Genomic DNA, 55,525 nt, shown 5'->3' on the forward strand with positions numbered 1-55,525 from the left:
AACTGGTGTTGGGCATCGGCTCGGCCGGCGACTCCCACACCCCACGCAACCCGTTTACCGCCGGCGAGCGCGTGATGATGGTCACCAAATCCGTCGCCGAGTTTGATCTGCCGACCTACGTCGTCCCCATCGAGGATCTCGACCGCAACTCGGTGTGGGTCAGCCACGTCCAGAGCATGTCGCCGGCCTTCGATGTCGCCTTCTCGAACAACCCGCTGGTGATCCGGCTCTTCGAGGAAGCCGGCGTCGAGGTGCGACAGTCACCGATGTTCCGCCGAGAGATCCTAGAGGGGTCGGAGCTCCGAGAGCGCATGGCCGACGGCGAGGAGTGGGGGTCGTTGGTGCCCGATCCGGCGGCAGCCGTCATCGAGGAGTGCAACGGCGTCGACCGCATCCAACAGGTCAGCGACAGCGACGGCGCGGACACCGCCAACAGCTGACGACCATGCTCACGCTTGCCTCTGATTTTGGCAGCCCCTACCCGGCGGCGATGAAAGGCGTCATTCTGTCTCGCACGGATGCCCAACTGATCGATATCGCTCACGACCTGCCGCGCCAGGATCCCCGCGCGGCGGCCTTCTGGCTCCGGGAGACGATCCCGTGGTTTCCGCCGGCCGTCCATCTCGCGGTTGTCGACCCCGGCGTCGGCACCGATCGCCGGGCGATCGCCGTCCGCGTCGGCGACCACGCGATCGTCGCCCCCGACAACGGGCTGGCGCGGCCGGTCGTGCGACGACTCTGTGCAGAACACACCGACGCGCCGATAGTTGCTGCCTTCGAGATCACCATCGACGACCCGGCGTCGACGACATTCCACGGACGGGATGTCTTCGCGCCCGCGGCCGCCGAGATTCATGCCGCCGGCGTCAACGACATGGCCGAGATCGATCTCCTCAGCCGGATCGATCTCGGTTCCTGTGTCGACATCGCGTTTCCAACCCCGGCTGTCGACGACGGAGTGATCCACGGCGAGGTGCTCGTCGTCGACGACTTCGGCAACGTTATCACGAACATCCCGGGCGAGGAACTCGACGGCGTCGAAACCGCAATCGTCAACGACGCAAGCGTGCCGGTCGTCGAGACGTTCGCCGGCGTCGATCGCGGTGAGCGGCTGCTCACCGTCGGGAGTCACGGCTACGTCGAATGCGACGTAAATCAGGGGCGCGGCGACGAGGCGTTTGGGCTCGCTGTCGGTGATTCTGTTCGGCTCTCGCTGTCGTCGACTCCTGAGAGCTTCTAAGCGTCCATCGGCACCCGCGGCAGCGTCAACACCATCCGGGTTCCAGTCTCGGATCCGTCGATCCGTACCTCACCGCCGAGCAGCGAGACCGTCCAGTGGACGAGCCACAGCCCAAGGCCGCTGCCGTGTTGGAGCTTGGTTTCCTCGCCGTGTTCGATCGCCTCCCACTCGTGTTCCGGGATCCCGAGGCCGTTGTCGGTGACGGTGATCTCGACCCACTCCTCGCTGTGGCCGTTGCCGGCCGGCGCGGCCGTGATCGTAAACGTCGGTTCAGCGGTGTCGTTGTAGCCGAGCGTCGTCGTCAACAGCTCTTTGAGCGCGATCCGGAGGCGACTGTCGGCCCGCACCGCCAGCGGCTGGTCGAGCGTCGTTGTGATTGTCGCCTCGGGATGGGCTTCCTCGAACTCCGCGGTCACCGCCGCAAGGAGATCAGCAACCGGATACCGGGCGTCGGCCGGCGGCTCCTGTTCGAACAGCGAGCGCACCGTTGCGGCCTTCTCGCTCAGCGCGGCCAGCTCCGTCGCCCGCTGTTCGATCGCCTCAACGAACCACAACACCTCCTCGTCGTCGAGCTGCTCGCCCAGCAGCGTCGCGTTCCCCTCGATGACATTGATCCCGTTGCGGAGGTTGTGCCGGAGGATGCGGTTGAGCACCGACAGCTGTTCTTCCCGGAGTTGGCGCTCGGTTACATCGGCCTCGATAGCGACAAAGTGGGTGATATCGCCGACGCTGTTTTCGATCGGTGAGATCTCCTGTTCGACGTGGTAGAGCTCACCGGATTTGCGTTGGTTGACCAGCTCCGCTTCCCACGTTTCGCCGGCAAGGATCGTCTCCCAGAGCTCCTCGTAGAACGCCTCCGGCTGTCGCCCGGAGGCCAGGATATTGGGGTTTTCTTCGAGAACCGCCTCGCGGCTGTAGCCCGTCTGTCGTTCGAAGGCGGGGTTAACGTATTTGATCTCGCCCGCCCGGTCGGTGATCACGACCGCGTTGCCGACGTTTTCGACAGCGCGACGGAACAGCTGGAGATCCTGTTCGCGCTCCTTGCGCTCGGTCACATCCTCCTGGAAGCCGATGAAGTTGACAACCGCGCCGTCGTCGTCGCGGACGGGCGCGATCGTCACCCGGTTCCAAAACGCCGTTCCGTCCTTCCGGTAGTTCCGCAGCTCGACGCTGACGGGCTCCTCGTTGTCGATCGCTTCCCGCATCGCAGCGACCGGCTCCTCACGGGTGCCCGGGCCTTGGAGATACCGACAGTTCCGACCGGTGGCCTCGGATTTGGGGTAGCCGGTGAGTTCCGTATAGCCGTCGTTGACATACACCATCGGGTTGTCCGGCTGGCTCGGATCGCTGATCGTAATGCCGATCGGCGCGCCATCGATCGCCTGTGTTTTGAGCTCTAGCTCCTCCCGGTAGGCTTTCCGCTCGGTGATATCCCGGATCGACAGCAGGATCGATGTGTCGGTGCTCGTCTCGAAGGTCGTCGCCGAGATCTCGATCGCCCGCTGCTCGCCGGCTTTCGTTTCGCAGGTGAGCTCGTCCGTCCAGGCGTTGCCAGCCGCGATGAGATCCTCGAAAAACGCCGCAAGCTCGTCGGGCTGGTCGGGCGCAAACAGTTCGGCTGGCTCCGTTTCGAGGATCGTCGCCCGTGAGTAGCCAAGCAGGTCGCTGGCGGCGGGGTTGCAGGCGGTGATGAGCAGCGACTCCGCATCAAGAACGAAGGTCGCGTCGTTGGTCGCCTCAAAGAGCCGCTCGAACCGGGTCTGGATGTCGGCGTACCGCTGGGCGAGCTCGGCGGACTGCCGCCGCCGAACCAGCAGATTCTCCAGCCGCCGGTATAGCGTCGCCCGATCGATCGGGGCGGTGACAACCTCATCGATCAGCGAGAGGTCGTCATCGGTGTCGACACCCAACTGTGGGGGTGTCTCAGCGGGCCGGTCGCGCCGAAGCAACAACACCGGCTGAAACGTTGGATCGAGTTCGGCCTTCCGTCGTTCGATCGCCTCGCGGTAGGCCGGAAAGCTGCGGTCATCGATGAGATAGCAGTCGACGGCCTGCAGTTCGTCGGCGACGATGACCTCGTACCGGTCGCTGAGCATCGCCCGGATCGCCTCGCGGTCGGCCTCGTTGGTGACGATGAGTTGGAGCCGATCGACCGTGTCGGAGGGACTGTCGACCATCGCGGTGTCACTCCGCTCGGTGGCCGGTGCCCTGCATGATCCCGTGGACGTTCTGGAAGGGGCCTTTGACCTGAAGGCCCTCGTCGCTGACGATCGCAAACCGATGGAACCGGCTGTCGAAATCGCCCAGCCGTTTTTTCAGCACGCCGATCGCCCGCTGAAGCTCGCCGTCGACCTCGACGTATGAGAGAAAGATGATGTTGTCGGCGATGTAGCTGGTGTTCGTGCTTGTCGCCTCCGGAAAGCCGGTCAGTGCGTTTGATTCGTCGGTGATGATCGTCGCCACATTGCGGTTTTTCAGCAGCCGAGTGAGCCCGTGGAGCCGGCGGACAAGTCGCTGGTCGTCGCCCTGCAAGGAGAGCTTGTAGCCTGCAAGCCCGTCGATGAAGACGGCGGCCGGATCGTGGGTTTCGACCTCATTGACGACGTATTGGCCGAACTCCTCGGCCGACCGCACCAGCGGCTCGATCTCGGTGAGTTTGAGCTGTCCCGTCTCCCGGAGCTCCGAGACCGGGATCCCGAGGTTCTCACACCGGTAGGTGAACTGATCGATCGACTCCTCGAAAAGATAGCCGAGAGCTGTCCCACCGTCGGCGGCGATCCCCGAAAGGATCTGCGCGCCGGTCGTCGATTTGCCGATCCCCGTTGGCCCGGCGATAAACGACACCGAGCCGCGTTCGATCCCGCCGCCCAACAGCGTGTCCAACGCTTCGTGGCCGGTCGTGAGCAACGCCGGATCGAAGGTTCGGTCGTCGTGTTCGGGGATGATCTGTGGGTAGATCTCGATGCCGTTGTCGCGGATCTCAAGGCCGTGAGTGCCGTCGACCTGTCCCAGCCCGCGGTGTTTCGGGACGGCGATGCGGCGTTCGCTCTCGTCCAGAGAGAGGTTGACAACGCCGTCGCTGAGCGATTCGAAATCGTCGTAGCTGCTGCCGTGTGGCACCCCGCGGCTGACTGTCCGCGTGGTGACGGTCGTCACCCGCCGATCCCGGAGAAACCGGATCAGCGACTGGAGGCGTTTGCGGTACTGGTACTCGTCGCGTTCGACGTACTGTAGCTGGGTGATCGGATCGATCAACAACCGGTCGGGATCGACCGAGTCGATGACCTCCTTGATATCCTTCGTGAACCGTTCGGATTCGACCTCGGCGGTCTCGACGAGATCATAGGAGATATCCTCGGCGAAAAAGTCGGTGCCGGGGCCGATATCGAGAAACTCGGCGTCGCTGATGTCGATCGATAGCTGGGCGGCGTTGAGCGCGATGTCGGCCTCCGACTCCTCGCCGTGGATGTAGACAACTGTCTCACCGTTTTCGATACCGGCTTCGAGAAAGTGCTGGCCGAGCAGCGATTTCCCGGTTCCAGAAACGCCTTGGACGAGATAGGTTCGGCCCCGGATGTAGCCGCCGTGGAGAAGCTCGTCGAGCTCGGCGATCCCGGTGTTGATCGGCTCGATCTCGTAGTCGGTGGCGGAAGATTCGTCCTCTGTCATTGTCTGATAAGCTGTGGTTTGATGCTCGCACGTGGGCCAATCAAACCGAACCGCGTATGCCAAACAAAGGCCAGCGTGTTCACTTAAACGTGTGCAAGCGAAAAAACACAGAATCAGGGGAACCGCTGTCAGGCCGACAGCGAGCGGCGAACGCTGGGAGATAGCCACCGAGCGGCGATCGTGGTGAGCAGCCAGCGAGCGGCGTTAGTTGTCGGAGCTGATCACGTCGTCGATGCGGAGGATCATCGTCGCGGCCTCGGTCGCCGAGTCGACAGCCTCGTGTTTGACAGCGGCGGGGTCGAGGATGTCCTCCTCGACCGGGTCGCCAACTTTGCCGGAGCGGCCGGTCGAAACAAGGCCGGCTCGGCCTTGGGCGTCGTGGCGGGCGCGGAGATCGACCAGCGCGTCGATCGGATCCATCCCGGTGTTTTCGGCGAGCGTGCGCGGCAGTTCGTCGACAGCGGTGGCAAAGGCCTCGATGGCGAGCTGTTTGCGGCCTTCGACGCTGGCGGCGTGACCCCGAACATAGTCGGCGATCGCGATCTCAGCTGCACCTGCACCGCCGACGACGCCGCCGGCATCGAGGGCGGCGATCACGACATCAAGAGCGTCGTTGAGCGCGCGTTCGAGCTCGTCGACAACGTGGTCGGTGCTGCCGCGGACGAAGAGGCTGACGTGGGCGGCGTCGGCACCCTCGACGAACGTGAACTTGTCCTCGCCGTAGGTCTCGATGCTCAGCGACGCGGTGGTGCCGAGATCGGACGCTTCGATATCCTCCAGCGTGCCGAGCTGGCGGGCACCGGTTGCCGCCGCGATGGCGTCGGCATCCGAGGAGCCGATATCCTCGAAGGCGACGATCCCCTCGGTTGCGAGGCGGCTGGCGACGCGGTCGTCGATGTCGCCGGTGACAAACAGGAGCTCGATGCCGGCGTCGGCGATCGCATCGGCGTACCCTTCCAGCTCCTCTTCCTCGGCCGCGATAGCCTCGTTGAGCTGATCGACATCGGTGATGTTGTACTCGGCGTCAGCCTCGCCGGTGTCGAACTCCAGATCCGTATCGAGGATCGCCGTCGTCGCATCCGACAGCTGGCTCGGAGCTGTGTCGTCGAGCGGTGTTTCGTCGATGACGACACCCTCGATCAGTTCGGTCGCGCTCGTCGACGCGCCCGGATGGGTGTGGATGTGGATATCCTCGCGGTCGACACCGGCGTCGGTGGCGACCTGCTGTACCGCGCTGACGACCGGTTCGGCCAGGGCCTCGACGGTCACGTCGCCGGTGCCCTTGCCGGTCATACTGGAGCGGGCGACCGCTTCCAGCGTGTCGTCGTTGAGATCGACATCGAGCGTCTGGTCGTCGATCGCCTCGTGGGCGAGTTCGGCGGCCTCGTGGTAGCCCTCGACGATGACGGTGGGGTGAAGATCGGAGTCGAGCAGTTCCTCGGCCTCGGCGAGCAGTTCGCCCGCGAGCACGGCCGCGGTCGTCGTCCCGTCGCCGACCTCAATTTCTTGCGTTTCGGCGACCTCGACGAGCATCTGGGCGGCGGGGTGCTCGATATCCATCGTGTTGAGGATGGTCGCCCCGTCGTTGGTGATCGTCACATCGCCCGAGGAGCCGACGAGCATCTTGTCCATCCCTTTCGGGCCAAGCGTCGTCCGCACCGAGTTGGCGACGGCCTTGCCGGCCCGGATGTTGGAATCCTGGGCGTCCTCGCCCTGCGTTCGTTCGTTGTCCTCCGAGAGAATTACCATCGGTTGCTGTCGTTGTGCCATGAAGAATCGCCTCATCCGATGATGGTTTGCAGTTCTATATAAATCCATCGACCTTCGACAACACAAATCGCCAGCAAGCGTCGTGTGACCTCCTCACACACCGACAGATATTGTGGCATATCAGGCGGAGATTGTGATATGCCAAGCGGAGATTGTGACACAAAATACCATGATTTTGCGGCGATCAGGCCACCATACCGGTCGGCTACGCCACAAACTGTCTGCAACAATTATGTGGGCCGCCGGTAAGGCTCAGACAATGCTTGAGTTGGAACACGGGTTTCGCGTGGTCGACATCCACGGGCATCTCGACCACGACGAGGTGGCAGTCTCCACCCACGGGCGCAACGTGGGCCCCGACCGACTCGAACGGGAGTGCCACCAGGCCGGCGTCGTCCGGACGGCCGTCTCGCCGACCCAGCGGCCGCGCGACATCGGCTATGTCCGGGCGAACAACGCCGTGGCGCGGCTCAGCGTCGACCGCCCGTTTCTCGCCTTCGCGCGGCTCAACGGCCCGCTTGCGGCCGCCGAAAGCCCGATCTCGACGTTCCGCAACATCTACGCGCCACGGGAGACCCACCACACCCGCCCGGGCGATATCGAGCAGTACGCCTACGACGACCGATTCCATGGCTTCGTGCTCGATCCGATCCACGACGGCCTGCCGAAGGAGCCGGTGCGCGAGGAGCTTGCCGCTGTCGACCTCCCGGTGATCGTCTACTGCCGAGAAGGATTCCCACCGTCAGCGGCCGCCGACACGCTTCTCACCGACGGCTATCCCGTCGTCCTCGCGGGCTTCGGCGGCTACCCGATGGCCGAATCACGGATGGAGACCGCCCTCGCACTGCTCGATGAGTACGACCACCTCTATCTCGACACCTGTGCGGTACGCTCCCGGGAGCTGCTGGAACGCGGCCTGCAAGAGCATCCCGACCGGATCATCTTCGGCAGCGGCACACCGGAGATCCACCCGAACGTCGCCGTCATGGAGATCCTGACGCTGGATCTCCCGGAGGATGCGATGCGACGCGTTTTCAACCGGAATCCAAGCCGGCTCGTCCCCGGCTTTGCTGCCGGAGCCGACAGCTGACCACCGATCGATCGCCGGTCGAGCTATCGATCGGGATCGGTGCCCAGCTCGTATTTCGTCACCGCCCGATCGGCCCGTTTCGAGAGACCGTGTGGGTTGCGCGCGTCGCTTCGATCGCGGGCCCGCGCCACGAGGCCATCGGAGCCGCCGGTAGCGATCCCGGTGAGGACGCGGCGGCCGGTGCCGAACCACGTCGTCGGCTCGGCATCGCCGCGAACCACGTCGCGGGCGGCGGTGATCGCGTCGCTCGCGGCGTGTGACAGCGTCCGGCGGGCAACCGTCGGGCGAAGCCCGTAGTTTTTCACCAGCCGGTAGGCCAACGCCCGATACGTCCACCCCCAATCGCGGTCGGCGCGCCCGCCGTCGGCTTCAAGCTCCCGGCGGACGCTCATCTCGGGTCGCCACGCCACGGCGCGGTCGTTGGCGGCCAGCCGATGGGCCACATCCCACGCGCCACCGGTTTCGAGATATTCGTCGAAGCCGTCGATATCGTCCAACACCTGCCGCTGAAAGGCCACGTTGTGGCCGGCGATCGCGGTGACCGCCCGCCCGGAGATCGTCACCTGCTCGGTCGATTCGGTCGCCACACCGCCCCGAAGCGTTCGGTGGGTTGGGCCGGTGACGACCGGGGCCTCGGTCAGCCCGTCGACGACCGCGGTCAGCCAGTCGGATTCAACCCGGAGGTCGTCGCCGAGGAAGGCGATCACATCGCCGCTGGCGGCGTCGATGCCGGCGTTACGGGCGACGGTGACTGTCCGGGAGGCGACCTCGATGAGCACGTCCACGTCGTCGCGGTCGGTGACCATCCCGGTTGTGCCGTCTGCCGAGGGGCCGTTGACGACGATGAGCTCCGCGTCGGGGGCCTGTTCGGCGACGGCATCGAGACAGCCCCGCAGCTGGTCGCGTCCGTTGAGCGTCGGGACGACGACCGAGAGATCCATATCCGGTGTACTACACCGGCTGCTATATAAAAGAGGTGATCAGCCGGACGGAGGAGGTGTGGTAGCTCGCGGCTATGTATTGCGGTAGTACACCTGTTTCCGGGCGTCCTTGAAGCTGTATCGGGACCCGATCAGCTCGGATTCCTCCAGCCGGTTGAGCGCGTATCGCACCGTTCGATCCGGGAGCAACGACTCCTCGGCGAGCTCGCCCTGCGACAGCGGCTCCTCGCCTTCAAGCACCTTGGCGATGAGCTTCGCGCTCGGCGGCAGCTCCCGGAGCCGCTCGCGGAACTCGGATTCTGAGAGTCGAACTGGATCGTTGGCCTCAACCGGACTAGTGCTCATACCTCTGTGGCCGCCGGGGGCGATGGTAAAGGTTGGCTTCATATGTCGTCGGTTAATATATATTGTATAAGGTCACGAACGTGGGATTCCGGCCGGCTGTGGGTGAGCGCACAATCGACGGAGGGCGTGCCGCGATCACGTCGGTGGGGCATATCCAGTACGGTTTTATCCCTCGGGTGAGCAGTTGTCGTCAGCGTGAAAGGCACCGAGTGGTATCAGGCCGACGAGATCGCCGAGGCCTACGACGACAAGCGATTTTCGGCTGGCGGGCAGTTCATCGATCGCCGCGAGAAAACGGCCGTTCGCAACGCCCTCGGGCCGGTCGCCGACAAGGAGATCTTGGAGGTCGCCTGCGGCACCGGCCGGTTTACGGTCATGATGGCACAGCTGGGAGCCGATATCGTCGGCCTCGACGTGTCGGATGCGATGTTGGCACAAGGCCGCGACAAGGCACAGGCGGTCGGCGTCGACGACACCGTGGAGTTCATCCGTGGCGACGCGGCACGGCTGCCGTTTCCTGACGACCATTTCGATGCCGTCTTCGCCATGCGATTTTTCCATCTCGCCGACCGGCCGGTGACGTTCCTCCGGGAGCTTACCCGCGTGTCGGCGGGGCCGGTGCTGTTCGATACGTTCAATCTCGAAAGCAGCCGCGTGCTGTACAACTGGCTGTTACCGATGGGGTCGCGGCTCTACTCCCGGCAGGGCGTCGAGAGCCTGCTGGCCGACGCCGGGGTCGAACTCATCGACGCCCAGCACGATTTCGTCCTCCCGTATGGATTCTACCGAAGTCTGCCGACGCGGATCGCCCGTCCGTTCCGCAAGCTCGATCGGGCGATCGGCTCGACGGCTGTCGGCGACCGTGTGGCGTCGGTCTCCTACTGGGTTGTCGAGTAACACCGATCAGCCGGCGCGTCGCTAGAAGTCTTCTTCGATGATCTCGCCGACCGCAAAGTTGGATTTGACCTCCGAGACCTCGATCTTGACGCGCTCGCCGATCTCGCCGCCAGGAACGATGATCACGTAGCCGCGCTCGACGCGGGCGATCCCGTCGCCCTGCTTGCCGATATCCTCGATCTCGACGTACCGGAGCTCGCCGGGTTCGACCGGCGGCTGGGGTTCGTCGCTGTCGCCGTCGGCCGTCGAGGAGTCCTCGATCGTCGTCGACGCCGCGGCGGTGTCATCGATCAACGCCACCCGGTAGGTCTCGCCGACCGTGATCTCGCCGGTGTCGACCTCGCGTTTCGGCACCTCGATAGTATACCCATCCTCGGATTCGGTCACAGACGCGCTGAACAGACAGAGGAGTTGCTCTGAGATTTCCATAGATGTCCTCGGTAACGCGTCGTCGACCGATCATAATAGAAGTACCGCCACGGCAGCCCGGCCTGATACAGGCGGGCGGCGTGCCGATCAGGCGGTGTGCCGGTCAGGCGATACGATCAGTTCGCGGCGATGCCATGCTGTCGGTCGCGTGACCGACGTGGATGGGACGACTGAGGGAAGTGCGGCGATCAGTCGTCGGCAGGAGCAGCCTCGATGTCGCGGGTGTTGACATCGATCTCGCCGGTGAGCTCCGTGTAGGGGTACGGCATGCCGATCCCTTCGGCGTCGAAGCGGCGTTTGACGTTTTCGATCCACTGGTTTTTGACGCCACCAGCACCCGTTTCCGAGGGGTTGATCCAGAGCCGACCGTTCAGGACGACCGCGGAGTCAGCAAGGCCCGTGACCGGTGCCGCGGGAGCCGGATCCGCAAGGACACCCTCGATCTTGCTGGCCTCATCGATGATGATCTCGCGGGCGTCTTTCATGCTCGCGTCGTACTCGATGCCGAAATCGAAGGTGAGCCGTCGGGTGTCGTTGGCGACGGGGTTCATCACGACCGCGCTGGCGAGATCGCCGTTTGGCACGGTGATCTGCTCGTTGTTGAACGTGTCAAGTTTCGAGACGCGGAGGTTGATCTCGCGGACGATGCCGTTGTTGCCGTCCCACTCGATGTAGTCGCCGACGGTGAACGGTTTGTCCTTGAGGATGAAGATGCCCGCGACAAAGTTCTCGATGATGTCGCCCGCGGCGAAGGCGACGCCCAAGGCGAGCGCGCCGGCAATCGTCGCAAACGCCGAGAGGATCGCCGGGAAGCCAGAGACCGTTGCGGCGATAGCGACCGCGCCAAGCACGGCGATGACAGCCGCGATACTGGAGCCAAGGCTGACGACCGCCGAGGAGAACTGGCGAGCGTTGAGCCCGCGTTTGACTGCCCGGACGAGCACCGATTTCCCGATCTTATACAGCAACAGGAACGTCACGAGGAACGTGACGACAGTGATCGCAAAGTCAACGACGACGTTTCCGTACTGTGCGAGGAAGCCATCCACGCTGGTCGGCACCTGTAACAATAGTGATGATGTCACAACTGTACCACTGTTTGTGGGGTCATAAAAATGGCTATCAGCCCTCCTCAAAGCGAGAGATGGGTTTTTGTCCGGTGAGGCCCCCGCTTTGGTATGCGCGCAGCGACCTACCACGGCCCCGGCGACATCCGCGTCGAATCCGTTTCTGAACCCGAACTCGACGGCGACCGCGGCGCGATCGTTCGCGTCACCCACACCGCGATCTGTGGCTCGGATCTCTGGTTTTACCGCGGCGAAACCGACCGCGACGTGCCCTCCCGGGTCGGCCACGAACCGATGGGCGTCGTCGAAGAAGTCGGAGATAGCGTTGTCTCCGTCGAACCCGGCGACCGCGTGCTCGCGCCGTTTTTCATCAGCTGTGGCCGCTGTGAGTTCTGCCGGAAGGGCCTCCACACGTCGTGTGTCAACCAAGCCAGCTGGAGCGGCGACAACGGCGGCGCGCAGGGCGAGTACGTCCGCTGTCCCGAAGCCGACGGCACGCTCGTCCGCGTTCCCGACCGCCACGCCGACGACGAGGACACCCTGCGCTCGCTGCTCCCGCTGACCGATGTGATGGGAACCGGCCACCACGCCGCCGTCAGCGCGGGCGTCGACGCCGGATCGACCTGTGCAGTCATCGGCGATGGCGCGGTCGGCCTCTGTGGCGTGCTGGCGGCCCAGCGACTCGGTGCCGAGCGGATCATCGCTATGGGCCACCATGATGATCGGCTCGAAATCGCCGAGGAGTTCGGTGCGACCGACCTCGTGAGCGAGCGCGGCGACGAGGCCATCGAACGCGTCCAGGAACTCACGAACGGGGGCGTCAACCACGTGCTGGAATGCGTCGGTGCGACCTCCTCGATGGAGACCGCCATCGGCGTCGCCCGCCCCGGCGGCACCGTCGGCTACGTCGGCGTGCCGCACGGCCTCGGCGACGGCCTCGATCTGTCACCGTTCTTCCGGGCGAACGTCACCCTCAACGGCGGCGTCGCACCGGTTCGCGCCTACGCCGAGGAGTTGATGGCCGACGTGTTGCAGGGAACGCTCGATCCGTCGCCGATCTTCACCAAAGAAGTCGATCTCGACGGCGTGCCCGAGGGCTACGAAGCGATGGACAACCGCAAAGCCGTGAAGGTGCTCGTCAAACCCTGAGCCGACCGCGTCGACGACGTTTCTAAGTAGGCGCAGTCGAACCCGAACCGAAACACCGAGGATGCGGGTCGCCGAGTGGACGATATGCGCGTTAGCGTCATCGGCGGCAGCAGCGTCGACAGCGCGACCGACGGGGTCGCCGAGGAACTGGGCGAACGACTCGCCGACCACGGCCACGCGGTCGTCTGTGGCGGCCTCGGCGGCGTCATGGAAGCTGTCTGCCGCGGAGCCAGCGAGGCTGGCGGCCACACTATCGGCATCCTGCCGGGCGGCGACCCGGACGGGGCCAACGCCTACGTCGACACCGCGATTGCGACCGATCTCAACCACGCCCGGAACCCGATTGTCGTCATGAACGGCGACGCCGTCATCGCCGTCGACGGCGGGCCGGGAACGCTCTCGGAACTCGGTCACGCCCGCGCGCTCGACAAGCCGGTCGCCGGCCTCGACACCCACCGCGTCGACAGCGTGGACGGGATCGAACACGTCGCAACACCCGCGGCGGCCGTCGACTACGTGGAAGCGGCCGTCTCGAACGTCGAGTAAGTCGCCGGCTCGCAGCCGGCGCGATGTTTTTGCTCGTGGTGACCGTCAGGCGTGTATGGACGTACCACTCTACGATTCGCTGGACGGACAGGTCGCGCTGGTCACCGGCGCGACCCGCGGGATCGGCAAACGCATCGCCGACGGGCTCGTCGACCATGGCGCGACGGTGTACGCCGGCGCGCGAGACACCGACGACATCACCAACGACGACCGGGAAGCAGTCGAACTCGACGTGACAGTCGACGCCGAGCGTGTCGCCGCCATCGACCGCATCAGCGACGAGGCCGGCCACCTGGATATCCTCGTCAACAACGCCGGGGTCATGGACAGCCGCGAGTCGCTGGCCGAGATGAGCGAGGCGACCATCGAGCAGACGCTTTCGACGAATCTCCATGGCCCGATCCACCTCACGAAACACGCCCTCGATCTGCTGTTGCCACAGCCCGGCCCCCGCGTCGTCAACGTCTCCTCGGGGTTGGGCGCGATCACCGAACCGCAGTCCGGCGGGATGCCGGCCTACCGGATCTCGAAAACCGGGCTCAACGGGCTGACCCGGTATCTCGACGGTGAGTACGGGAACAAGGGGTTGCTCGCCAACTCGGTCTGTCCGGGCTACGTCCAGACCGACATGACCGACGGCAGCGCGCCACGAACACCCGAGAAGGGCGCGGAGACGCCGATCTGGCTCGCGCGGTTCAAACCCGACGCCCCGAGCGGGGAGTTTTGGCGGGATCGATCGCCGAAGGACTGGTGAGCGGGCGAGCAGGCAGTGCCTGCCGACGGTCGGCACACTTTGGCGGGGTCAGCACGCTTCAGCGAGGTCGGTAGGGTGCGTGAGACTAAGGGTATAGGGTGCCTACTTACCGTATGAATCGACCCCACCACACGGTTCGACAGCGCAGGTTGGTGGGCAGAACGCGGGCTGGGGGGTTCCAGAGCCGTGGTGGGGCGGGAGCGTAAGATGTCCAGAGATCACAGACACGGCAGGGATATGCATCTCACCCGACGGGCAGCCCTCGGGCTGATCGCCGGCGGTGTCCTGCTGGGCGTGGGCACCTCGGGAGCTTTCGATCAGGTCGAGACCAGGCGCCCTTTCGGGATCGCCGTCGACAACACGACCGCCCTGGTCGGGATCGTCGACCGCGGCCCGGTGAAAAAGAACGCCCGCGAGCCGATGGTGACGATCACGAACAACACCGCCGAGACGGCGACCTACACCATCACGCTCGATAGCTGTGGTGACGGGACGCTCTACGGCCCGAACGGCACCTCCGGCTGTACGGTCGTGTTCACCCTCGCGGCCGGCAACAGCGGGACGGTCGATCTGAGTGCCACGAACACGGGGACGCTCGGCTACAGCATCGGGGTGGCAAGCACCGCCGTTGCCATCGACACAACCGGGAGCGTGACGGCCGAAGCCGGCAACGTCGCCGGCGCGATCCGGATCCAAAAGCCCGTTCGAGATCAGGAGTTCACCGCGGCTCCACCCCAGGGCAATCAGGGGAACGTCTTCGAGATCAAAAGCGTCGATATCCGCGACGACGACGGCGACGATGATCTCGTGGAGGTCGCCTACGAGGTGCGGGAAGGTGGCTCGGGCGGGACGATCGTCGGCCAAAAAACGGTCAGCTTCGCCGCAACCAACCGCTACAATCCGAACGGCAACCCGGCGGAGACGATCGATCCCAACTCGGGGTACACGATCCAAAGCGGGGTGTTGTACACCCTCACCGTCACCGGCACTGACGCCGACGGCAACACCGAAACCTCGACGATCGAAGATACGGCCTAATCGGCGGGCGTCATCAACCGCTCACAGCGGGATTTCGAGGGCCATGCCGATCAGCAGAAACAGCAGGATGAGCCCCACAATCGCCAAGCCGATCTTTTGGAACGTGTTCATCGATATCGACTTATCGGCAACAGGGATCAAAACAGTTGTGCGAACCAGACGAGGGTCGGGGAGGCCGACAGCGGCAGCGATCGGCGGTTAGACGTACAACAACGGGAGCATCAACAACACGCCGGCAGCGATCCCGGTCGCCAACTCGCCGTAGCCGCGACGGGGGAGGTCGACGCCGGTGGCCACCGCCTCCGGGATGAACTCCGTGAGCACGAGATAGATCATCGCGCCGGCAGCAAAGCCAAAGCCAAAGGGTAGGAACGATTCGGCCCAGGTGACGAACGCGAAGGCGATGACCGCGCCGATCGGCTGGGGCAGACTCGAAAAGACGGCCGCGCCGACCATCCGCCACTTTGAGAGGCCCATCGCCCGCATTGGGATGGCGATGGCGGTGCCCTCGGGGATGTTGTGGATCGAGATGGCGATCGTCATGAAGACGGCCAGCAGTGGCACAGAAACCCCGAGCACGCCGACCCCACCCTCTAAGCCGAGTTCCGCAAAGGAGACGCCGACAGCGACACCCTCCGGAAAGCTGTGGACGGTCAGAATCCCGAGAATCAACACGAGTTTCTTGAGGTCGCCCTCGGCGACGGCTTCGACATCGATCGGGTGATCGTGGCTGTGGGTCGCAGCCTCGTGGGCCTGTCCGTGGTCGTGGCCATCGTCGCCACCAACATCGGTCGCATCAAGCACGCGGTCGGCGACCTCGACGAGAACGACCCCCGCGAGCAAGCCGCCGATCATGAGCGTCGGCACCCCCGCGCCAGCGTAGGCCAACCCCTCGTTGACCAGACCGAACAGTGATGCGGCGACCATGATCCCCGAGGCGATCCCCCACAGCGCGACGTTCCAGCGGTCGCTGAACTCCTCGATGAAGAAAAACGGGATCGCCCCAAGCCCGGTCGCCAACGCCGTCAACAGCCCGGCGACGAAGACGAGCGCTAGATCGGCCAAGAAGCTCATACCTCAGTGTTCACAGCGGATCGTAAAGAACGTTTGTGAGTTAGAAATAAAATTTTGTCTAACCTAAAACAGCTCCCGCTGATTGGTCGCCTTCTGCGGAGCCGGTGTCGTTTTGCCCGAGACGCCCGATACGACTGGTATGGATCGACGCAGCTATCTGTCGGCCGTTGGCGCGGTCGGTGCCGGCACGGTTGGCGGCTGTCTCGGCGGGTCAGCGGGTGGATCAAGTCGCTCGGATCTCGCCGTCGAAACGGTTGTCGACGGGCTCACCCATCCGTGGGGGCTGGCGGTCGGTGGCCCCGACGACGCGCTGTTGGTCACCGAGCGCGATCCGGGTCGCCTCCAACGGGTCGATCCCGACGCCGGCACAGCAACCGAGATCACCGGCGTCCCCGCGGTTGACGCCGGCGGACAGGGCGGCCTCCTCGATGTGGCGTGGGGGCCCGACGACACGTGGGTCTATCTCACCTACGCGATCGACGCCGGAGGCAACACAACGACGACCCGGCTCGGCCGCGGACGACTCGCCGCCGGAGGCGATCGACTGACCGACTTCGAGACGCTGTACACCGCCGAACCGGCGGTCGATTCCTCGGGGCACTACGGCTCCCGCGTCGCCTTTGGGGCCGACGACTATCTCTACATGACTGTTGGCGATCGCCAGTTCAAGAACTTCGGCCCCAACCATGTCGCCCAGGATCGGAGCAATGATCTCGGAACGACGCTCCGCCTGCGACCGGATGGCTCGATCTCCGACGACAACCCCTTCGTCGGCGACGCCGATGCGCGGGACGCGATCTACAGCTACGGCCACCGGAACGCACAGGGCCTCGACGTACATCCCGAGACGGGCGCGATCTGGGAAAGCGAGTTCGGCGAGTCCGACGGCGACGAGATCAACATTATCGAGCGCGGCGGCAACTACGGCTGGCCGGTCGCCGACGAGGGCTGTACCTACGGCACCGGCCAGCCGATCGGCGTTGGCCACGACGACCGCGAGGACGTGATCGCGCCGGTCTTCGGCTGGCCCTGCGGCGAGAACGGCCCCGCGCCAAGCGGGATGGCATTCTACGACGGCGATGCGATCCCGGAGTGGCAGGGCGACCTCTTCGTCGGCGGTTTGGTCACCCAGCGCGTCGTTCATCTGGTGGTCGATGGCGACGACGTACGCGAGGAAGAACCGTTGTTGGCCGACCGCGGTTCGCGGATTCGGGACGTGGTCGTCGGCCCCGACGGCGCGTTATACGTCGCTGTCGATGCCGGCGACGCGCCGATCCTCCGGCTGTTGCCGGCGGAGTAATCCCGATCACAGCGATCGCCGCGAGCCGGAGATAACGCCTAACACACCGATCACCACACCGACCGCGATCGATGGGAGTCCGGCCTCCGGCGGCAGCCAGCCGGCGAGCCAGAGCAGTCCGGCGGTGATGCTGATCACCACACCACCCAACGCCGGCGTGACGCGCATGGCGACACTACCGAGGACGACCACCAAGAGAATGGACAGGATCGCCCGGACGACCGCCTCCCGTTGTTGTTGGCGTGCTGGGTTGCGGATCGTCTGCTGGCCGCTGATCGTCGCGTCGTTCGTTGTCGTCGCCTCGTAGTCGGCGTTCCAGTTTGCGTCCGTGTTCTCCTCGGGCACCGGCACGTCGGCGGTTACATTTTGATCGTAGCTGTCGTCAAGGAGTAGATTCGAGGCGTTGCCCGCCTCGCTGATCGACAGGTCAGCGGATCGCACGTTCGAGAGGTTGACCGCAAGCCTGTCGCCGTCCTCGTGGCTCCGATAAGCCGTCGAGATGTTGAGCCCATCGATGGATTCGGTGGTGTTGTACCGGATATCCTCGATCGGCACCGCGGTCGGCTCGCTCGTCCGGGGGGTGAGGCTGCTGACGTACGTTTGGCCGACGGTCGGATCGACAATGATGACGCGATATCGTTGGTTGCGCTGGAGTGCGGTCTGGAAGCCGTCGTCGCCGAGGCGGTCGCCGGCAACGGTTCGGTACGCGGTTCCGGTCGCTGTCGGCACCGGCCGCTGGAGCCGGATCTCAGACCCCTGTTCGTCGAACCGGCCGGTTCGATCATCCAGCGTCAGCCGTGGCGACACCGCTGCCACCGTGTCGTCATCCGGCAGCAGATAGGTCGGCTGCTGGTCGATCCGGGCCGGCAGCCGGACGCGGCGGTCGTAGTAGTCGCCCTCCGAGGAGAGATCGGCGGCAAACCGCTCGTTGATCGGCAGCCCGGTCATGTTGATCGTGCCGTCGCTGGTCGTCTGCTGGGTGCTCGGCTCGGTGGCCCCGACTGGGGTGAGTGACACATCGACCGCGCTGCCGTCGATCAGCGAGCCGTCGGTGACATCCCGGATCGATAGCTCCGAGGGGATCTCCGCCACCCGGATCGCCTGCTGGCCGCTCGGGAGATCCCGGAACGTCGCTGTGCCCTGGGGGTTCGGGGCGGTGTCGGTGGCGACGACCCGGCCTTCGTCGACGGCGGCGACGCCGGTGTCGGTCGGGACGCCACTGATCGAGATGGTCACGTTCTCGTTGGCTCGGTAGCTGAGATCGGGTTCGTCGTCGGTTGTGTCGATGCCGGGCGTCGAGAACTGATCGAATCGACCGTCGAGTTCGACGGCCCCGATATCGCTTCGGTTGACGGTGACGGGGTTGCGTGTCGCGTCGACCGATTCGAGGCCGACCGTCGATCGGTCGAAGGCGGCGTCGCTGACGGTCGCCGACGATGGGCCGTCGCTGCTGAGCCGGAGTGGGCCGCTCGTCCAGGTGTCGTTGCCGACGACCGGCGGCGACTCAAACACCTGGGCGTCGGTCGCTGTGACCTCAAGGCCGGTGTCGGTCTCGTAAGTCAGATCGTCGACGGTCGTGTTCGTGATAACGGAGTAGGAGATCACCGAGACCGGAATCGCCATTAGCCCGACGGCGATTACGACGACCAGCAGTTCGTTTCGGTTCATCGAGAGGATGGCGGGGCAGGCGTCGGGCTGCCGTCACGCCATGTGTGCGATACATCTACTGTTGGGAGGACGGTTAATACCGTTTATTGGCCAGAATGCGTGTGGGCTAGCCGTCCGTTTTGATCGATGACAGCCCAGATCGATCGTTGTGGCGGCTGGTCGCTGTTGTGACGCCGGCGGTGTTCAGATAAGAGCACCCAATCAAGTGGGCTGATCAGCCGATCAACCGACTTCCTGGTGGACTGAAAGGGCGAGACGCGCGTGGCGGCGAAGCCGCCACGTTTTCGGCGGCCGGCAACGCCGGCCGCCCGCTCGACGAACCTCGGCGACACAAGCACCACAGCGAACGCAGTGAGCGAGGAGCGCAGCGAGCCGCGGGAGTCGAGAGCGGCGAGGGCTTTCTACACCAATCACTCTGCAAAGCTGTTTATCTGAACACTACCGTGACGCCGATGCTCAGTTTCACAACAACGTCGGGCGGATTCGAACCACGGTCGTTTCGCTCACGCTGTTCGCGTCACTCCCTGCTCCGAATCCGCGTCGTGACGACTACTGCTCGCTATCGCTCGCAGAAGATAGTCCCGGGCGGATTCGAACCGCCGTCATAGGCTCCAAAGGCCCATATGATTGGCCACTACACCACGGGACTGCACTCGCAACTCGGGCTGGCGATTACATTAGTCCTTTCTTTTTGTGACACCGTGAGCCCGCGGCGACGCCCGCCAGCGATATACGCCACCGGTGTCAGTGGCCGATATGGGACTGCAACGCGTTGGCCTCCTCTGTGGGACGCTCGGGCTCGCGGTCGTGTTGCTGACGGCCGTTCTCTTCGGTCCGGCCGCCGGCGGCACCGACGTGGCCTGCCCCGACCATGAGCCACGCTACGCGCTGGAGGGCGTCGATATCGACTCACTCACCGTCAGCTACACCGACGGCTGCAACACGTTCGCCCTCCAGCCGCTGATCACCGGCGGCGTCGGGCTGACCGCGCTCGGCGTCGCCATCGGGTTGGTCGGCGTCGGCCGCGCAACTGTCAACACACCGTAGGGGTTGGGTTTCGAGGTGTCAACCAACTCGCCGTAAATGAGCGGATTTAACCGTCAGTCCGACCCGCGTAGACACGTATGAGACTTCACGAGTATCAAGCGAAGGAGATCTTCGCAGAAGCTGGGATTCCGGTACCGGAATCGCAACTTGCCGACAGCGTCGATGGGGTTCTCGACGCAGTCGACGAGATCGGCTACCCAGCGGCCGTCAAAGCACAAGTCCACGTCGGCGGCCGCGGCAAAGCCGGCGGCATCAAGATCGCAACGAGCCGCGAGGAAGCCCGCGAGGCCGCCGACTCCATCCTCGGGATGGATCTCAAAGGCTACACCGTCGACCGCGTGCTCGTCGAACAGGGCGTCGATTTCGTCGACGAATACTACGTCGGCGTGACGATGGACCGCGGCGAGGGCGAACCCGTCGCCATGGTCTCCACGAAGGGTGGCGTCGATATCGAGGCCGTCGCCGAAGACGACCCCGACGCGATCGCCCAAGAGCACATCGACCCCGCGTTCGGACTCCATCCTTACCAAGCGCGGAAGGTCGTCTACGACGCCGGTGTCCCCGCCGAGTACGCCCGCGATGTGTCCTCAATCCTCTCGACGCTCTACGAACTCTACGAGGCCAACGACGCCAGCGACATCGAGATCAACCCCGTCATGATCACCAGCGACGACGACGTGATCGCCGCCGACGCGGTCATGAACATCGACGAGGACGCCCTCTTTCGGCAGCCCGATCTCGCCGAGATGGAGGAGGACTCCTACCAGAACGACCTCGAACGCAAGGCCGGCGAATACGGCTTTGATTACGTCCGCTTGTCGGGCAACACCGGCATCATCGGCAACGGCGCGGGCCTCGTGATGGCGACGCTCGACCTCGTCGACTACTACGGCGGCACGCCCGCGAACTTCCTCGACGTCGGCGGCGGCGCGAAGGCCGACCGCATCGGCAACGCCCTCGATATGGTCTTCTCCGACGAGAACGTCGATAGCGTCGTGTTCAACATCTTCGGCGGGATCACCCGCGGCGATGAGGTCGCCAAGGGAATCAACGAAGCGCTCGAAGACTTCGACGAGATCCCGAAACCGGTCGTCGTCCGACTCGCCGGCACCAACGCCGAGGAGGGGATGGAAATCCTCAACACCGACCTCGTGCAGGTCGAAGCAACGCTCGAAGACGCCGTCCAACGCGCTGTTGCCAACGCCGAGGAGGTGGCCCAATGAGCGTGTTTGTCGATAATGACACCCGCGTCGTCGTGCAGGGCATCACCGGCGGCGAAGGGAAGTTCCACACCGAGCAGATGCTCGAGTACGGCACCAACGTCGTCGCCGGCGCGGTGCCGGGGAAGGGCGGCCAAGAGGTCGCCGGCGTCCCGGTCTACGACACCGTCGATGAGGCCGTCGACGCCGAGGACGCAAACGCCTCGGTCGTCTTCGTCCCCCCGGCGTTCGCCGGCGACGCGGTCTTCGAGGCCCTCGACACCAACCTCGATCTCGTCGTTGCCATCACCGAAGGGATTCCGACCCAGGACATGGCGAAGGTGAACAAGCGACTCACCGAGGTCGACACGAACCTGATCGGACCAAATTGTCCGGGGATCATCACACCGGGCGAGGCCAAACTCGGTATCCTGCCGGGCAACATCTTCGAGGCCGGTAACGTCGGCCTCGTCTCCCGCTCAGGCACCCTGACCTACCAGGTCGTCTCGAACCTTACCGACCGCGGCATCGGCCAGACGACCGCCATCGGCATCGGCGGCGACCCGATCATCGGCACCTCCTTCATCGACGCGCTGGAGGCCTTCGAGGCCGACCCTGAAACCGACGCGATCGCCATGTGCGGGGAGATCGGCGGCGAGGACGAGGAGCAAGCCGCGAAATACATCGCTGAGAACATGGATACCCCGGTCGCGGGCTTCATCGCCGGGCGCACCGCGCCGCCGGGCAAGCGGATGGGGCATGCGGGTGCCATCGTCTCGGGCTCCGGCACCGGCACCGCCGACTCGAAGATCAGCGCGCTCAACGACGCCGGCGTCCCGGTCGCCGACACGCCCAGCGAGGTCGCCGAGGCGATCGAAGAGTTCCTGTAGGCGAGCGGATTTCTGTTTCGTTTTTTGAACCGCCCCAGAGCTACTGTCAACAAAAATAAGATAAACTAATGAACAATCAGATTTAAATACATACGTATGTCCGGATCTGCGTCCCCCAACGGCAACGACGGGGCATGCCCACTGGAAGTCGCCTTTGGCGGCAGCGGTGTCCCGGACGACTGCCAAGTCACCAGCAACCGAGTTCGCTGTTCACCGTTATCTCACCACGCCGGCCTCCTCCCGATCAAAACCGGCCTTAAGATCGGCAAAACGTTCGACCGCGACGAACGCCAAGGCGGTGGGATGATGACCGCCAAACAGATCATTCAGCCGGCCTACCAGCTCAAAGTCGAGTTCGATGATCAGACGATCGGCGGCTTCTTCGCCGACGTGATGACGCCGGATCACGAGGCGTATCCGATGACCGTCTACTACGGCTTCCGGCTGCAGACCGCCCGTGATGGGTTCAGATTCGCCAACTCGGTCGGCGAGAAGGTAGAAGAGCGGTTCCAGAGTGCGGATATCGTCAAAACTGGACGTACGGAGCTGGCCGTGCTGACCAACGCTGATCCGTTCCCTCACCAGCTGGTCGAAACGCTGCGTGGGTGACCGAACAGCAAGGGTTGAAACCTGATCGCCACGCAACTGAGGATGTGACACGCGAGTCCGCCCCGGACTGGGAGCCGTATTTCGGCTTCGAGTCGCCCTACGAAAACCAAGCCGACGCGATCGAGCAGGCCATCGAGACAGTCGGCGACCGTGGCTATCTCGCCATGGAGGGCCCCTGCGGCACCGGAAAGACGATGGCCGCGCTGACCGCGGCAGCGACCCTCCTCCGTGAGACCGACAGCTTCGACAACGTCTTCGTCGCCACGCCGGTCAAACAGCAACGCCAGCAGTTCATCGACGACCTCCGGACGATCAACCGCGGCGTCGACACCCCGCTGGCCGGCGTCGCACTCGTCGGCAAAACCGATCTCTGTCCCTACGGCCGCGAAGATCTGTTTCCGGACGACGCAAGCGTTCACGATCGGTGTGAAGACCTACGAGACTCGACGGCTGATCTCATTCGCGCCGACGACAATGACGGCGCGGGCGAGGCGACAACGCAATCATCGATCGCCTCACAACTGCTGGGCAGCGTTGCCGGCGCGGTCGGCGGCGACGACGCTGACGCGCCCGAGCCGGCGGCCCGCCTCACCGCCGGCCGTGAGGATACCGAACAGTGGTGGGACACCGAGCGCGCACTCGAACTCGTCCAAACGGCCCAGCAGGATCTCCACGCCGCCCAGCAATCCAGCGGCGATGTCGACGCAAATCCCCTGAAAACGGCCGGCGCGAGCGCGCCCTACGGCACCGCCCAGCCGGCCGCGCCCGAATCGATGACCGAGGGGGAATCGACGCCGCTGTACTGCCCCTTCGAGGCCGACTGGTACGCCCGCGACAAGGGATCGCCAGTCGGCTTCGAGCAGGGCGTCGATCACGTGCTGTCGACCGAGGAGTTTCTCCCCGCCTCGGTCGAGGCCGGCACCTGCCCCCACCGCGCGATGGGCGTCCTGCTGGAACACGCCGATGTCGTCATCGGTAACTACAACCACCTCTTCGACAGCCGCACTCGTAATCTGACCGAGCCGATTCTCGACGAGCGCACGCTCGTGATTCTTGATGAGGCCCACCGGATCGAGGAGCGCGTCCGCGATCTCGTCAGCGACACGGTCGGCCGCGTGACGCTCACACAGGCCCAGCGCGATCTCGGCGAATTGCTGGATCGCGCCAGCCAACACCCCGACAACAAGGAACTGGTCGAAAAGCACCTCGCTGAACACGACGTGCCCTACGAGGCAGTCGAACAGGCCCGAACGTTCTACAGCGAAGCGGTCGCGTGGCTCGACGACCACGTCGACAACGCGTTGGCCGAGCGGTTCGACGGCTATGCGGCCGGCTATCCCGACGACCTCCCCGAGGATCGAATCGAGATCGAACTCCGCGATCCAGAAACCGACGAGCGCGACAGCTTCACCGAATGGGCCGAAAGTGCGGGCTACGATGGCGCGTTCTTTCGGACGCTCGGGACGGTCGGGAGTGCGGTCGAGGACGCCCTCTCGCAACTCGGCGTCGACCGCGACTGTGTGTGTACTGCTGTCGGCGCGCGCTTCGGGCAGTGGTGGACGCGGGATCACACCGCCTTCTTCCGGGAGATCACGCTGGAGCCGACCGACGCCGACAGAGATCGTCTCGACCCCAAGTGGCGAACCGCCTACAACGCCTCGCTGGTGATGTACAACTGTATCCCGGCCGAACAGGTGGGCGAGATCTTAGGCGAGTTTGGCGGCGGCGTGCTCATGAGCGCGACGCTGGAACCGCTGGACGTGTTCGAGGCGGTCAGCGGGCTGTCGTCGGTCGCGGCAGGGGGCAACACAGCCGGCGACGACACGGCTGGCAGGGGCGACAAAACCGGCGGCAACCCAACCGGCGGGGGCGACGACCGACCGCCCCGCCGCGTCGACCGCCGCAGCTACGACCTCGCGTTTCCCGAAGCCAACCGCGAAAGCTGGATCGTCGACGTGGAACCCTTCACCGCCCGGAACCGCGGCGACCCGACCGGCCCCGACAACGCAACGCGGGATCGCTACGCCTACGTTGCCCGCGAGATCGCCCGGAGTTACGGGAATATCCTGCTGTGTTACCCCAACTACGCCGAAGCGAAGTGGGCCGCGGGCCGGCTCCGCGAGGAGATCGACAAACCAGTGTATCTCGACGAATCATCGAGCCACGAGACGACCCACGCGCTCCGCGAGGGGTTCGTCGACGACGACCACGCGGTGTTGGTGACGAGCACGCGCGGGACGCTGACCGAGGGCGTCGACTACGAGGGCGAGGAGCTGCATACCTGCGCCGTCTTCGGGATCCCGCTGGTCAACATCGGCTCCCCGCGCGTGCAGGCGGTGCGACACGCCTACGGCGACCGGTTTGGGAGCGACAACGCCTTCGAGTACGCGCTGACGGTGCCCGCGGTCCGGCAGGTGCGGCAGGCGATCGGTCGCGTCCTGCGCGGGCCCGAGGAGCGCGGCGTGCGGATCCTCGTCGGCGAGCGGTACCTCCCCGACAAACCGCGGTCGGTCGCGCCGTTCTTCGCGGAACAGGAGCGTGCGGAGTTCCGGCGACTCACACCGGAGTATCTCGATAGCCAGTTCACAGCCTTCTGGGGCTGAGGTTGACTGTGTGGTAACACGCAACAAAAGATAGTCCGTGATCCACGACGATATCACCGAAGAGGGGTGCCCGACTCGATGTTGCGGGGTCGCTTACGCGCGCAGTTCGTCGAGGGCCGCCTGGAGGTCGGCCTTGTCCTGGACGCCGACAACGCGGTCGGCGGCCTCGCCGTTGTGGTAGAACTCGATGGTAGGGACGCTTCGGATCCCCTTTTCGCTGGCGAGTTCTTGGAGCTCGTCGATGTCGACTTTGAGTACCGCCGCGTCGCTTTCGGCGGCCAGCTCCTCGACGGTGGGGGCCAGCATCTTGCAGGGCCCACACCAGTCGGCGTAGTAGTCGACGAGGACGACATCGTTGTCGGCGATCAGTTTCTCGAAGTGGTCGCTGTCCGTGACGTGGATCGGCTCGGTGGCTGCTTGGCTCATATTACCTTCTTCGGTAGCATTACATATAAGCATGAAGGGGCGATGCTGACAGCTCACACAACCGAACCGCTCGACGGTCTGCTCAGCCTTCGACCGTGTATTCCAACACCACGCCGTCATCCAATCGCTCGATATCATCGAGCGTGAGCGCGGGGAACTCCTCGGTGAAGCCGTCGCCGTCGGCCAGCGTCGGCGCGTCCCGGCCGCCGATGAGCTGCGAGCCCACAAAGACGGAAAGCTCGTCGACGAGCCCGGCGTCGAAGGCCGAAAAGATGAGCTCGCCGCCGCCCTCGATCATCAGCCGTTCGATCCCCTCGTCAGCGAGGCGGTCGACCCCGGCCGCGAGATCGACGCGGTCGTCGCCAGCGACGATGATCTCCGCGCCTGCGTCGGCCAGCGCGGCCCGCCGGTCTTCGGGCGCGGCGTCGGCGACGAGCACGTAGGTTGTCGCCTCGTCGTCGAGGACTCTGGCATCTGGCGGCGTGCGCGCTGTCGAGTCGGCGACGACGCGGGCTGGGTTGCCCGGCCGGCCGTGTCGCTGCCGCTGCACACGGCGGTCGGTCACATCGAGAGTGAGGTGGGGGTCGTCGGCCAGCACGGTGCCGACGCCGACCATGACGCCGTCGGCGGCGGCCCGAATCCGGTCGACGCGGTCGAAATCCTCGGGGCCGCTGATGGCGAGCTGCTCCCGGCGGTGGGAGGCGAGTTTGCCATCGACGCTCATCGCGGCGTTGACGACGACGTGCATACCGGCCTTCGGCGCGTGATCGACATCGGGGTTTCGGTCGCGGCGCGCGACCGCGGCACCAAAGCGAGTGATCGAAGCGGCACCAAGCTACTTGGCTGCTGAACCCAAACGCAAGGTATGGTTACCCTGTACGCGCTCGATGGCTGTCCGTACTGCGAAAACGTCCACGACGCCCTCAACGACAACGATATCGACTACGAGACGATCTGGACTGACCCGCTCCACTCCGATCGCAACGAGGTCAAACGCGTCAGCGGCCAGCGCGGCGTCCCCGTCATCGTCGACGAGGCTCGCGGCGTGACGATGGCCGAAAGCGAGAACATCCTCACGTTCATCGAACGGAGTCTCGCATGACGATCTACACCGGCCGCGGCGACGAGGGGCTGACAGATCTGCGGGATCGCTCCCGGGTGTCGAAAACGAACGTCCGGATCGAGGCCTACGGCGTTGTCGACGAGGCCAACTCGCTGATCGGCCGGGCGCGGCCGACCGGCTACGACGATATCGACGACTGGCTGGCCGGCGTCCAGAACCACCTCCACATCATTCAGGCGGAGTTCTCGATGCCGGAGTCCGACGAACCGGCGATCGACGAGGAACACGTCGAAGAGATCGAGAACTGGATCGATACCGCCGACGAGGAGCTTGAGCCACTCACGGAGTTCATCCTCCCAGGCGGGAGCGACAGCGGTGCCGCCCTCCACCACGCCCGGTCGGTGACCCGGCGCGCCGAGCGGCGGGCGGTCGAACTCGCCAACAACGAGCCGATCAACGCCGAGGCGTTGGTGTATCTGAATCGCTTATCCGACGCGCTGTTTACCTTCGCGCGGCTGGTCAACGCCCGCGATGGGGTGCCGGAGGAGTCGCCAAGCTACTGAGGAGAATCACGCATCAGGAACCGAAGCGGGCGACGACCGACGGGACAGACGGGCGGATGCGGTCGTCGCAAACGGATGATGCCAACGATGCCGTCGGTGACACGACGGAAGCGGTGCAATCCGGCCACAACGGAAGCGGCTCCGTCGCCGGCCGTATATTTAGGTTTGCCTAAACCATTGTATAGGTTTCGGTTTAGGTAAACCTAAAAGCAAACGCCCGAACGGGGTAGCGGGGATGGGCAGACCGCCCGGAAGCACAAAACTGTTGTTATGAGAAGGACACAAGAGCTATATCTGTTGGCGACGAAAGGACAGATATGAACAAACACTTCAGTGATACTCGATACTACCTCACCCAAGCCGCATCGCACCTCAACCGTGGCATCCGCGAGGAACTCTCGCCGGTCGTTCGGCGGGTTCGACGGCGGTTGGGCCGAGAGGTTCCGGAGCCGACGCCGGAAACGCCGGCCGAGAAGGCCCGCGTCGCCGCCAAGCGGTCGACCGAGCGCGTCGTCGAAACCGCAAGCGACGCGAAACAGCGCGTCGACAACTACCGTGGCGGCGACGGCGACGCCGCTGCCTGACGGTCGGTTCCGGTTCGTTTTGCGCCGCAACGAGTCGCCCGGAGAGAAGGCTTTAAGTCCAGCCGAGAGGTAGCTGCTTTCGCCGGGTCGGTGGTCTAGTCTGGTTATGACGGCTCCTTCACACGGAGCAGGCCGGCGGTTCAAATCCGCCCTGACCCATCCACTCACTTCGTTCGTGTAAACCGCAATGCAGCAGCCCAATCACCACAATATCTACTTAGCCGTTTCTGGTAATCAGATTTGCCGACCCATTCGTTCGACGATTGGGGGGCCGCGCCGTATGGTCATTAAATCAAGGAATTACCGGAGTAAAAAAGAGCGAAGCGTCCTGTAGATCTCGGATTCACGGTTGCTGAAAGGCGGTTAGCTGCGAAAGCCGAGTAACCGAAGACCGTTCAGTGAGACGATGACCGTTGAGCCCTCGTGACCGACAACCGCAAGCGGGAGTGGGATCCCGCGGAGGAAGATCGTCCCGACCATGAGTGCAATCGCGCCGAAGGCAATGGCGAGATTGATCGTGAGTGTTCGACGGGTCTGGCGGCCGAGCCCAAGTACGTAGGGAATCTTACTGAGATCATCGCCCATCAGTACCACGTCAGCAGTGTCGAGAGCGACATCAGTCCCGGCACCGCCCATCGCAATCCCGAGGGTTGCAGTGGCGAGTGCTGGGGCGTCGTTGACACCGTCGCCGACCATCGCCACATTCTCGTGTTGCTCGACCAGTCCGTCGATGGTCGCCACTTTCTCCTCCGGCAGCAGTTCTGCCTGGACTTCATCGATGCCGACCTCGTCGGCGATCCGCTGTGCAACACGCTCGTTGTCGCCGGTCAGCATAACGATATGCTCCACCCCAAGCGAGCGGAGATCCTCGATCATCTCGGCAGCACCTGGGCGAACGGTATCGGTAAACGCGAGCCACCCGACGACGCTGACTTCGCTCTGACTCTCTCTGGCAACGAGGACGCTCGTTTTCCCCTCTGCCTCTAACGTCCGGAGACGGTCGAGGCCAGGTTCAAGCCCATCGATGGCCGCGTCTCCGAGGACGGTCTCGAAGTAGCTGCGATTCCCAATATGTATCGTTCGACCGTCGACAGCTGCTTTGACCCCCTTCCCGGCGACCGACTGGAATCGCTCCGCATCAGGGATATCGAGTGACCGATCGTTTGCCGCCTGCACGGTCGCCCGAGCGAGATGGTGTTCTGAACGCGCCTGCACCGCGGCCGCGATGGAGAGGAGTCCGTCCTCGGTCAGTGTCTGATCCCCTGTCCCGTCACGAACGAGCACGTCGGTCAGCTGGGTGTCGCCCTGTGTGAGTGTGCCAGTCTTATCGAAGGCAACCGCATCAATGCGCGCCGCGGTCTCGACATGTTCGCCACCCTTGAACAGCACTCCCTGCCTCCCTCCGGAGGCGATTGCGGAGAGGACTGCTGCGGGCGTCGAGATGATGACCGCACACGGCGAGGCAGCGACCATGAGCGTCATCGCGCGGTAGAACGTGCTGGTGAACTCGCTCCCAAGCGCGAGGGGGATTGTGATCGCCGCAATTGTGAGTCCGAAGACGCCGAGAACATACGGTTGTTCGAGCCGATCGATCAACCGTTGTGTTGGGGCTTTCTCGCTTTGGGCACGCTCGACCATATGAATAAGTCGGCTGATCGCCGAATCGTGAGCCTGTCGTGTGACCTCAATTTCGAGGCTCCCGCTCTCGTTGATCGTGCCGCCGAACACCTCATCGCCAGGCTCCTTTGGCACAGGGATGGATTCGCCGGTCAGTGATGCTTGATCGACCGTACTCTCACCTGAGGTAACGATACCGTCGAGCGGAATCTTCTCGCCGGGACGAACAACGAACACGTCTCCGACGGCCACCTCGTCGATCGGAACGGTCACTTCCACACCGTCACGCAGAACCTGCGCTTCATCCGGTCGCATCTCGACGAGGGACTTGATCGCCCGACGCGACCGACCGATCGCGTAGTGTTGGAGCGTGTTCGACAGTGAGAACAGAAAGAGGAGCATCGCACCTTCGAATGGGGCTCCAATCGAGAGGGCACCGACGGCGGCGACGATCATCAACAGGTCGATATCGACCGCACGATCGCGCAGGGTATCGATGGCTCCCATGAGCCCGTACCAGCCGCCAAACCCGTAGGCGACGCTGTAACTGGCCCATAGCAGCGGTCGCGGGCCATCGAGCCAGCCGGTTGCGACGCCGGCCAGCATGCCGAGTAGCGTCAGGCCGACAAACACCACCTCTCGCCTGAGATCCGAGCGGGTGCTGACCTCATCCGTCCTCGCGTCAGTCTGGTCTTGGAGGGTGACGTTTTGCTCGCGGACTGATTGCCTGATCGCAGCTTCGGATGTGACACTCTCATCGTAGGAGATCCGTGCGCTCTCCGTTCGAAACGAGAGATCGACATCATGAACTCCAGGTGTGCGCTGCAACCGTCGTTCGAGTGCGCGTGCGCCCGCTTTACCACGCCCTCCTCGCCGTTCGATGTGGATCGTACACGTAGCAAGCGTCGGTGGGTCAGTGGTGCCCACGGGGTCAGTGCCTCCAATTCACGTCGCTATCGCGCCAGAGGGCCGGCACTGATTCGTCAATCAGCCATCTATGCGCGTGGTCGTCCAGGGCCGAGGGATGCCGTATCGTGGCCCAGTTCCACCGAGTAGCAATCATGCGATGACCGCCACCGGAATCTGCGCGCGGCGGGTGACCGTCTCGGCGACGCTCCCAAGGAGGATTCGATCGAGCCCCGATCGGCCGTGGCTGCCAATAACGATCTGGTCGATATCGTTATTTTCGGCGTAGTCCAGAATTTCGGTTGCTGGCCTCCCGATTTCGGTGACGGTTTCGAGTTCGACAGCGTGCTCTGCTGCGATATCTCTGTCGCTCGTGTGGATCGAGTTCGCTCGGTCTTGGGCGTTCTCGTACCACTCCTCTGCGACAGAGAGCCCCCCGGCTTCCACGTCGATAACCGAATCAACCGGGTCAATGACATGTATGGACGTGAAGGTCGCATCCGGAAAGGTCTCAAGCGCGTAGATGAGCGCACGCTCGGAGAGTGGGGATCCGTCGGAGGCGACAAGCACGTTGTCAGGCATGCAACTATTTCGACTGCGACTGGAATGAACGTATCGCCAAAGTCGGTTCAGGTTATCGTTCAGATATCTGCTGATTTCTAGATGCAAAACTATTGGTTCCGACATTATCCGACGGCTGAGCGAGTTAGTTTCGCCGCCGTACCCAAAGGAATCCGTGCCAGAACGATACTCGATCCCATGCGATACGGCAATTTAGGCCGTAGAAATCAACGGTGACAGTCGCTTAGAGTAACGTGAGCTGAACGAGTGGGAGTATGCGGAGCGGGATATGGAACGGGGAGTTGGAGATCCTGATCGACGCGCTCTTGTTGATCTTTGGCTGGCGCAATCTCGCTCGTGGTTCTGTCGTCGGGGCCGCACAAGCAGGAGCCCGTCATTTCCCTCCAAGAGTGGTATTTATGCACTCTATGTTTATGCTGCTGCTGAGAGAACTAGACATGTAAATGACCCGTATTGATACCATTCGCTCTCGACTGGGATTTTCAGACGCGACAGCTGCGGGGTTCAGTCTCACGCTTGCTGGGTTCTGTGGCCTCATGGGGATCATTACGGCTGAGGTTCTCTATCCCAACTATTCAACGAGAATGGATATCAGCGACTTGGGATCGACCCGCCCGCCGAATCCCGTAATTCAGGAACCATCTGCGACGATCTTCAACACCACAATGTTGCTTACGGGAGCGTTAGTGGTGCTTGCAGCCTTCTTGCTGTATCGGAGCTTGGATCGTCGTGGGTTCCCGATTGCGCTTGGGCTGTTTGGTATCGGTGCCTTCGGCGTCGGCGTCTTTCCGGGGAATGTGACACCGTGGCATGGGATATTCGCACTGCTCACGTTCTTCAGTGGCGGGATTACGGTCGCCCTTTCGGCTCGGGTCGTTGCTCGACCGTTTTCCTTTCTATGCGGTCTCTTTGGTGGAATCTCACTACTCGTGCTTCTCAGTGTCTTCTTCTATGGATTGGTTATCGGCGGGCCGAGTCCACTGGAGCCACTGGGTGCCGGTGGAATTGAACGATGGGTCGTCTATCCGCTCATCATGTGGTTGCCTGCGTTTGGTGGCTATCTCCTGTCGAATGCGACCGATAATAATGGCGACCCCATTCGTCTGTAGCTGAGAGGCACACCTCGATAACCTAGCGGTAGCGTGCGTCTCTTCGAGTATCGATCGTTGCTGGTGGATCTTCTGAGTGTTATCGATTCCCTGTAAGAAACGCTCTCCCCGGAATCGATTTGCGAGCCAAGGATTTCGAACCAGAGTACGCCACGATGGCGATGACCACGAGTAGTTGGACTGCGAGCTGTGTCGCGGTGATTGTTGTGATGGCGGTTTCGTTGGGAACCCCACCGATGAGAAGCTGATCAGGGGCCAGTGGGAGCAGAATATCGGCCGTGTTTACCATCGCATGAAGAACCATCACGATCAGTACGCTTCCCGTATTGTTGTAGGCCCATCCAAGGATGACCGAGAGCAAGATGATCCCGAGAAACCACCCGAGTTGATTGGCAAAGGTGAACGATGAGTGCGGGGTAAACGGGATCACGAAGTAGGGGAGATGCCAGCCCGCCCAAATCACGCCGATGATGAGACTCGCGGTGAGTGCGCTGAACCGGTCATTGAGGTACGGTTGTGCGAACCCTCGCCACCCCGGTTCTTCGTTTAATCCACCGCTGACCGTCAGTCCGAACAGAAAGACGATCGCGATCAACACCGGCGATTGTGCGGGCTGGGCGAGATCAACCGGGCCGCCGATGACAACGAGAAGAGCCGTGGTGATCCCGACGATAGCAAGTGGGATACCGAAGGCAGCAACCCACCACGGCCAGCCGACCCGCCACCGGATGATCTGGCTGGCCCAGATCTTGAGATCATCACCTCGCACCCATGTGACCAACGCAGCACTTACTGGTGGCCCAAAACTGCCAATATAGATGAGTATCCACGCGCTCCAACTTTCCTCAAGGAACAGAGCCGGTGCGGAGAGACTCCAGGTGATGGCATATGCGAGTACAAAGAACGACGCGACAGGGTGGGAGTCAATCAGTGAAATCCGCCGGATCGACATACGGATTGTAACAAGGCCATAGCTACTTCGTTAGTGGGTGCCAACATGTTGCTGAGACGGGCTGATCACGGACGCCGAAAGGTATAGCTCAATTCGTCTGTGTGGATCGAAATCGAGTTGTTTTCGTGGTCGACGATGAGCGATACGTCGCCGTCGTGTTCAATCTCATGAAGCGGCATCCCCGTGCTGATGCTGCCTTGCTTTGTTACTTCGATATACGCACTCCCAAATGTAACGCGAATGCTGTCGTCGCGGGTGTCGACCTCACCGGTGGTGCCAAACCGCTGCAGTTCGGTCGTCACTGCCTCCCAGTCGGTGAGTTGGATTTCAGCGGTCATCGAAATCCTGGAAGATACTCCCAAATGTATGTTGATGCTGCCATGAGGACAATCATTGCCATCCCGATGGCCGTCCACACTGGGCCGTTCGCACCGGTGGCAAATGTGAGGACTGCCCACCCGAGTCCGCCGAAGATGGTAACCTTCTGAAACCGGACGATCTGTCGCTGCTGGCGAGCAAGGGTTTGTTGTTGGGACTCAAGTCGCGCTGGTGTGAGGTTTCCCTCTCCGGATGCTGATAGATCGGACTTGCTTGCTGTGAGACCTGTATTAACCAGTTTCTCAACTGCATCACCGACTGAGATATCGTGAGCCTCCGCATATTCGGTGACGGCGGCCTTGGTATCACTGTTGAGGTGGCCTTCTAATGGTTCCTGCGACACAAACACAATTGGGGTCGGAAGTGTATCAACCCGCTGGATGCTATCAGCCGTCTTAGCGGCAGTGTGATCTGATTCTCCGTTCAGTGTCTCAATTGTGACTACTGGAGGATGCAAACCCGCGGGCCGTGTAACTCCCAACCCTATTCAGGACAGCCGCAGTACAATGAACGAGATGTACACCAACCGTCACTGGGTTCTCGCTGAGCGGCCGGCTGGAGAACCTGATCTCGACTGTTTTGAACTCACAGAGACGGAGACCCATGAGCCAACCGAGGGTGAGATCCTTGTTGAGACGCGATATCTCTCGGTTGATCCATACATGCGTGGGCGGATGAGCGAACAGGAATCATACGCTGAGCCGTGGGCAGTCGGTGATCCATTGAACGGTGGCATCGTCGGTGAGGTTGTCGCCACCGAGAGCGACGCCTACGATACCGGCGACCTCGTTACGGGCGAAGGGCTCTGGGCTGAGTATAGCTGCTTGGATGCTGACGATGTCGCTCCAGTCGATCCATCGGTGGCACCGCCAGAAGCCTATCTTGGCGTGCTTGGGATGCCCGGCCGGACGGCGTATTTCGGCCTGCTAGAGGTCGGTGATCCTTCACCCGGTGAGACAGTTGTTGTCTCAGGGGCTGCGGGGGCTGTCGGCTCTGTGGTCGGCCAAATTGCGAAATTGAATGGCTGTCACGTCGTTGGATTTGCTGGCAGTGATGAGAAAACGACGTGGTTGACCGACGATCTGGGCTTCGATGCTGCGATCAATTACAAATCAGTGGATGACTATCAGGCCGCCTTGGCGGATGCGGCTCCCGGTGGCGTAGATGTCTACTACGACAATGTCGGAGGGCCGATCACTGATGCAGTCTTCACCCAATTGAATCTAGATGCGACTGTCGCTGTCTGTGGCCAGATCGCCTACTACAATGCTGAGTCGATGCCGACTGGCCCTCGAAAACTCCCGCAATTGATCACCAAACGGGCAACCGTAGAGGGATTGCTTGTCGGTGACTTTTCGAACCGCTTTGGGGTCGCCACTGAACAACTCAGTGAGTGGGTTGCAGACGGGACGCTCCAGCATCGAGAGACGGTCGTCGAGGGGCTTTCAAACGCGCCGGAGGCGTTCTTGGGGCTGTTCGCCGGCGACAATATCGGCAAGCAGGTAGTCCGAGTGACTGAGGAGTCGTGAGCGAGCGGGACGCACCAAGAGCCGAGCGAGATGATGGCTCGTGCCCGCATTCAAATCCATCCACCCCTTCTCGCGGTTATCTCAGGAGCGATCAGCCGCCACGGAAGAACTCGTTTCGCGTCTCCTGCAGCACCGTCCGGGCGTGCCCCGACGGATCAGCGTTTGGCGGGTCGTAGACGGCGGTAACCTCTCCGTCGGCGAGAACGAACGTTCGGCGGTCGATCATCCCATCTGTGGGTTCAAGTCCAAAAGCGTCGGCGAGGTCACCGTCGGGATCGGCCAACAGATCGAAGACGAGGCCTTCGGCGTCGGCGAAGTCGGCGTGGGTCTCGACATCGTCCATCGAAACGCCGTAGATGTCGGCACCGATCTCCTGAAACTCCGGGAATGCGGCCTGGAACTCCGCGGCCTCGGTCGTACAGCCGCCGGTGAAATCCTTCGGGTAGAAGTAGACGATCGTCGGCTGGACGAACTCGGGGGTTACCGTCTCGCCGTGTTGGTTCTTCGCGGTGATCGAGGGGGCCGGATCGCCGACATCGAGCATACTCGTCTGTCGGTCGCCGCCGGCATACCGGTTGTGATCGCTGCGATGCGGCATCCTGTTTCGTGGTTCGTGCTACCAACCCACAGTGATTTATCTGTCGAGCCCGAAGATCAGATATGTTTGCAACACTCCTCGCGGTGTCCGCCGAGCAACAGCTGCTGATGAAGCTCCAATCGACGGTCGTGATGTCGATCTTCGGGCTCATCGCCGGGCTCGTCTTCAAGCAGGTGTTACGGGCGATCATCGGGGATGGGTTTATCCACGCAAGCCCCTCTCGCCGGTCGCCGTGGCGGTAGCGGGTGACACAGCCAAGGATTTTTATTCGCCGAGTCCGTGACACGTGTTGTCATGTGTCACCACGTAGATATGGCCATCGACTGGGACGAGGTCGAAACCGAATCGGAGTCACGAACCGAGACGATCGAAACACACGAGACCGAGGAGCCGGAGCTCGACGCCGCGGAATCGCCGGAAGAAATCGCACCGCCAGCTGACGACTGACGAAGAGCCGCCGCGTTTTCTCTTTTTGAGGACGATCGTAGGTGTCGACGGCGATCACCAGCGATCCGTCTTCGTCGCTCAGCCGCCACGCTGTGTATTCTACAGCAGTTTGAAGTAGCCGACTGGCGAACCCCCTGCCAGAGTATCATCCCGTCACCGACCAATGATCCCACCAGCCACGACCCGCGAGATGTGTGACAGAGGGAGTCGATGATCGGATCGCTCGCCGGCACAGCGATCGCACTCGTATTTTGGGTGACGCTGGTGCTGTATGGGTTTTCCTCGTTTTGGTGGCTGCTTGAGGTGACGGTGCTGGCTCGCGGCTGGCAGGCCGACGACGACAGCGAGATTCCCCTCGACAACATCCAAGTGCGGATTCTGACCTACAACTCGCCGTCGACCGTGCAGGTGACCGCCAACTCGGTTCCGGAAGGGATCGGCGCGACGAAGGTGATCGCCGAAGCCGAGATGGACATCGACGGCGCGGATGTCCACGTCGTTCCCGAGAGCTTCGAGAGCGCGGCCCAAAAGAAGGGTCGAGCCATCGAATGGGCGCGAAAACACGTCGAGTGCGAGCAAGAGTACATCCTCTATCTCGACGAGGACAGCATCATGGTCAACTTCGAGGGGTTGCCGGCAGCCGATCTGATCCAGATCAGCGAGCACCCGCTGCGAACCGGGTCGTGGTGGGTCTATCTCTGTGAGGTGTTCCGGGTCGGTTATCAGCGCGAGCAGCGGGCGTTCCACCGGATGGCGTACCCGCTCTACGCGTGGGGTGGCGCGGTCGCCGTCCGGCACGAACTCGAAAACGAGGTCACGTGGGACGTGCCGACGATCACGGAGGATACGACCTACATCTGGCGGGCTGCGGAGTACGTCGACCAGCAGGGCGGGAAGTTCCAGTACCGGCTGCTCAACAGGCGGTTTCGGAATCAGGCTCCGCCGACGATTCGTGGGATGTTCAATCAACGACGGCGGTGGATGTCGGGGACGCTGCGGGATATGTACCGGCTGCCGAAGCGGTATCTCCCCCTACAGTTCGCCCGGATCATCACGTGGACGCTGTCGCCGGTGATCCCGCTGTTGTCGGTGCTGGCGTTTCTGTACCCGCAGTTTGTGCCCCAACACGGCCTCTATCAGATCACCTCGATCGCCCTGTTCAGCATGCTGTTCGTCTATATGATCGCCGGGCTGATCGAATACAAGAAATATCCCGAGGTGTGGCCGATCTATGTGGTGTTGACACCGCTGGTCGTCGCACTCCACGCGGTCGGCGCGCTGTGGGGATTGCTGCGGCCGGCGACAGATTTCAAGATCACCGAGAAAACACCCGGGCGTGTCACTCAGGACCAACCGGAACGTGCGAGTGCCGCAACGCTCGCCGACCTGAATCCCGACCTCGATGCGGAGATTATGGAACCAAACGAACCAACGGAAGAAGACGAGACCGTGGCATCAGCGAACGACTAACAACTTAGCCCCAGATGTTGCCCCCGCCGTAGTCGGCTTCGCACTGACGGCAGGTGTTGATCCCGAGGGCAGCGTAGATGCCACATGTGCCTGTCAGAGCACTTGTGACGAAAATAAAGACAAGCAGCCCGAGGCCGCCCATAGCCGCCAGCGTCGTCGACGACTGCGGAACCGAGGTGTAGAGCCACACGATAGCACCGAGAGCAACCGGTGTCAGCAGGGTGCGTGCGATTCGGTCACGGCGACCAACGTTTGTTTTTCGTCCACTCATACGAAATAGTACGTCGTTCAGAGTCATAAAGCAACCGTATAGAGACCAGCTATCCGATAGAGAGACAGTCAAAACGATACAGTTCCGGAACAACCAACGAGTGCCAACAGTTGCGAGACACCGTACTGAGGGTGGTCAGCGCGATTATTGTGCCTTGGTAACTTTTCTCTTTGTTTTAGCCACTCTGATTGGACAATTGCCATCTTTCACCCCACGCAGAGCGATGGCTTTATTACTCGGGTAGCCACTTAGTGCAGGTACATGTCTCACCACGACACGGAGGACACGTCGGATTCCCCGGCGGATCGAGTTCTTCGAGGGCACATTGACTAACACTGACGAAATAGAGTCAGTACGAATTTTCGACACGACGCTGCGTGATGGCGAACAGTCACCACGCACATCGTTTGATTACAACGACAAACGCGCCATCGCCGAGCTGCTGGACGAGATGGGCACCCACGTCATCGAGGCCGGGTTCCCCGTCAACTCCGACCCCGAGTTCGAGGCTGTCTCGGACATCGCGGCGGCGACCGATGCGACGACCTGCGGGCTCGCCCGCGTCGTCGAGAAGGATGTCCAAGCGGCGATCGACGCTGGCGTCGACATGGTGCACGTCTTCGTTTCGACGAGCGACGTGCAGCTCCAAGACTCGATGCACGCGAGCCGCGAGGAGGCGGTCAACCGCGCGGTCAAAAGCGTCGAGCAGGTTCGCGATGCGGGCCTGGAGGTCATGTTCTCGCCGATGGATGCGACCCGTACCAACGAGTCGTTCCTCGTCGAGGTCGTCGAGGCGGTCAGCGAGGCCGGCGTCGACTGGATCAACATCCCCGACACCTGTGGCGTCGCAACCCCAACCCGGTTTGCGAAGCTCATCAGGCTCGTCGGCGAACACACCGACGCCCGGATCGACGTCCACACCCACGACGACTTCGGGCTGGCAACCGCCAACGCGATGTCGGGCTTCGAGGCCGGCGCGCACCAGGCGCAGGTCTCGGTCAACGGCATCGGCGAACGCGCGGGCAACGCGGCCTTCGAGGAGGTCGTCATGTCCGCCGAGAGCCTGTACAACGTTGACACCGGCATCGACACGACTCGGATCACCGAGCTGGCGAAGCTCGTCGAGGAGAAGTCGACGATCCCGATCCCGGTCAACAAGGCGGTCGTCGGCGACAACGCCTTCGCCCACGAGAGCGGCATCCACGCCGCGGGCGTCATGGAGAACACCGACACCTTCGAACCCGGCGTGATGACCCCCGAGATGGTCGGCGCGTCCCGGGAGTTCGTCCTCGGCAAACACACCGGCACCCACTCGGTTCGGAAACGCTTGGAGGAACTCAACTACGAGCCCAGTGACTCCGAGGTGCGGGCGGTCACCAAACTCGTCAAAGAGTTCGGCGCCGAGAAGGAGCAGATCACCGACAGCGTGATCGCACGCTTCGCCGAGGAGGTCGGTGTCGCCGAAGCCGACTCCGAGGAGGTACGGGTCTAATGCCCGCCCCCTGCTCGTTTGCACCCGGTGAGCGACAGCCCCAGCCAGCCGTCAGGGCGGCGAAGGCAGGGTCGTCGATAGCACGCGGAGGGTCGTCGGAAACGCGTAACTATTATTATGAACCGTGTCATTTCTCTGGGTACGATGCCACAGCAACGATCTCTCGGCACGGCGGTCGACCGAGTCAGTGCTGTCGGCGTACGCGGTATTGTAGGGGTCTAACCCCGACTCCACTTTTTATCCACACATCCGGCGTTCGATCCACACCCTCAGCAGGTGTCGAACCGAGATTCACCCGACAGCAAACCATGCATTCACGACCGACAACACGCGACCGACCGACCACAAGAGGACGACAATGAGCGAAACAGCCAAATCACCACCCGATGCCGAGGAGGAATCGACAGCCGAGGAAACGACCGCGGACGACGCGGCCAGCGAGGCCGACGACGGCGCGACACCCGTCACCGACGGCTCGACGGCTATCGTTCGCGCACTCGAAAACGGCGGCGTCGAACACGCCTTCGGCGTCCAAGGCGGGGCGATCATGCCCGTCTACGACGCGCTGTGGGACTCCGATATCGAACACATCACGATGGCCCACGAGCAGGGCGCGGCCCACGCGGCTGACGCCTACGGCGTCGTCGCCAACGAACCCGGCATCGCCCTCGCAACGTCGGGGCCGGGCGCGACTAACCTCGTCACCGGCATCGCCGACGCCAACATGGACTCCGACGCCATGCTCGCACTCACGGGCCAAGTCCCCAGCGACATGGTCGGCTCCGACGCCTTCCAGGAGACCGACACCACCGGGGTCACGATGCCGATCACGAAACACAACTGGTTCGCCTCCTCGGCCGACACCATCGGCGACACCGTCGGCGAAGCCTTCGCCCTCTCTGAATCCGGTCGCCCCGGCCCGACGCTGGTCGATCTCCCGAAGGACGTGAGCTTCGAGGAGACCGACAACCAGCCCGGCGAGCCCGAACTCCCGGCCGGCCAAGAGCCACCCACGACAGCCGATGAGGAAGATATCGACGCGGCCGCCCGCGCCATCGAGCGCGCGGAAAAACCGCTCCTTCTGCTCGGCGGCGGCGTCATCAAGGCCGAAGCCAGCGACACCGCCCGCGAGTTCGCCCGCGAACACGGTATCCCCGTCGTGACGACGATGCCCGGCATCGGCAGCTACCCCGAGGACGACGAACTCTGTCTCTCGTGGGCCGGCATGCACGGCACCGGCTACGCCAACATGGCGATCACCCACACCGACTGCCTGATCGGCGTCGGCACCCGCTTCGACGACCGACTGACCGGCGGCATCGACACCTTTGCTCCTGAAGCTGAGGTCGTCCACATCGACATCGACCCCGCCGAGATCAGCAAGAACATCCACGCCGACTACCCCTGTATCGGCGACGCGGGGACGGTGCTCGACCAGCTGACGGAAGAAATGGATCGAGAGCCCGACGCCCGCGAGTGGCGCGAGCAGTGTGCGACGTGGAAAGAGGAGTACCCGATGGATTACTCGGTCGACAAGGACGCGCCGCTGCGACCGGAGTTCATCGTCGAGGCCTTCGACGAGGCGACCGACGACAACACCATCGTCACCAGCGGCGTCGGCCAACACCAGATGTGGGCCTCCCAGTACTGGGAGTTCACCGAGCCGCGCACGTGGGTCTCCTCCCACGGGCTCGGCACGATGGGGTACGGCCTGCCGGCGACGATCGGCGCGCGCTTCGCCGCTGACGACGACCAAGACGTGGTCTGTTTCGACGGCGATGGCTCCTTTTTGATGACGATCCAGGAGCTATCGGTCGCCGTCCGCGAGAACCTCGATATCACGGTCGCCGTCCTCAACAACGAGTACGTTGGGATGGTTCGACAGTGGCAGGACGCCTTCTTCGAGGGTCGCCACATGGCCTCGGAGTACAACTGGATGCCGGAGTTCGACAAGCTCGCCGAAGCCTTCGGCGCGAAAGGATGGCGCGTCAACGACTACGACGAGGTCGCCGACACCGTCGAAGCCGCTCTCGACTACGACGGCCCGTCGGTCATCGACTTCCACATCGACCCCGACGCCAACGTCTATCCGATGGTCGCAAGCGGCGCGCCCAATGGAAAGTTCGCGCTCTCGGAGGATCAGCTATGACGGAGAACCAACAGGGCCTGCAGGGGCCACGACCGGAAGAACGCCCACACCCGGACGGTCGGCGCAACAGCCAAGGGATTCGGATCGACCCAGAGGTCGAGGCCGAACCAGATAGCCGAACCGCGATGATATCCGCGCTCGTTGAACACGAACCGGGCGTCCTCGCCCGTATCGCGGGGCTGTTCTCGCGGCGGCAGTTCAATATCGAGAGCCTGACGGTCGGCCCGACGACCGTCGAGGGCAACGCCAGACTCACCCTCATCGTCGAGGAGCCGGAACCTGGCATCGACCAGGCGAAAAAGCAGCTCGCCAAGCTCAAGCCGGTCATCTCGGTCGGCGAACTCGAAAACCGGCCAATCCGCTCGGAGCTCGTCCTGCTGAAGGTCAACGGCGACGAGCCCGATAAGGTGCAAGCGGTCACCGAGATGTACGACGGCGAAACGTTGGATGCCGGCCCCGAAACGATTACCGTCCAGCTTACCGGCGAGTACGACGAGATCGAGGACGCCCTCGATGCCTACCGGCAGTTCGGCATTATCGAGATCGCCCGCACCGGCCCGACCGCCCTCGCTCGCGGCGAGACGCCGACGACGCCGGGCGAAAAGCCCGCAGCGGAGGCGACCGCGGTCGGCGTCGAGACCGACGGTGGCACCGAAACCGACGGCTCCGGCGCGGGTGACGCGACCGACGCCTCCGAAAGCCAAGCCGAAACCACCAACTAAGGGGGGCGTCTTTCCGGAGACACAATGGCAGACGAAATCGACGCCACGATCTACTACGACGACGACGCGGATACCGGCTATCTGGACGACGCGACGGTGGCGGTCATCGGCTACGGCAGCCAAGGCCACGCCCACGCCCAGAACCTCAACGACAGCGGGATCGACGTGGTCGTCGGCCTCCGCGAAGGGTCGTCCTCGCGGGCCGCCGCCGAAAGCGACGGGCTCGACGTGGCGACGCCGCCGGAGGCAGCCGCACAAGCTGATGTCGTTTCGATTCTGGTGCCTGACACGGTGCAGCCCGCGGTCTACGACCAGATCAAAGACGAGCTCGACGCCGGCGACACGCTCCAGTTCGCCCACGGGTTCAACATCCACTACAACCAGATCCAGCCCAGCGACGACGTCGACGTGACGCTCGTCGCCCCGAAATCGCCCGGCCACCTCGTCCGGCGGAACTACGAGGCCGACGAGGGGACGCCCGGCCTCGTCGCCGTCTATCAGGATGTGACCGGCGACGCGAAGGAGCAGGCACTGGCCTACGCGAAGGGCATCGGCTGTACGCGGGCGGGCACCATCGAGACGACGTTCCGCGAGGAGACCGAGACCGACCTCTTCGGCGAGCAGGCCGTCCTCTGTGGCGGCGTCACCAGCCTCGTCAAACAGGGGTACGAAACGCTCGTCGAAGCGGGCTACAGCGAGGAGATGGCCTACTTCGAGTGTATGAACGAACTCAAGCTGATTGTCGACCTCATGTACGAGGGCGGCCTCGGTGAGATGTGGCACTCGGTGTCCGACACGGCCGAATACGGCGGGCTCACCCGCGGCGACCGCGTCGTCGACGAGCACGCCCGCGAGCAGATGGAGGAAGTCCTCGAAGAGGTACAGGACGGCACCTTCGCCCGGCAGTGGATCCTGGAGAACCAGGCCGGCCGACCGAACTACGATCAGCTGAAGACCGCCGAGGAAAACCACGAGATCGAAGCAGTGGGCGAGGAACTGCGCGGCCTCTTCTCGTGGGCCGACGAGTAAATACGGATGGAACACGCAACCCACACTAACGGAGATATCAGATGAGCAACGGAACGCTGTACGACAAGGTATGGGAGAAGCACAAAGTAGCTGAGTTGCCGAGCGGACAGGATCAACTGTTCATCGGCCTGCACCTCGTCCACGAAGTGACGAGCCCGCAGGCCTTCGGCATGCTCCGGGAGCGCGATCTCAACGTCGCCTACCCGAATCAGACCTTCGCAACGACTGATCACATCGCGCCGACAGAGGCCGAAAAGCGGAAGCGACCGCTGACCGACGAGCAAAGCGAGGAGATGCTGTCCGCGCTGGAGCGCAACACCAGCGAGAACGGCATCACGTTCTTCGGCTTCGAGTCCGGCAAGCAGGGCATCACCCACGTGGTCGCCCCCGAACTCGGTCTCTCGCAGCCGGGGATGACCGTCGCCTGCGGTGACAGCCACACCGCGACGCACGGTGCGTTCGGCTCCATCGGTGTCGGTATCGGCACCAGCCAGATCCGCGACGTGCTGGCGACGGGCTGTATCGCGGCTGACAAACAGAAGGTTCGCCGGATCAACGTCGAGGGCGAACTCGGCGAGGGCGTCTACGCCAAGGACATCATCCTGAAGATCATCCAGGATCTCGGCGTCGACGGCGGCGTCGGCCACGTCTACGAGTACGGCGGGCCAGCCATCGAAGCACTCGATATGGAGGGCCGACTGGCGGTCTGTAACATGTCCATCGAGGGCGGCGCTCGCGCGGGGTACATCAACCCCGACGAGACGACCTACGAGTACCTGAAGGGCCGCGAATATGTCCCCGAAGGCGAGGCCTTCGAGGAGCGAAAGGAGTACTGGGAGTCCATCAGCAGCGACGCGGACGCCGAGTACGACGATGTCGTCACGGTTGACGCCGACGACATCGACCCGCTGATTACGTGGGGGATCAACCCCGGTCAGGTCATCGAGATCACCGACACCGTCCCCCAGCCCGAGGACTTCGAGGCCCGAACGGATCGAGAAGCCGCCGAGCAAGCCCTCGAACACATGGATATCGAACCCGGCCAGTCGATGCTGGGCTACGATGTCGATGTCGCCTTCCTCGGCACCTGTACGAACGGCCGCGTTTCGGACTTCGAAGAAGCCGCGAAAATCCTGGAGGGCAACACAGTCGCCGACGGCGTGCGCGCGCTGGCCGTCCCCGGCTCCGAGACCGTCCGCGAGGAGTGTGAGGCTCGCGGCCTCGACGAGGTCTTCATCAACGCCGGCTTCCAGTGGCGTCGCGCCGGCTGTTCGATGTGTCTGGCGATGAACGACGACTCGCTGGAGGGCGACGAGGTCTGTGCGTCGTCGTCGAACCGGAACTTCATCGGCCGCCAAGGCAGCAAGGACGGCCGCACCGTCCTGATGAGTCCGGCGATGGTCGCCGCTGCGGCCGTCGAAGGCGAAGTCGCCGACGCACGCGAGTACCTGAGCGACGATCCGGCTGGCAGCCCCAGCGGGGTCGGGGAGGCGGCTGACTAATGGCTCCTGAAAATCACATCACCGAGGTCGGCGGCACCGGCGTCCCGATCCCCGGCGACGATATCGACACCGACCAGATCCTGCCGGCGCGCTTTATGAAGGAGGTCACTTTCGACAACATGGCCGACTACCTCTTTTATGATGCGCGGCGGGACGACGACGGCGAGTTCAACGACCACCCGTTGAACCGCTTCGACGGCGCGTCGATTGCGGTCATCAACTCCAACTTCGGCTGTGGCTCCTCGCGTGAGCACGCTCCCCAGGCGATGATGCGCTGGGGCGTCGACGGCATCGTCGGCGAGTCCTACGCGGAAATCTTCCGCGACAACTGCAAGTCGCTGGGGATTCCGGCCGTGACGACCGACCACGAGACCGTCACCGAACTCCAGGAGTGGATCGAAGCCAACCCTGACGGCGAGATCGACATCGACGTCGAGAACGAGACCGTCACCTACGGCGACACCACTATCGACGTCGACATCGACGACGCGATGCAGGAAGCCCTCGTTGAGGGGATTTGGGATACGACCGCGCTGATGTACTCGAACCGCAGCAAGGTCGAGGAAACCGTCGCCGGGCTGCCGTACGTCGAAGGCGACGACTAAACCGATTCCCCGCTGTATTCTATATCCTCGGCTAACTCACCGTCGTCGTAGTGTCGGGTGATTTCTCGGTCGCCGAGGAGCTTGTGAAACTCACGTTTCGACAGCCCTGCCAAGGAACGGGCCTTACCGAACGAGAGGATGTCACGAGCATACAGAGAGACAGCCAACTCCTTTTTCACCGTGTCTTTCCGTTCTCCTTCAGGAATCTGTAACGCTTCATAGACTTCGTCGTCGATTTCGAGGGTAGCCATTGGTGAATATGTGGGACACTTTCGTATTGAGTGTTCGGCAGCAGCCAACCAGAGTGGATCGACCGGCCGACCAGCCGCCGCCCTGGCGGACTGAAAGGGCGAGGCAGGGTCGGCGAACCCCGGCGACGTAAGCACCGCAGGAACGAGCGGAGCGAGTGACGAGGAGCGCAACGAGTCGCGGGAGCCGAGCCTGCCGAGGGCTTTCTACACCTCTGTTGCTCAGTTGAATTCAGTCGAATCGCCAGAGATGCACGCTAAGAACCCACAGCATCCGAATCAGTGTACCAGTAGGCCCACAGAATCAATACGCCCTGTAACGGCAGCCGCGCCCAGCGAATCAGCGGCGATGGGTCGCCACCGCTGATTCCGTCGACGACGACCATCGAGGTCGCCATGTAGACGTTCGCCGGGAAAATCGCAACGAGCAGCGCAATCGTCGCCCACGCCGCGTAGCGTCGCGTCCGTGGAATCAATACCCCGACACCGACGGCGATTTCGGCGACGCCGGACAGATAGACCAACGCCAGGGGCGCGGGCAGGAACGGCGGGATGATCTGGGCGTATAGCTCCGGGACGACGAAATGCAGCACGCCCGCGACGACGTAGAGCGGCCCCATCAGGTAGAGCAGCGGGCGTTTGAACCGCGCCAGGCGACCTCTCATTGCCACCTGCTATGGTGACGGCAGGGAAGCGGTTTGGGGTTACTCTGTTCCGGCGACGCAGGTCGTCACGACTTCGCCACATCGACATGCTCTTTTCAGTGCTGGCAAGACGACGCGTATGAGCCACACAATCGCCGTCATCGAAGGCGACGGCATCGGACAGGAAGTGATCCCGGCAACCGTCAAAGTCCTGGAATCGCTCGATCTCGACCTCGAATTCGTCGAAGGCGAGGCCGGCGACGCCGTCAAAGCCGCGACCGGCGAGGCACTCCCACAGGAGACCTACGACCTCGCGGCCGAGTCCGACGCCACGCTGTTCGGCGCGGCTGGCGAGACCGCCGCCGACGTGATCCTCCCGCTGCGGGAGGCCGTCGACTCGTTCGTCAACATCCGCCCCGCGAAAGCCTATCCCGGCGTCGATGCCGTCCGGCCCGAAACCGACCTTGTCTTCCTCCGCGAAAATACCGAGGGTGTCTACTCGGGTCACGAGGACGACCTCTCCGAGGATCTGTCGACGCTGACGCGCGTCGTCACCACCTCGGCCTCCGAGAAACTCGCGGAGTTCGCCTGCGAGTACGTCGACGGCGAGGGGTTCAGCGTCGTCCACAAGGCCAACGTGATGCGGAAGACCGACGGCCGGTTCCGCGACGCGGTCGTCCGCGTCGCCGACGACCACGGCGTCGAGACCGACGAAGTCCTGATGGACGCCTTCGCAACGCGGGTCTGTCTCGACCCCACGCAGTTCGACACCATCGTCTGTCCGAACCTCGCGGGCGACGTGCTCTCTGATCTCGCTGCTGGCCTCGTTGGCGGGCTGGGGCTCCTGCCCTCCGCGAACATCGGCGACGACAACGCGCTCTTCGAGCCGGTTCACGGTACCGCACCCGATATCGCCGGCCAAGGCGTCGCCAACCCGATGGCGACGGTGCTCTCGGCGGCGATGTTACTCAATCATCTCGGCTACAGCGAAGAATCGGATCGCGTCGAGACCGCCGTCGAAACCGTGCTCGCCGAGGGGCCGCGGACGGCCGATCTCGGCGGCGACGCCGATACCGACGAGGTCACGCAGGCGATCATCGACCAATTGTAGCGCAGCCGAACGAACCCGGCGAAAAGAGTGACAGTCGTTAGCTCACGAACTCGGTCGCCGTCGATCCCTGTTCTTCCTCGGTTTCAAGCTGGAGCGACTGGTCGGTGATGTCGTCGAGGGCATCCTTGCCCATCAGCGCGAGCATGGCGAAGCCGACCTTCGTGATAATGTCGAGGTAGACGATCACCATCATTTCGACGCCAGGCTCCAGCAGCCCGAACCCGACCGGCGCGAGCAGCCAGACGACGGGGTACAGCGTCCACAGCACGACGGTCACGTTCCGGAGTTTGGCGAAGACGATGCCGACGCGCTCGCTGGCGAAGGCGGCCTGCTCCGGAAGCTCCGTGACCAGCAGGTAGGCCAAGGCGACGTAGGCCACGCCGCCGAGTCCGAACAACGTCAGTGACAGCACGCCCGAGGTGAAGATCGCGGCGATCCCGAGGGCGATCAACACCACGTCCAGCCCGATCAACAGCGCGTAGAGCTGTTTGCCCGGTTTGCACAGCAGCGTCAGGTAGAGGATCAACAGCGGCGTCGTCAACAACCAATCGACGTACCGCGGCGTGTAGAACGTCGCGCCGTCGACCGGGATTGAGCCGATCCCCAGCGAGGTCAGCGTGTAGGCGACTGTGGCGATCCCCGTGATCGCCGCGAGCACGCCGTAGTATTTCCTGTTTTTCTCGTCACGAACCGCGTAGTACGCCGAGGGGGTCGTGCCGAGACCCAGTGCCACCGCGCCGACCGCCGCCCAGCCGTTTGCTGATAACAACATTAGGAATCACCGAAGTTGAAGCCGTCGTCGGTTGTCCCACTGTCCGTCTCCTGCCCACCGTCGGTCGCTGCCACATCGGGTGTCGCTACCGTCGCGTCCGGCGTCAACTCGCTGCCAACGGTCGGTGCCGCTGACTCGTCAAGCCCACCACCGCTAGCCGACTCGGCCTCGACCTCGAAGCGGTCGAGGGCCTCGTGCAGTTTCGCGGCTTGCGACCGCAGTTGCGTCGCCGAGGATTCGACCGTCTGGAGCGTCTCCTGCTGGGCGGTCGCCGTCTCGGTCACGTCGTCGGCCGTCTCGGTCGTCGTCTCGCTGATCTCGGCGACCTCGTCGATCATCTCGACGACCGAGTTGGCCGCGCGGGCCTGCTCCTCGGTCGTCCGGTTGATCTCGCTCATGCTGCTGTCGACCTCGTCGACATACTCGATCACGTCGTTGAGCTGGTCGATTGCGCCCTCGACCGTCTCGACGCCCTGGCTGATTCGGACGCTGGTCTCGTCCATGCCGGCGACGGCCTCGCTGGTCTTCTCCTGGACGCGCTGGATCCGGCCTTCGATCTGGCCGGCGGCCTCCTTCGTCTCCTCGGCGAGTGATTTGACCTCTTCGGCGACGACGGCGAAGCCTTCGCCCTCTTGACCGGCGCGAGCAGCTTCGATGGAGGCGTTGAGCGCGAGGAGGTTCGTCTGCTCGGCGATCTCGCTGATCATATCGACGATCTCGCCGATCTCGTCCATCTCCTCGTCGAGCACCTCGATATCCTCCAGCGTCTCGTTGGTCGTCGACTCGACGGCGTCCATCTGCTCGATGGCGTCGGCCGCGGCGGCTTCCCCTTCGGTGCCGGCTTCGGTCGCCTGTTCGGTCGTTTCGGCGACCGTATCGACCGTGGCGGCAACTTCTTCCGCGCCCGAGGAGAGCCCGTCCATCTCGTCGGCCACGTCTCGGAGGTTCTCCGTCTGCTTGTGTGCGCCGTCGGAGATGTCCTCGACGGCGTTGGCGACGCCGCTGCTGTCCTCGTAGAGCTGGTCGGCGTTGCTGTCGACGCCGGCGGCAGCATCCTCGACGTGGTCGGCGAATGTCATCACCTCGCTGACGGTTCCCTCCAGCTCGTCGAGCGTCTCGTTGAACGCGATCCCGACCTGCTGCATCGCCTCGCTGTCGGTATCTGGATCGACGCGCTGGGTGAGGTCGCCGTCGGCGACGGCCTGCATCACACGTTCGTACTCCGCAGCCTTCTGTTCGATCCGTTGGGCCCGCTGTTCCATCTCCTCGCGGGCGGCCTGTGCGTCTTCTTGCGCTTCCTCGGCTGCCGAGATCTGCTCCCGCAGCGAGCGGCGCATCGAATCGAAGGCCTGGTGGAGCTGACCGATCTCGTCGGTTCGCTTGGTGTCGAGATCGACATCAAGATCGCCCTCGGCCATCTGGTCGGCCTTGGTTGTCAGCCGCCGGAGGGCGATGATCGTGTTGCTACCGATCGTCACGCCGATCAGCGCGAGGCTGATGACGGTGACGAGAATCAATCCCAGAATGCTTGAGCCGATGACGCCAGCCTCCGCGCCGAACAGCGACCGGGCCTGGAAGTACACCAGCACGCCGGCCGCCGTGGCGAGAGCGACCACCCCCGCCAACGAAAGCGTGAGCTTCGTCGCGTAACTGTCGCGTATCGGGTTGCCAGACTGCGTTCCAGCCATAGGTAGACATTGAAAGCCGATCACCTATGCGTACGCGCTATCTGTATAGGCTGTTCCTCAGCAGCCAAACCCATTCAGTATAGGCATCACCACAAATGCCTTCGAACAATGTTCCGCGACAACAATGTAACCATGCCGAGACAACAAAAACACGAAAACCGCTCACCGCTCCGCCGATTCGACGTAGGCTTCCCTGACAGCCTCGAAGCCGTCGTTCGCTTCGAGATGCTGTTGGAGTTCGTCGGCGTACTCCTGGGCGAGTGATTCGGCCGCCGCCAACCTCTCGGGGTCGACGCCGTCATCATCGTTGCTGAACCCGAGCGCGCCTTTGATCGAGTCGATGATCCCGGGGTCGTTGGCACCCTCGTCGGCCCCACCGGCCATCGGGCCGCTCCGCGAGCGGATCGCCGCCAGCTCGGGCATGATCGATTCGACCGCCTCGGTGTCGGCAACGAGCCGGGCGGCCTCGGGATCGGCGGCGTGCTCGATGTCGAGTTCGGTCGCCGTCATGATCAGCCCCCACTCCTGGTTCGTGAACGCCGACCCCTGAACCCGGTCGGTGAACGCCTGATCGACAGCCATCCGGTCGCCGACAAGCATGTCTCGCCACTCGCTCATATCGCCGGCTTGGGACGGCGACGGTTTCAGCCTGCCGGCCGGGGCGGGAGGGGCCGGCTGGCCGCCGGCGACGATTGCTGTCGGTAAACGCATCACTAATGGCTCCGCAGCAGCCAGTGGAACCATGAGATCATACAGCCGCAGACGGACGCTTGCGGTCGCCGGCAGCACGGTTCTCGCTGGGCTCGCCGGCTGTGCAGGCGGAGGCGGCGACAGCAGCCCCTACAACGGCTGGCTGGACGGTGCTAACAACTTCGAGGCAGTCGTCGATCGAACCGGAACCGAAACCGTGACCGTTGAGGTGGGAACGCCGAACCCGTATGCGTTCGACCCCGCAGCCGTCCGAATTTCACCAGGAACAACGGTCGTCTGGGAGTGGAGTGGCCGCGGGAGCAGCCACAACGTCGTCGACAACGGCGGTGCCTTTGAGAGCGACTACTATCTCGAAGAGGGGAGCACCTTCGAACACACCTTCGCGGAGCCGGGGGTCTACAAATACTACTGTACCCCCCACCAGACACAGGGCATGCTCGGCGTCATCGAGGTCGTCAACGGTTAGCGACGCAAGCTATCGAAGCCGCTACCACAGAGCCCACCCCCGGTCGGCACGCTCGCAGTTCCCTCGCTGATCCTCACCGGATCGGCGGCGAGATCGTCCGCGAGCAGCGACCCCGTCGCTAGCCCACACGGGGCGATCTCCGGAACCGCCGCGGCGACGTGAACGGCAGCCGTCCGCGCGACAACAGCATCGATCGTCGTCGTCACCACGGGCTCGACACCGGCCTCGCGGGCGCGGGCGGCCGCCTGTGTCGCCCGCAGCGGCCCGCCGAGAGCCATCGGTTTGAGGATCACTACGTCGGCCGCGTCGGCATCGAGGACGGCCGAGATCGACGCTGACGACAGCGACTCATCAAGAGCGATGTCGACACCGCGACCACGAAGCTCGCGGTGGCCGGCGATGTTAGACGCCGGCAGTGGCTGTTCGACGTAAGCAACATCGAGAGCTGCGAACTCGTCGAGAGCGTCCTCGGCGGTTGGAACATCCCACGCGCCGTTGGCGTCGATCCGGAGCGCGACAGCGTCGTCGACTGCCTCGCGGACGGCGCGGACGCGCTGGAGATCGGCCTCCAAGGACTGGCTGCCGGCTTTGAGTTTGAGACAGTCGTAGCCGTCTGCGAGTGCGCTTTCTGCGGCTGCCACGGTCGCATCGATGTCGGCGTCGCCGATGGTCGCGTTGACTGGTACCTGTTGGGGTACCGCAGCATCGGCATCATCGAAGGCGTCTTGTCGGAGGGTTGTCGCCAACGGCGTTGAATCGTTGCGACCGCGCCGGTCGAGCCCTGCGAGTTCGACGGCGTGGGCGGCCGCCGGTGTCATTGAGGGATCAGGGAACGTCTCGGTCGATTCGGGGTCGGTCGCGTCAAGCGCGGTTTGACACGCCTCAACGGACTCAGTCCAGCCGGGCAGCGGGCTCGCTTCGCCGATCCCGGGTGGGGCCGCGGTGTCGTCGACGCCGACGAGGAACCCCCGTCGCTCGGTGATCTCGCCGCGAGCAGTCGACAGCGGCGATGCAAGCGCGAGAGAAAACGACTCGATCCACATCAGACCGCCAACCCCACGCCAAACAGCAGCGCGTAGCCCGCCAGCAGCTTCCCGGTCGTTTCCAGGGCTGGGTTGAGGGCTGCGCCGGTCGTTTCAGTCCGAACCGTGTCGGCGACCTGGACGGCGACCGGCAGCGTCACCAGCGGGAGCAACACGGCCACCGAGGCGTCGGTCGCCAACCACAGCCAGACGGGTACCAGATACGCTACCCCGAGCAGGCCGATGTACTCGGCGCGGCTGAACCCATAGCCGAACCGCACCGCCAGCGTTCGCTTGCCGGTCGTTTCGTCTTCCGCTTTGTCGCGGATATTGTTGACAACAAGGATGTTCGTCGAGATGGCCGCCACGGGGAGGCTGGCAACGAATGCTTCGAGGGTAATCGTCCCGGCGGGAACCGTCGTTGCCAGCGGCGCGGCAACCACGGCCGCAGCCTGGACGTAGTAGGTGCCGGTGACGGCGATGACGCCGAAAAAGAGGAAGACGAAGAGATCACCCAGGCCGTGGTATCCCAGCGGATAGGGGCCGCCGGTGTAGGCGATCCCGGAGATGACCGACAGTAGGCCGATCACGAGGATCGGGACGCCGCCAACATAGACGAGATACCCCCCGACGACAACGGCGGCGGCGAAGGTGAGATACATCGCAGCCTTGACGCGGCCGGGTTCGATGAGGCCGGCCTGCGTGACGCGCGTGAACCCCTCGCGGTCGTCGGTGTCGGCACCCTGGATCGCGTCGTAGTAGTCGTTGGCGAAGTTGGTGCCGATCTGGATGAGGGCCGCGCCGACGAAGGCGGCGACGGCTGGCAACGGGGCAACGACGCCGTCGTTGACCGCGAGGCCGACGCCGACGATGACGGGGGCGGCCGCCGCGGGCAGCGTCTGGGGGCGGGCGGCGGCAACCCACGCCTGTCGCCGCGAGAGATTCGAACCGCTCATAGTCGTATTGGGGTCGGCTCGTGCCTGAATGTTGCCATTCGGCCACAGGTGAGGAGACTATTTACGAATGGACACCAACGCCGAGGTATGGTCGATTACGACTCCTTACACGACCCGAACGCCGAGTACACGATGCGTGAGCTCTCCGGCGAAACGATGGGCGTCACCGCCAGCCGCGGCGGCGACCGCGACGTCGAGATCACCGACGTGCAGACGACGATGATCGACGGCAACTTCCCGTGGACGCTCGTCCGCATTTACACCGACAGCGGCGTCGTCGGCACCGGCGAGGCCTACTGGGGTGCGGGCGTTCCCGAACTCATCGAACGCATGAAACCGTTCGTCGTCGGCGAGAACCCGCTGGATATCGATCGGCTCTACGAACACCTGATCCAGAAAATGTCCGGGGAAGGCAGCATCGAAGGCGTCACCGTCACCGCCATCGCCGGCATCGAAATCGCACTGCACGATCTGGCGGGCAAGATCCTCGATATTCCGGCCTACCAGCTGCTGGGCGGCAAGTACCGCGACGAAGTCCGGGTCTACTGTGACTGCCACACCGCCGATGAGGCCGATCCACAGGCCTGTGCCGACGAGGCCGAACGCGTCGTCGAAGAACTCGGCTACGACGCCCTGAAGTTCGATCTCGATGTGCCCTCGGGGCTCGAAAAAGATCGCGCCAACCGACACCTCCGCCCCGGTGAAATCCGCCACAAGGCCGAGATCGTCGAGGCCGTCACCGAGCGCGTGAAGGATCGCGCCGACGTTGCCTTCGACTGTCACTGGACGTTCTCGGGCGGTAGCGCGAAGCGGCTCGCCGCCGAGATCGAGGAGTACGACGTGTGGTGGCTCGAAGACCCCGTCCCGCCGGAGAACCTCGAAGTCCAAGAGGAAGTAACGAAATCCACGATCACGCCGATCACCGTCGGCGAGAACCGCTATCGCGTGACCGAGGAGCGACGCCTCATCGAGAACCAGGCGGTCGACATCATCGCGCCCGACCTCCCGAAGGTCGGTGGGATGCGCGAGACCAGAAAGATCGCCGATGTGGCGAATCAGTACTACATCCCGGTCGCCATGCACAACGTCTCCTCGCCGGTGGCGACGATGGCGAGTGCCCATGTCGGCGCGGCGATCCCGAACTCCTTGGCCGTCGAATACCACAGCTACGAGCTCGGCTGGTGGGACGAACTCGTCGAGGAAGACGTGATCGTCGACGGCTACATCGAGATTCCGGAAGAGCCAGGTCTCGGCGTCACGCTCGACATGGACGCTGTCGAGGAGCACATGGTCGACGGTGAAACGTTGTTCGACGAAGCCTGAGCTTCGTCGAGCCAGCGGAGCTCTGCTCCGCGAGGGTTGACGAGAAACCACGATACCCCTCTCGGGTCATCGTTTTACTGAGCTAGAGGGATCGATCGGTGGTGTTTATACTTCCGGAACACCATCTTCGAGCTATGGATGCGGAGCCACGGCTACTGTACGTAGACGCTGATGCCGACACGGCGGCGTCTCGCGCGGAGACGCTCTCCGCGGACTACGAGTTCGAGGTGCGGACCGCCAGCGACGTGGCTACCGCGAAAGCAGCACTCGACGCACACGATATCGACTGCGTCATCAGCGAGTTTCGGCTCGGCGACGACGATGGCCTCGATCTGCTGTCGCACGTGCGCTCGGGACACAGCTCGCTCCCGGTCATTCTCCTGATCGACGACGAACCGGAGGAGATCGCCCGCGATGCGTTCAGCTCCGGTGCAACCGATCTCTTCCCCCGGTCGATGATCGAGCTCTCCTATGAGCCGCTGGTCGAACGGATCCGCGAGCTGACCGCCGAATCGACCGAGGCGGCCGCCGAGCCGTCGGCTGATGGCGAGAAACAGACACCCGACAAAGCACGAACCACCGAGGAGGTCGCAGCGAGTACGGACGGTGGCGGCACCGAGGCGTCGACGCCCGGGTCGTCGGGGCCGACAGACACCACTGCAACCGAGTCGACAGCGAGCGACGATGCGGCCGACACACCGGCAGCCGATAAGTCGACTAACGATCTGTCGGTCTCCGATCTCGATCTTGAGGAGCTCCAAGCACTCCCGAAAGATGAGCTGATCGCACTGCTGGCGAAGATCATCGGCGACGACGATGAGCCGGCAACCGAGTCGGCCGAGGCGATGGCCGAAACCATCGACACGAGCGCGGCCGACAGCCAATCGTCCGCACAGGCCGCAGCCACCGACACCACGCCAAGCGATACGAACACACCGACCGCCGATGCGCCGACAGCTGAGCCGGACGCCGACGACACGGTGTGGGAAACCAACGAGGGCTACCAGCGTCCGCCGAACCTGGATCTCTCGCCGGGGACAACGATCCTCGTCCAGTGTAGCTCACAGGACGCCCGCAAACACGACGCCCGTCGTGATCTGCTCGGCGTCACCGAGGCCGACGATCGCAATATCCTCCTGATCCAGTACCGATCGATGAACACCGATCGGCTGGCGGCGATCGCCGAGGCCGCCCAACGGGTCAAGGTGATCACCGTCGGCTGTTCACAGTCGGTGCCGACCGCCGTCAGCGACACCGTCGAGGTC

Annotated in this window: 57 protein-coding genes and 2 tRNA genes (2 of these 59 only partly in view); 33 read left to right on the top strand and 26 right to left on the bottom strand. The window is 63.5% G+C overall.

Annotation, left to right across the window (positions count from 1 at the left end; translation table 11 throughout):
• Both EWF95_RS01695 and EWF95_RS01700 read left to right on the top strand, forming a co-directional pair.
• Positions 1-440, top strand: partial view of a nicotinamide-nucleotide adenylyltransferase gene (locus EWF95_RS01695; RefSeq protein ID WP_142442264.1) — the 3' portion only. 85 nt of this gene lie to the left of the window's left edge; only the last 440 of its 525 coding nucleotides appear in the window; its start codon lies beyond the left edge, outside the window; it ends in the stop codon at positions 438-440.
• Between the two features lie 5 nt (positions 441-445).
• Positions 446-1,240: an SAM hydrolase/SAM-dependent halogenase family protein gene (locus tag EWF95_RS01700; RefSeq protein WP_142442266.1), complete on the top strand. Its 795-nt coding sequence runs from the start codon at positions 446-448 to the stop codon at positions 1,238-1,240.
• On the opposite strand, the gene EWF95_RS01705 is transcribed toward EWF95_RS01700, so the two are convergent.
• The 3 genes from EWF95_RS01705 to thsA all read right to left on the bottom strand — a co-directional run bounded on the left by EWF95_RS01705 (position 1,237) and on the right by thsA (position 6,679).
• Entirely contained in the window at positions 1,237-3,417 is a 2,181-nt protein-coding gene (locus tag EWF95_RS01705; RefSeq protein ID WP_142442268.1) for a PAS domain S-box protein, read from the bottom strand. The two genes, EWF95_RS01700 and EWF95_RS01705, sit on opposite strands and share 4 nt — an antisense overlap.
• A 7-nt stretch (positions 3,418-3,424) precedes the next feature.
• Positions 3,425-4,909 carry an ATPase domain-containing protein gene (locus EWF95_RS01710; protein ID WP_142442270.1) on the bottom strand — a complete coding sequence of 495 codons (1,485 nt, stop codon included), beginning with the start codon at positions 4,907-4,909 and terminating at the stop codon, positions 3,425-3,427.
• 204 nt (positions 4,910-5,113) lie between these two features.
• Positions 5,114-6,679, bottom strand: a complete 1,566-nt coding sequence (gene thsA, locus EWF95_RS01715; RefSeq protein WP_142442271.1) for a thermosome subunit alpha — start codon at positions 6,677-6,679, stop codon at positions 5,114-5,116.
• A gap of 259 nt (positions 6,680-6,938) precedes the next feature.
• On the opposite strand from thsA, the gene EWF95_RS01720 reads away from it, so the two are divergent.
• Complete coding sequence (locus EWF95_RS01720; RefSeq protein WP_142442272.1) at positions 6,939-7,769, top strand: amidohydrolase family protein; 831 nt, start codon at positions 6,939-6,941, stop codon at positions 7,767-7,769.
• 23 nt (positions 7,770-7,792) lie between these two features.
• Here EWF95_RS01720 and EWF95_RS01725 read toward each other — a convergent pair whose 3' ends face one another.
• Together EWF95_RS01725 and EWF95_RS01730 are read right to left on the bottom strand one after the other, a co-directional pair.
• Positions 7,793-8,710, bottom strand: a complete 918-nt coding sequence (locus tag EWF95_RS01725) for a glycosyltransferase family 2 protein (protein WP_142442274.1) — start codon at positions 8,708-8,710, stop codon at positions 7,793-7,795.
• Between the two features lie 72 nt (positions 8,711-8,782).
• Positions 8,783-9,055 carry a MarR family transcriptional regulator gene (locus EWF95_RS01730; RefSeq protein ID WP_142442276.1) on the bottom strand — a complete coding sequence of 91 codons (273 nt, stop codon included), beginning with the start codon at positions 9,053-9,055 and terminating at the stop codon, positions 8,783-8,785.
• Positions 9,056-9,250: 195 nt separating this feature from the next.
• Here EWF95_RS01730 and EWF95_RS01735 point away from each other — a divergent pair, with 195 nt between their 5' ends.
• Positions 9,251-9,952 carry a class I SAM-dependent methyltransferase gene (locus EWF95_RS01735; protein WP_142442277.1) on the top strand — a complete coding sequence of 234 codons (702 nt, stop codon included), beginning with the start codon at positions 9,251-9,253 and terminating at the stop codon, positions 9,950-9,952.
• A 21-nt stretch (positions 9,953-9,973) separates the two neighbouring features.
• On the opposite strand, the gene EWF95_RS01740 is transcribed toward EWF95_RS01735, so the two are convergent.
• The gene (locus EWF95_RS01740; RefSeq protein WP_142442278.1) at positions 9,974-10,381 is read right to left on the bottom strand and encodes a TRAM domain-containing protein; all 408 of its coding nucleotides are present in this window, start codon (positions 10,379-10,381) and stop codon (positions 9,974-9,976) included.
• Between the two features lie 188 nt (positions 10,382-10,569).
• Positions 10,570-11,466, bottom strand: a complete 897-nt coding sequence (locus EWF95_RS01745) for a mechanosensitive ion channel family protein (protein ID WP_246055610.1) — start codon at positions 11,464-11,466, stop codon at positions 10,570-10,572.
• Between the two features lie 93 nt (positions 11,467-11,559).
• Here EWF95_RS01745 and EWF95_RS01750 point away from each other — a divergent pair, with 93 nt between their 5' ends.
• From EWF95_RS01750 to EWF95_RS01765, 4 genes are all read left to right on the top strand, one after another.
• On the top strand, positions 11,560-12,597 hold the full coding sequence (locus tag EWF95_RS01750; RefSeq protein WP_142442279.1) for a zinc-dependent alcohol dehydrogenase family protein: 1,038 nt from the start codon (positions 11,560-11,562) through the stop codon (positions 12,595-12,597).
• A gap of 84 nt (positions 12,598-12,681) precedes the next feature.
• A complete protein-coding gene (locus tag EWF95_RS01755; protein WP_142442281.1) occupies positions 12,682-13,143 on the top strand; it encodes a TIGR00725 family protein in 462 nt (153 codons plus the stop codon).
• A gap of 55 nt (positions 13,144-13,198) precedes the next feature.
• The gene (locus EWF95_RS01760) at positions 13,199-13,897 is read left to right on the top strand and encodes an SDR family NAD(P)-dependent oxidoreductase (protein WP_142442283.1); all 699 of its coding nucleotides are present in this window, start codon (positions 13,199-13,201) and stop codon (positions 13,895-13,897) included.
• A 237-nt stretch (positions 13,898-14,134) separates the two neighbouring features.
• Positions 14,135-14,935 (top strand): hypothetical protein, encoded by an 801-nt coding sequence (locus EWF95_RS01765; RefSeq protein ID WP_142442285.1) that lies wholly within the window; start codon positions 14,135-14,137, stop codon positions 14,933-14,935.
• Positions 14,936-15,133: 198 nt separating this feature from the next.
• Here the strand turns inward: EWF95_RS01765 and EWF95_RS01770 are convergent, their stop codons facing one another.
• Positions 15,134-16,009, bottom strand: coding sequence for a ZIP family metal transporter (locus EWF95_RS01770; protein WP_142442287.1), 876 nt, complete (start codon positions 16,007-16,009; stop codon positions 15,134-15,136).
• A gap of 139 nt (positions 16,010-16,148) precedes the next feature.
• Between EWF95_RS01770 and EWF95_RS01775 the strand changes: the two genes are divergently transcribed.
• A complete protein-coding gene (locus tag EWF95_RS01775) occupies positions 16,149-17,309 on the top strand; it encodes a PQQ-dependent sugar dehydrogenase (RefSeq protein ID WP_142442289.1) in 1,161 nt (386 codons plus the stop codon).
• Between the two features lie 6 nt (positions 17,310-17,315).
• Here EWF95_RS01775 and EWF95_RS01780 read toward each other — a convergent pair whose 3' ends face one another.
• Both EWF95_RS01780 and EWF95_RS01785 read right to left on the bottom strand, forming a co-directional pair.
• On the bottom strand, positions 17,316-18,977 hold the full coding sequence (locus tag EWF95_RS01780) for a hypothetical protein (RefSeq protein ID WP_142442290.1): 1,662 nt from the start codon (positions 18,975-18,977) through the stop codon (positions 17,316-17,318).
• A gap of 576 nt (positions 18,978-19,553) precedes the next feature.
• Positions 19,554-19,626 (bottom strand) — tRNA-Gln (locus EWF95_RS01785).
• A 107-nt stretch (positions 19,627-19,733) separates the two neighbouring features.
• On the opposite strand from EWF95_RS01785, the gene EWF95_RS01790 reads away from it, so the two are divergent.
• From EWF95_RS01790 to EWF95_RS01810, 5 genes are all read left to right on the top strand, one after another.
• A complete protein-coding gene (locus EWF95_RS01790; RefSeq protein WP_142442291.1) occupies positions 19,734-20,024 on the top strand; it encodes a hypothetical protein in 291 nt (96 codons plus the stop codon).
• A 77-nt stretch (positions 20,025-20,101) separates the two neighbouring features.
• Positions 20,102-21,247 (top strand): ADP-forming succinate--CoA ligase subunit beta, encoded by a 1,146-nt coding sequence (sucC, locus tag EWF95_RS01795; RefSeq protein ID WP_142442293.1) that lies wholly within the window; start codon positions 20,102-20,104, stop codon positions 21,245-21,247.
• Positions 21,244-22,113, top strand: coding sequence for a succinate--CoA ligase subunit alpha (gene sucD / locus EWF95_RS01800; protein WP_142442295.1), 870 nt, complete (start codon positions 21,244-21,246; stop codon positions 22,111-22,113). The genes sucC and sucD overlap by 4 nt, the downstream gene beginning before the upstream one ends.
• Positions 22,114-22,209: 96 nt before the next feature.
• Positions 22,210-22,722: a hypothetical protein gene (locus EWF95_RS01805; RefSeq protein ID WP_142442297.1), complete on the top strand. Its 513-nt coding sequence runs from the start codon at positions 22,210-22,212 to the stop codon at positions 22,720-22,722.
• A gap of 44 nt (positions 22,723-22,766) precedes the next feature.
• Positions 22,767-25,325: an ATP-dependent DNA helicase gene (locus EWF95_RS01810; protein ID WP_221886603.1), complete on the top strand. Its 2,559-nt coding sequence runs from the start codon at positions 22,767-22,769 to the stop codon at positions 25,323-25,325.
• A gap of 93 nt (positions 25,326-25,418) precedes the next feature.
• Here EWF95_RS01810 and trxA read toward each other — a convergent pair whose 3' ends face one another.
• Entirely contained in the window at positions 25,419-25,751 is a 333-nt protein-coding gene (trxA, locus tag EWF95_RS01815; RefSeq protein WP_142442298.1) for a thioredoxin, read from the bottom strand.
• Between the two features lie 82 nt (positions 25,752-25,833).
• A complete protein-coding gene (locus EWF95_RS01820) occupies positions 25,834-26,499 on the bottom strand; it encodes a 2,5-diamino-6-(ribosylamino)-4(3H)-pyrimidinone 5'-phosphate reductase (RefSeq protein ID WP_142442301.1) in 666 nt (221 codons plus the stop codon).
• A gap of 117 nt (positions 26,500-26,616) precedes the next feature.
• Here EWF95_RS01820 and EWF95_RS01825 point away from each other — a divergent pair, with 117 nt between their 5' ends.
• From EWF95_RS01825 to EWF95_RS01840, 4 genes are all read left to right on the top strand, one after another.
• Entirely contained in the window at positions 26,617-26,853 is a 237-nt protein-coding gene (locus tag EWF95_RS01825) for a glutaredoxin family protein (protein WP_142442303.1), read from the top strand.
• Positions 26,850-27,377, top strand: a complete 528-nt coding sequence (locus tag EWF95_RS01830) for a cob(I)yrinic acid a,c-diamide adenosyltransferase (RefSeq protein ID WP_142442305.1) — start codon at positions 26,850-26,852, stop codon at positions 27,375-27,377. The genes EWF95_RS01825 and EWF95_RS01830 overlap by 4 nt, the downstream gene beginning before the upstream one ends.
• Positions 27,378-27,694: 317 nt before the next feature.
• Complete coding sequence (locus EWF95_RS01835) at positions 27,695-27,961, top strand: DUF7553 family protein (protein WP_142442307.1); 267 nt, start codon at positions 27,695-27,697, stop codon at positions 27,959-27,961.
• 84 nt (positions 27,962-28,045) lie between these two features.
• Positions 28,046-28,120: transfer RNA gene (locus tag EWF95_RS01840), tRNA-Val, on the top strand.
• Between the two features lie 204 nt (positions 28,121-28,324).
• Here EWF95_RS01840 and EWF95_RS01845 read toward each other — a convergent pair.
• Together EWF95_RS01845 and EWF95_RS01850 are read right to left on the bottom strand one after the other, a co-directional pair.
• Complete coding sequence (locus EWF95_RS01845; protein WP_142442309.1) at positions 28,325-30,505, bottom strand: heavy metal translocating P-type ATPase; 2,181 nt, start codon at positions 30,503-30,505, stop codon at positions 28,325-28,327.
• Between the two features lie 132 nt (positions 30,506-30,637).
• Positions 30,638-31,066 carry a universal stress protein gene (locus EWF95_RS01850; protein ID WP_142442311.1) on the bottom strand — a complete coding sequence of 143 codons (429 nt, stop codon included), beginning with the start codon at positions 31,064-31,066 and terminating at the stop codon, positions 30,638-30,640.
• A gap of 443 nt (positions 31,067-31,509) precedes the next feature.
• Here EWF95_RS01850 and EWF95_RS01855 point away from each other — a divergent pair, with 443 nt between their 5' ends.
• Positions 31,510-32,175, top strand: a complete 666-nt coding sequence (locus EWF95_RS01855; RefSeq protein ID WP_142442313.1) for a DUF998 domain-containing protein — start codon at positions 31,510-31,512, stop codon at positions 32,173-32,175.
• 79 nt (positions 32,176-32,254) lie between these two features.
• On the opposite strand, the gene EWF95_RS01860 is transcribed toward EWF95_RS01855, so the two are convergent.
• From EWF95_RS01860 to EWF95_RS01870, 3 genes are all read right to left on the bottom strand, one after another.
• On the bottom strand, positions 32,255-33,127 hold the full coding sequence (locus tag EWF95_RS01860; protein ID WP_142442314.1) for a CPBP family intramembrane glutamic endopeptidase: 873 nt from the start codon (positions 33,125-33,127) through the stop codon (positions 32,255-32,257).
• Positions 33,128-33,192: 65 nt separating this feature from the next.
• Positions 33,193-33,465, bottom strand: a complete 273-nt coding sequence (locus EWF95_RS01865) for a hypothetical protein (protein WP_142442316.1) — start codon at positions 33,463-33,465, stop codon at positions 33,193-33,195.
• The gene (locus tag EWF95_RS01870) at positions 33,462-33,848 is read right to left on the bottom strand and encodes a hypothetical protein (protein ID WP_142442318.1); all 387 of its coding nucleotides are present in this window, start codon (positions 33,846-33,848) and stop codon (positions 33,462-33,464) included. The genes EWF95_RS01865 and EWF95_RS01870 overlap by 4 nt, the downstream gene beginning before the upstream one ends.
• A gap of 172 nt (positions 33,849-34,020) precedes the next feature.
• On the opposite strand from EWF95_RS01870, the gene EWF95_RS01875 reads away from it, so the two are divergent.
• The gene (locus EWF95_RS01875; RefSeq protein ID WP_394348578.1) at positions 34,021-35,034 is read left to right on the top strand and encodes an NADP-dependent oxidoreductase; all 1,014 of its coding nucleotides are present in this window, start codon (positions 34,021-34,023) and stop codon (positions 35,032-35,034) included.
• Positions 35,035-35,125: 91 nt separating this feature from the next.
• Here EWF95_RS01875 and EWF95_RS01880 read toward each other — a convergent pair whose 3' ends face one another.
• Positions 35,126-35,578 (bottom strand): peroxiredoxin, encoded by a 453-nt coding sequence (locus tag EWF95_RS01880; RefSeq protein WP_142443131.1) that lies wholly within the window; start codon positions 35,576-35,578, stop codon positions 35,126-35,128.
• Positions 35,579-35,694: 116 nt separating this feature from the next.
• Between EWF95_RS01880 and EWF95_RS01885 the strand changes: the two genes are divergently transcribed.
• The 3 genes from EWF95_RS01885 to EWF95_RS01890 all read left to right on the top strand — a co-directional run bounded on the left by EWF95_RS01885 (position 35,695) and on the right by EWF95_RS01890 (position 37,549).
• Entirely contained in the window at positions 35,695-35,874 is a 180-nt protein-coding gene (locus EWF95_RS01885; protein ID WP_142442322.1) for a hypothetical protein, read from the top strand.
• A 52-nt stretch (positions 35,875-35,926) separates the two neighbouring features.
• Positions 35,927-36,079: a hypothetical protein gene (locus EWF95_RS13405; RefSeq protein ID WP_185911667.1), complete on the top strand. Its 153-nt coding sequence runs from the start codon at positions 35,927-35,929 to the stop codon at positions 36,077-36,079.
• A gap of 210 nt (positions 36,080-36,289) precedes the next feature.
• A complete protein-coding gene (locus EWF95_RS01890; RefSeq protein WP_142442324.1) occupies positions 36,290-37,549 on the top strand; it encodes a glycosyltransferase in 1,260 nt (419 codons plus the stop codon).
• A 4-nt stretch (positions 37,550-37,553) separates the two neighbouring features.
• Here the strand turns inward: EWF95_RS01890 and EWF95_RS01895 are convergent, their stop codons facing one another.
• A complete protein-coding gene (locus EWF95_RS01895) occupies positions 37,554-37,820 on the bottom strand; it encodes a YgaP family membrane protein (RefSeq protein ID WP_142442325.1) in 267 nt (88 codons plus the stop codon).
• Positions 37,821-38,112: 292 nt separating this feature from the next.
• Here EWF95_RS01895 and EWF95_RS01900 point away from each other — a divergent pair, with 292 nt between their 5' ends.
• The 6 genes from EWF95_RS01900 (at position 38,113) to EWF95_RS01925 (ending at position 45,319) form a co-directional block, all read left to right on the top strand.
• Complete coding sequence (locus tag EWF95_RS01900) at positions 38,113-39,312, top strand: LeuA family protein (RefSeq protein ID WP_142442327.1); 1,200 nt, start codon at positions 38,113-38,115, stop codon at positions 39,310-39,312.
• 358 nt (positions 39,313-39,670) lie between these two features.
• Complete coding sequence (gene ilvB, locus EWF95_RS01905; protein ID WP_142442328.1) at positions 39,671-41,461, top strand: biosynthetic-type acetolactate synthase large subunit; 1,791 nt, start codon at positions 39,671-39,673, stop codon at positions 41,459-41,461.
• Entirely contained in the window at positions 41,458-42,183 is a 726-nt protein-coding gene (gene ilvN / locus EWF95_RS01910) for an acetolactate synthase small subunit (RefSeq protein ID WP_142442329.1), read from the top strand. Before ilvB ends, ilvN begins: the two co-directional genes overlap by 4 nt.
• Before the next feature lie 24 nt (positions 42,184-42,207).
• Positions 42,208-43,212, top strand: a complete 1,005-nt coding sequence (gene ilvC / locus EWF95_RS01915; protein WP_142442330.1) for a ketol-acid reductoisomerase — start codon at positions 42,208-42,210, stop codon at positions 43,210-43,212.
• A gap of 41 nt (positions 43,213-43,253) precedes the next feature.
• On the top strand, positions 43,254-44,714 hold the full coding sequence (leuC, locus tag EWF95_RS01920; RefSeq protein WP_142442332.1) for a 3-isopropylmalate dehydratase large subunit: 1,461 nt from the start codon (positions 43,254-43,256) through the stop codon (positions 44,712-44,714).
• A complete protein-coding gene (locus tag EWF95_RS01925) occupies positions 44,714-45,319 on the top strand; it encodes a 3-isopropylmalate dehydratase small subunit (RefSeq protein WP_142442334.1) in 606 nt (201 codons plus the stop codon). Before leuC ends, EWF95_RS01925 begins: the two co-directional genes overlap by 1 nt.
• Here EWF95_RS01925 and EWF95_RS01930 read toward each other — a convergent pair.
• Together EWF95_RS01930 and EWF95_RS01935 are read right to left on the bottom strand one after the other, a co-directional pair.
• A complete protein-coding gene (locus EWF95_RS01930; protein ID WP_142442335.1) occupies positions 45,316-45,570 on the bottom strand; it encodes a UPF0175 family protein in 255 nt (84 codons plus the stop codon). The genes EWF95_RS01925 and EWF95_RS01930 overlap by 4 nt on opposite strands.
• Before the next feature lie 254 nt (positions 45,571-45,824).
• Complete coding sequence (locus EWF95_RS01935) at positions 45,825-46,232, bottom strand: DoxX family protein (protein WP_221886604.1); 408 nt, start codon at positions 46,230-46,232, stop codon at positions 45,825-45,827.
• A gap of 118 nt (positions 46,233-46,350) precedes the next feature.
• Here EWF95_RS01935 and leuB point away from each other — a divergent pair, with 118 nt between their 5' ends.
• Positions 46,351-47,322 carry a 3-isopropylmalate dehydrogenase gene (gene leuB / locus EWF95_RS01940; RefSeq protein WP_142442337.1) on the top strand — a complete coding sequence of 324 codons (972 nt, stop codon included), beginning with the start codon at positions 46,351-46,353 and terminating at the stop codon, positions 47,320-47,322.
• Positions 47,323-47,359: 37 nt separating this feature from the next.
• Here leuB and EWF95_RS01945 read toward each other — a convergent pair whose 3' ends face one another.
• From EWF95_RS01945 to EWF95_RS01955, 3 genes are all read right to left on the bottom strand, one after another.
• A complete protein-coding gene (locus tag EWF95_RS01945) occupies positions 47,360-48,094 on the bottom strand; it encodes a bacteriorhodopsin (protein WP_142442339.1) in 735 nt (244 codons plus the stop codon).
• On the bottom strand, positions 48,094-49,782 hold the full coding sequence (locus EWF95_RS01950) for a methyl-accepting chemotaxis protein (protein WP_142442341.1): 1,689 nt from the start codon (positions 49,780-49,782) through the stop codon (positions 48,094-48,096). The genes EWF95_RS01945 and EWF95_RS01950 overlap by 1 nt, the downstream gene beginning before the upstream one ends.
• Positions 49,783-49,944: 162 nt before the next feature.
• Positions 49,945-50,400: a DUF5799 family protein gene (locus EWF95_RS01955; protein ID WP_142442343.1), complete on the bottom strand. Its 456-nt coding sequence runs from the start codon at positions 50,398-50,400 to the stop codon at positions 49,945-49,947.
• Between the two features lie 124 nt (positions 50,401-50,524).
• Between EWF95_RS01955 and EWF95_RS01960 the strand changes: the two genes are divergently transcribed.
• Positions 50,525-50,959: a halocyanin domain-containing protein gene (locus EWF95_RS01960; RefSeq protein ID WP_142442344.1), complete on the top strand. Its 435-nt coding sequence runs from the start codon at positions 50,525-50,527 to the stop codon at positions 50,957-50,959.
• On the opposite strand, the gene EWF95_RS01965 is transcribed toward EWF95_RS01960, so the two are convergent.
• Complete coding sequence (locus EWF95_RS01965) at positions 50,956-52,002, bottom strand: mandelate racemase/muconate lactonizing enzyme family protein (protein WP_142442346.1); 1,047 nt, start codon at positions 52,000-52,002, stop codon at positions 50,956-50,958. The genes EWF95_RS01960 and EWF95_RS01965 overlap by 4 nt on opposite strands.
• Positions 52,002-52,937, bottom strand: coding sequence for a 1,4-dihydroxy-2-naphthoate polyprenyltransferase (locus EWF95_RS01970; RefSeq protein WP_142442347.1), 936 nt, complete (start codon positions 52,935-52,937; stop codon positions 52,002-52,004). The genes EWF95_RS01965 and EWF95_RS01970 overlap by 1 nt, the downstream gene beginning before the upstream one ends.
• A gap of 87 nt (positions 52,938-53,024) precedes the next feature.
• On the opposite strand from EWF95_RS01970, the gene EWF95_RS01975 reads away from it, so the two are divergent.
• Both EWF95_RS01975 and EWF95_RS01980 read left to right on the top strand, forming a co-directional pair.
• Entirely contained in the window at positions 53,025-54,260 is a 1,236-nt protein-coding gene (locus EWF95_RS01975) for a mandelate racemase/muconate lactonizing enzyme family protein (protein ID WP_142442350.1), read from the top strand.
• Positions 54,261-54,394: 134 nt separating this feature from the next.
• Positions 54,395-55,525, top strand: partial view of a DUF7504 family protein gene (locus EWF95_RS01980; protein WP_142442351.1) — the 5' portion only. Its footprint extends 315 nt past the window's final position; 1,131 of the gene's 1,446 nt are visible here — the first part of the coding sequence; its start codon is at positions 54,395-54,397; its stop codon lies off the right edge, out of view.

This window comes from Halonotius roseus (assembly GCF_006861655.1).
In the GTDB taxonomy this organism is placed as follows: Archaea; Halobacteriota; Halobacteria; order Halobacteriales; family Haloferacaceae; genus Halonotius; species Halonotius roseus.

Bases quoted from the DNA above. Each gene is read 5' to 3' on its own strand.
- EWF95_RS01860 (WP_142442314.1), bottom strand. From the start codon at position 33,127: ATGTCGATCCGGCGGATTTCACTGATTGACTCCCACCCTGTCGCGTCG.
- EWF95_RS01705 (WP_142442268.1), bottom strand. From the start codon at position 3,417: ATGGTCGACAGTCCCTCCGACACGGTCGATCGGCTCCAACTCATCGTC.
- EWF95_RS01880 (WP_142443131.1), bottom strand. From the start codon at position 35,578: ATGCTCGATGTCGGCGATCCGGCCCCCTCGATCACCGCGAAGAACCAA.
- EWF95_RS01975 (WP_142442350.1), top strand. From the start codon at position 53,025: ATGGTCGATTACGACTCCTTACACGACCCGAACGCCGAGTACACGATG.
- thsA (WP_142442271.1), bottom strand. From the start codon at position 6,679: ATGGCACAACGACAGCAACCGATGGTAATTCTCTCGGAGGACAACGAA.
- EWF95_RS01720 (WP_142442272.1), top strand. From the start codon at position 6,939: ATGCTTGAGTTGGAACACGGGTTTCGCGTGGTCGACATCCACGGGCAT.
- EWF95_RS01865 (WP_142442316.1), bottom strand. From the start codon at position 33,465: ATGACCGCTGAAATCCAACTCACCGACTGGGAGGCAGTGACGACCGAA.
- EWF95_RS01725 (WP_142442274.1), bottom strand. From the start codon at position 8,710: ATGGATCTCTCGGTCGTCGTCCCGACGCTCAACGGACGCGACCAGCTG.
- EWF95_RS01890 (WP_142442324.1), top strand. From the start codon at position 36,290: ATGATCGGATCGCTCGCCGGCACAGCGATCGCACTCGTATTTTGGGTG.
- EWF95_RS01970 (WP_142442347.1), bottom strand. From the start codon at position 52,937: ATGAGCGGTTCGAATCTCTCGCGGCGACAGGCGTGGGTTGCCGCCGCC.
- EWF95_RS01780 (WP_142442290.1), bottom strand. From the start codon at position 18,977: ATGAACCGAAACGAACTGCTGGTCGTCGTAATCGCCGTCGGGCTAATG.
- EWF95_RS01765 (WP_142442285.1), top strand. From the start codon at position 14,135: ATGCATCTCACCCGACGGGCAGCCCTCGGGCTGATCGCCGGCGGTGTC.
- ilvN (WP_142442329.1), top strand. From the start codon at position 41,458: ATGACGGAGAACCAACAGGGCCTGCAGGGGCCACGACCGGAAGAACGC.
- EWF95_RS01805 (WP_142442297.1), top strand. From the start codon at position 22,210: ATGTCCGGATCTGCGTCCCCCAACGGCAACGACGGGGCATGCCCACTG.
- EWF95_RS01955 (WP_142442343.1), bottom strand. From the start codon at position 50,400: ATGAGCGAGTGGCGAGACATGCTTGTCGGCGACCGGATGGCTGTCGAT.
- EWF95_RS01760 (WP_142442283.1), top strand. From the start codon at position 13,199: ATGGACGTACCACTCTACGATTCGCTGGACGGACAGGTCGCGCTGGTC.
- sucD (WP_142442295.1), top strand. From the start codon at position 21,244: ATGAGCGTGTTTGTCGATAATGACACCCGCGTCGTCGTGCAGGGCATC.
- EWF95_RS01755 (WP_142442281.1), top strand. From the start codon at position 12,682: ATGCGCGTTAGCGTCATCGGCGGCAGCAGCGTCGACAGCGCGACCGAC.
- EWF95_RS01775 (WP_142442289.1), top strand. From the start codon at position 16,149: ATGGATCGACGCAGCTATCTGTCGGCCGTTGGCGCGGTCGGTGCCGGC.
- trxA (WP_142442298.1), bottom strand. From the start codon at position 25,751: ATGAGCCAAGCAGCCACCGAGCCGATCCACGTCACGGACAGCGACCAC.
- EWF95_RS01930 (WP_142442335.1), bottom strand. From the start codon at position 45,570: ATGGCTACCCTCGAAATCGACGACGAAGTCTATGAAGCGTTACAGATT.
- EWF95_RS01700 (WP_142442266.1), top strand. From the start codon at position 446: ATGCTCACGCTTGCCTCTGATTTTGGCAGCCCCTACCCGGCGGCGATG.
- EWF95_RS01875 (WP_394348578.1), top strand. From the start codon at position 34,021: ATGTACACCAACCGTCACTGGGTTCTCGCTGAGCGGCCGGCTGGAGAA.
- EWF95_RS01965 (WP_142442346.1), bottom strand. From the start codon at position 52,002: ATGTGGATCGAGTCGTTTTCTCTCGCGCTTGCATCGCCGCTGTCGACT.
- sucC (WP_142442293.1), top strand. From the start codon at position 20,102: ATGAGACTTCACGAGTATCAAGCGAAGGAGATCTTCGCAGAAGCTGGG.
- leuC (WP_142442332.1), top strand. From the start codon at position 43,254: ATGAGCAACGGAACGCTGTACGACAAGGTATGGGAGAAGCACAAAGTA.
- EWF95_RS01750 (WP_142442279.1), top strand. From the start codon at position 11,560: ATGCGCGCAGCGACCTACCACGGCCCCGGCGACATCCGCGTCGAATCC.
- EWF95_RS01730 (WP_142442276.1), bottom strand. From the start codon at position 9,055: ATGAGCACTAGTCCGGTTGAGGCCAACGATCCAGTTCGACTCTCAGAA.
- EWF95_RS01935 (WP_221886604.1), bottom strand. From the start codon at position 46,232: ATGAGAGGTCGCCTGGCGCGGTTCAAACGCCCGCTGCTCTACCTGATG.
- leuB (WP_142442337.1), top strand. From the start codon at position 46,351: ATGAGCCACACAATCGCCGTCATCGAAGGCGACGGCATCGGACAGGAA.
- EWF95_RS01820 (WP_142442301.1), bottom strand. From the start codon at position 26,499: ATGCACGTCGTCGTCAACGCCGCGATGAGCGTCGATGGCAAACTCGCC.
- ilvC (WP_142442330.1), top strand. From the start codon at position 42,208: ATGGCAGACGAAATCGACGCCACGATCTACTACGACGACGACGCGGAT.
- EWF95_RS01825 (WP_142442303.1), top strand. From the start codon at position 26,617: ATGGTTACCCTGTACGCGCTCGATGGCTGTCCGTACTGCGAAAACGTC.
- EWF95_RS01835 (WP_142442307.1), top strand. From the start codon at position 27,695: ATGAACAAACACTTCAGTGATACTCGATACTACCTCACCCAAGCCGCA.
- EWF95_RS01945 (WP_142442339.1), bottom strand. From the start codon at position 48,094: ATGTTGTTATCAGCAAACGGCTGGGCGGCGGTCGGCGCGGTGGCACTG.
- EWF95_RS01710 (WP_142442270.1), bottom strand. From the start codon at position 4,909: ATGACAGAGGACGAATCTTCCGCCACCGACTACGAGATCGAGCCGATC.
- EWF95_RS01855 (WP_142442313.1), top strand. From the start codon at position 31,510: ATGACCCGTATTGATACCATTCGCTCTCGACTGGGATTTTCAGACGCG.
- EWF95_RS01770 (WP_142442287.1), bottom strand. From the start codon at position 16,009: ATGAGCTTCTTGGCCGATCTAGCGCTCGTCTTCGTCGCCGGGCTGTTG.
- EWF95_RS01830 (WP_142442305.1), top strand. From the start codon at position 26,850: ATGACGATCTACACCGGCCGCGGCGACGAGGGGCTGACAGATCTGCGG.
- EWF95_RS13405 (WP_185911667.1), top strand. From the start codon at position 35,927: ATGTGTCACCACGTAGATATGGCCATCGACTGGGACGAGGTCGAAACC.
- ilvB (WP_142442328.1), top strand. From the start codon at position 39,671: ATGAGCGAAACAGCCAAATCACCACCCGATGCCGAGGAGGAATCGACA.
- EWF95_RS01885 (WP_142442322.1), top strand. From the start codon at position 35,695: ATGTTTGCAACACTCCTCGCGGTGTCCGCCGAGCAACAGCTGCTGATG.
- EWF95_RS01950 (WP_142442341.1), bottom strand. From the start codon at position 49,782: ATGGCTGGAACGCAGTCTGGCAACCCGATACGCGACAGTTACGCGACG.
- EWF95_RS01925 (WP_142442334.1), top strand. From the start codon at position 44,714: ATGGCTCCTGAAAATCACATCACCGAGGTCGGCGGCACCGGCGTCCCG.
- EWF95_RS01850 (WP_142442311.1), bottom strand. From the start codon at position 31,066: ATGCCTGACAACGTGCTTGTCGCCTCCGACGGATCCCCACTCTCCGAG.
- EWF95_RS01960 (WP_142442344.1), top strand. From the start codon at position 50,525: ATGAGATCATACAGCCGCAGACGGACGCTTGCGGTCGCCGGCAGCACG.
- EWF95_RS01895 (WP_142442325.1), bottom strand. From the start codon at position 37,820: ATGAGTGGACGAAAAACAAACGTTGGTCGCCGTGACCGAATCGCACGC.
- EWF95_RS01740 (WP_142442278.1), bottom strand. From the start codon at position 10,381: ATGGAAATCTCAGAGCAACTCCTCTGTCTGTTCAGCGCGTCTGTGACC.
- EWF95_RS01790 (WP_142442291.1), top strand. From the start codon at position 19,734: ATGGGACTGCAACGCGTTGGCCTCCTCTGTGGGACGCTCGGGCTCGCG.